The following is a 55,353-nucleotide window of genomic DNA, read 5'->3' on the forward strand; positions in this document are numbered from 1 at the left end:
GCGCCGGTGCGCCGTCACAGGCCGGCAGCGCCGCCGCGGCGGCCCCGCCGGCCAGCGCGCCGACGAACCGGCGCCTGCTCCAGCCACTGCTCATGTCGCCCCTCAGGTCGTCACTCGTCCCCGTCGCGGACAGCCACCTTGGCGTGGATCACCGGCCGGGTGCAACCACGGCACCGGGTGTCGCGCGAGATCCGACCCGCCCCTCGCGCCTACCAGTCGCCGTCCTCCACGGGCTTGCCCGGCGCGCTCCCGAGCTGCCGGATCTGCCCGGGCGCGGGCGGCTGCCACGGCTCGTGGTCGTCCCCGAGCCAGTCGCCGACGGGCTGGACGGCCTGGAGGGTGTCCGGGGCCGGCAGGTCCTGCGCGTCCTCGTCGTAGTAGTCGAACCAGGGCAGGCCCGCCCGGGTGTAGGCGGCCCGGTCCACCGGGGAGGGCGGCGCCTCCTCGCCGGTGATGCGGCGCCACTCCGGCGGAGTCACCAGGTGCACGAACACCCGCCCGGCGGGCTGCCGGGACCAGTGCGCGAGCGGCCGGTCGTCCGCGTGGACCTCCTGGCGCATGGAGCCGCCGACGCCGAGGCCCATCGCGGCGGGAGCGCGGCGCGCCCTCGCCGGGGCGGCGCCGGCGGGGGCCGGGGCGGATCCCGGCGCGGGCGGGGGAGAACCGGGCGCGGGCGCCGCCATGGGCATCGGCGCGCCGAAACCGGCGGTCGAGGGCGGCGGCATCGGCGCGCCGAACGCCCCGGGCGCGGCCATGGGGCCGCCCGGCATCGGGGCGCCGGGGGCCGGCGGCGCCGCGAACCGCGTCTGCTCCATGCGCCGGCGCTCCGCCGCACGCCACTTCGCCCGCTCCCCGTCGTTCAGCGGGAAGGCCCGCAGCTGGACCCCGCCCCACACCTCCTCGCCCGTGACCTGCCCCTCGACCGTGGCGCCGAGGCCGAGCGGGACGGCGACGAACTGCCGCACCGTGCCCGTCCCGGAGTTGATGCCGTCCAGCCAGGGCTGGCGGGGCAGCACCACGTAGTTCTGCGGGTCACGGGTCAGTCCGTCGCTCCAGGGGCGGCCCGAGACGGCGCACACCTTGCCGACGCCGACCTGCAGCGCCGCCGGTTCCGAGCTGCCCCCGAAGTTCAGCCACATCGCCTCGCGCAGGTGGACCGGCAGCATCACACCGCCACGCGCGCGCATCGCCTCGGGAACCCGGTCGGCGTGGTCGGCGACCCTCCGGACCGGGAACTCGCCGAGGCCCGGCGGCAGCGGATGCGTGCCCGTCTCCGGCAGGCGCAGGGTACGGATGAACCGCACGGCCACCCCGCCCGGCAGCCGCAGTGTGTTCCCGTCGATCCGTACGGTCGTGTCGGCCATCGGCCCGCCCCCTCGCCTCGGTGCCGGCCCGGCGCCGGCTTCCCTCAGCGAGAACGCCCGCCGAACCCCGCGCGGTTCCGCCACAGCTGCTCCTGGACGCCCAGGCGCTCCCGCAGGCGCATCAGGCGCGGCATCCGGTCGCGCTGTTCCGCCGACACCCGGTCCAGTTCCTCGAACAGGCGCTTGGTGCGGTGCTCGGTGTCCAGCTCGTCGAGGATCCGGTTGACCTCCGTCAGGACGGCGCCCGGCAGCTGCCAGTTCCCCTTGTCACGCTCCGCCTCCTCGCGCAGCAGCAGCGCGAGCTTGTCCCGGGTGCCCGCGGCGGAGCGCAGCTCGGCGGCGAGACGTTCCTCCGCCGACTCGGCGCTCGCGCTCAGGTGGGTCGTGACCAGCACCGCGAAACTGACCACGGCGTCGGCGATCTCCGACAGCAGCTGCTCCAGCACGGCGCCCGTCTCGGGCTCGAACAGCGGCTGCGGCTCGCGCTCCTTCGCGAGGTCGGTGAGGGAGCGGGCGAGCACGCGCAGGACGACCGTGCAGATCTCCAGCGTGTCCAGGCCAGTGCGCAGCACGACCCGGTGCAGCGCTCCTTCGCGCACGCGCGGGTTGAGGCGCAGGCTGTCCTCGGCCTGCCGCAGGGCGGCGTCCACCTCGACGATGTCGTGGTCCAGCCGCCGTGCCTCGTGCAGCCGCTCCGCCGCGCGGTCCACGGGCGGCGCGCCGGCGGCCTCCTCGCCCATGCGCAGCATCAGCTGGCGCAGCCGGCGGGCCAGGCCCTCGATGGACTCGCCCGCCTCCTCCACCCACACCGGCGGAGCCAGCAGCAGATTGCAGCCGAGCCCCACGACGGCGCCGATCAGCGTCTCCAGCACCCGGGCCCAGGCGGTGTCGCCGACGGTGGTGACCCCGAGGACCAGCATGGCGCTGATCGCGACCTCGGGGACGTACTCCTCCACCCGGACCAGCCGTCCCACGGCCAGCGAGGCCACCAGCAGCAGCGCGAGACTCCACCAGGTCAGGCCCACCAGCAGACTGAACGCGATGGCGACGAGCACGCCGGTCACCACCGCGTTCACCCGCCGGAAGCCGTTGGTGATCGTGGCGTACAGCGTCACCTGGACGACCAGCAGGGCCGTCAGGGGAGCGGTGAGCGGTGCCGCCTCGGGGCTCAGCCGGAGCGCGATGACGTAGGCGATCGTCGCCGCGAACGCGGACCGCAGCGTCTGGACGACCACGGGATCACGGCGCTTCCTCAGGATCTTGCCGGCCTGAGCCGTCCACTCACGTACCTCTCGCATCCTCTGGCTGTTCCCCTTCCTCCGGCATCGAACGCGTCCATGAGGGACGTTAGTGCCGTCGGATACCCCGGGCGACCGAGGGAGGTCAGGCGTACAGCTTGTCCACGAACGCGGCCAGGTTCCCCCTGGTCCGGGCGATCTGCTCGTCCAGGGTGAGGCTCTCCTCGAAGCGGGCCCCGGACTCCGGCTCCTTCTTGCCGCGCAGATACAGCGAGCACGCCAGATCGGTGCACATGTAGACGCCGACGGAGTTGCCCTCGCGGCCTGCGGCACCCGCCTTGGGCGCGGTCATCAGCGAGACGCCGCCGCGCGGGTGGGTGGTCAGGCACAGCGAACACATGCTGCGGTGCAGGAATCCGCGCTGCGCGGCCTGGAAGCGCATCGTCACCCCCACCGGCCGCCCGTCCCGCTCGGTCACCAGATAGCTCCGGTCGGGCGCGCCGGGGTCGCGCCACCCGAGGAAGTCGAGGTCGTCCCAGGGGCGCTCGGCGAGGTCCCGGGGCACGGTCAGCCGCTTGGCCTCTCCCTTGGAGCAGTTGATGAAGGAGGTGCGGATGTCCTGCTCGGTGAGTGCTCTCATGGGGAGGCTCCTGGATGTCGTCGTTCCGAAACCTAGGGGTCCTAGGTTTCCGGGACAGGGTAGGCACCACCGGCGAGGGGGAGCCAGCGGATTTCCGCGAGCTCCCCTCCGTCACCGGGGCGCCGCACCGCCTGCCTGCCCGCCTGCTGCTCCGCCTGCCCGGCCACCGGCTGCCCCGTCCGTCCGGCCGCAGGCTATTGCGCCCCCGCGGCCCGCGGCGGCCAGACGCCCGGGGCCAGCACGCCCAGCGCGTAGGCCCGGGCGACCAGTTCCGTGCGGCTGGCCGCCTGCCAGCGCGAGGACAGGCGGCGCAGGTGATAGGTCACGCCGTCGGCGGTGAGGCCGGTCTCGCGGGCGGTGCGGGCCGTGGTGGCGCCGGCGGCCAGCAGGGCCAGGATCCGCGCCTCGGCCGGAGTCACCCGGGGCCGGCCGGCCGGGGGAGCGGGGCCGGGCTCGCGCTCGCCGTCCACCCGCAGCATCACCAGCAGGGCCGGGGTCTCCTCGACCGTGTCGCTGACCGGGTCCGCGGTCAGCTCCCCGTACCGCTCCGCGCCGCCGGGCGCCCGCCAGCGCACCGCCACCTGGTAGCGCGAACGGTGCCGCAGCCGCAGCGCCTCGGCGATCCGCTCCACCTGCGTCGCCTCCCGCGGGTTGAACAGCTCCAGCACGTCACGGCCGCGCAGCCGCCCCGGCGTGGCTCCGCACTCCGCCGCCATCGCCGGATTGGCCAGCAGCACCGCGCCGTACACGTCGCACACCGCGACCGGCATCGCGATCCGGTCGAACAGCAGCAGGGCGCGGTTGCGCCACCTCACGGCCTCCAGCCGGGCCGGTTCCACGCTTCCCTCCTGCCACGCCGGGCCGCTCCCGGGCAAGAGCGACGCATCCGCTTGTACTACACAATCATGTAGGGCGGTGCGGGCGGCCGCCGGGGCCCGTGGACCACGCTGGACGCAGTACTTCCGTAGCGCGAAAGGCAGTTGCCGCGTCATGCCCCCCACCGGAACCCGCACCGCAACCCCGGCCGGACGGACTCCCCCCACCGCAGCCCTCTTCCCCGGCGTCCCCGTCGCCGACATCTCCGCCACGGGGCCCGGGGGCGCGCCGGTCCAGCAGGCCATGGAGCTGATGCGCGAACACGGGCCGGTGTTCGTCCGGCGGCTGCACGGGCGGGACACCCTGTTCGTGGGCGACCCGGACCTCGTGGCCGAGCTCGCCGACGAACAGCGGTTCGCCAAGCACGTCGGGCCCGGTCTGGAGAACGTCCGCGCGTTCGCCGCCGACGGCCTGTTCACCGCGTACAACGAGGAACCCAACTGGGCCAAGGCCCACGACATCCTGATGCCCGCCTTCGCGCTGGGCTCGATGCGCACCTACCACCCCGTCATGGTCGAGGTGGCCCGCCGGCTCATCGCCGCCTGGGACCGCGACGCCCGCGCCGGACGGCCGGTGAACGTCCCCGACGACATGACCCGCATGACGCTCGACACCATCGGACTCGCCGGCTTCGGCTACGACTTCGGCTCCTTCGAGCGGACCGAGCCGCACCCCTTCGTGGCGGCGATGGTCCGCTGCCTGGAGTGGAGCATGACCCGCCTCGCGCGCGTCCCCGGCGAGGACCACTCGGCGGCGGACGCGGCCTTCCGGCAGGACTCCGCCTACCTCGCCCAAGTCGTCGACGACGTCATCGCCGCCCGCACCGGCACCGGCGGGAGCGAGGCCGGCGACCTGCTCGGCCTGATGCTCACCGCCCGCCACCCGGCCGACGGCACCACCCTCGCCCCGGCCAACATCCGCAACCAGGTCATCACCTTCCTGATCGCCGGCCACGAGACCACCTCCGGCGCCCTGTCCTTCGCGCTCCACCACCTCGCCGAGCACCCCACGGCGCTCGACCTGGTACGGCGCGAGGCCGACGCCCTCTGGGGCGACCGGGCCGACCCCGAGCCGACGTACGACGAGGTGGGCCGGCTCACCTACACCCGCCAGGTCCTCAACGAGTCCCTGCGGCTGTGGCCCACCGCCGCCGTGTTCGCCCGGCAGGCCCGCGAGGACACCCTCCTCGGCGGCCGCATCCCGCTGCGCGCCGGACAGGCCGCGCTGGTCCTCACACCGATGCTGCACCGGCAGCCCGTCTGGGGCGACAACCCCGAGCTGTTCGACCCCTCCCGCTTCACGCCCGAGGCGGAGGCGCGGCGCCCGGTGCACGCCTTCAAGCCCTTCGGCACCGGCGAACGGGCCTGCATCGGACGGCAGTTCGCGCTGCACGAGGCGACCATGCTGCTGGCCATGCTGGTCCACCGCTACCGGTTCAACGACCACGCCGGCTACCGCCTCACGGTCAAGGAGACCCTCACCCTCAAGCCCGAGGGCTTCACCCTCACGCTCACCCCGCGCACCCCGGCCGACCGCACCCACCCGCCGCTGCCCGGCGCGCTCCCGGCCGCCGGCACCCAAGCCGCCGAGCCGCGGAACCTGCCCGCCCGCGTCCGCCCGGGCACCGCAGCCCTCTTCCTGCACGGCAGCAACTACGGCACCTGCCGCGACTTCGCCACCCGGCTGGCCGACGAGGCCGCCGCGCTCGGCTGCGCCACCCGGGTCGCGCCGCTGGACGCCTGGGCGGACGGGCTGCCCACCGACCGGCCCGTCGTCATCACGGCCGCCTCCTACAACGGACGCCCCACCGACGACGCCACCGCCTTCACGGCCCGACTGGAGGAGGACCACGATCTGTCCGGCGTGACGTACGCGGTCCTCGGTGTCGGCGACCGCACCTGGGCGGCCACCTACCAGCACGTCCCCACCCGCATCGACGAACGGCTCGCCGACTCCGGCGCGACCCGCCTGCTGCGGCGCGCCGCCGCCGACGCCTCCGGCGACCTCACCGGAGCGGTCCGGCAGTTCACGGCCGGCCTGCGCACCGCCCTCCTGGAGCGCTACGGCGACCCGGACGCCCCGGCGCCGCAGGACGACGGACCCACCGCCGCCTACGAGGTGCGCACCCTGACCGGCGGCCCGCTGGACGCCCTCGCCGAACGGCACGGCCTCGTCCCGATGCGGGTGACGGAGGCCCACGACCTCACCGCGCCCGGCCACCCGCGCCGCAAGCGGTTCGTCCGCGTCGCGCTGCCCGACGGCGTCACCTACCGCACCGCCGACCACCTCACCGTGCTCCCGGCCAACGCCCCGGACCTCGTCACCCGCGCCGCCGCCGCGCTCGGCGCCGACCACGACACCGTCCTGGACATCCGCGCCACCCGCCCGCGCCGCGCCGGCATCGCGGTCGACCGGCCCCTGACCGTACGGCAACTCCTCACTCATCACGTGGAGTTGCAGGAGCGTCCGAGCGCCGGACAGCTGGCCGCGCTCGCCGCGGCCGACCCCTGCCCGCCGGAGCGCGCGTCCCTCGCCGCCCTCAGCGACGACCCGCGCACCCTCGTGGAGATCCTGGAGGACCACCCGGCGCTGCGGGGCGCGTTGAGCTGGCCGCAGCTGCTCGGCCTCCTCACCCCGCTGCGCCCGCGCCACTACTCCATCTCCTCGTCGCCGGCCGTCGACCCCGGCCACGCGGACCTGATGGTCTCGCTGCTCCGGGCACCGGCCCGCTCCGGCAGGGAGAGCTACCGGGGCACCGGCTCCGGGTACCTCGCCGCGCTCCGGCCCGGCGACACGGTGTACGCCCGCGTCCAGCCGTGCCGGGAGGCCTTCCGTGTCGACGCCACCGGAACCGCCCCGGTCGTCATGGTCGCCGCGGGCACCGGCCTCGCCCCGTTCCGCGGCGCCGTCGCCGACCGCGTGACCGCCCTCGCGGCGGGCGCCGAACTCGCCCCAGCCGTGTGCTACTTCGGCTGCGACGCCCCCGACGCGGACTTCCTGCACGCGGAGGAACTGCGCGCCGCCGAGGCCGCCGGGGCCGTCTCCCTGCGCCCCGCCTTCAGCCAGGCCCCCGAGGGCGAGGTGCGGTACGTCCAGCACCGCATCGCCGCCGAGGCCGAGGAGGTCTGGGCGCTGCTCGAAGCCGGAGCGCGGGTCCACGTCTGCGGGGACGGTTCCCGAATGGCACCCGGAGTGCGGGAGGCGTTCCGTACGCTGTTCCGCAAGCACACGCCGGACGCCGACGCCGCGGCCGCCGGGCAGTGGCTCGACGGGCTGATCGCGGACGGGCGTTACACCGAGGACGTGTACACCGCCGGCTGACCGCGGACACGGGAGGGGGGTGGGCGCACGGTGGTGGACTCCTGGGAACGGGCCCGGCACGTCCTTCGGGAAGCGGGTCTGGAGGCGGGCCGTCTCGCCCACCTCGCCCCGATGAGCGGCGGCACGTACAACACCGTCGAGGAACTGCGCCTGACGGACGGCGGCCGCTACGTGCTGAAGGTCCCGCCCGACGCCGCCGTGCCCGGTCTGCGGCACGAGCGCGACCTGCTGGTGTCGGAGGCCGAGTTCTACCGTGCGGCGGCCCGCGCCGGCGTCGGCGCGCCGCGGCTGGTGTCCGCCGGGGACGGCTTCCTGCTGATGACGGCCTGCCCGGGCGCCCCGTGGGACGACACGCTCACCGACGGCGAGCACACCGTCCTGCGCGCGGAGCTGGGGCGCCAGGTGGCCCGGCTGCACCGCGTGACGGGCCCCGGCTTCGGCTACCCCTCCGGCGCCCTCGGCCCCCTCGCCCCCGACTGGCGGACCGCGTTCACCACGATGTTCGACGCGGTGCTCGACGACGCCCGGCGCTACGGGGCCCGGCTGCCGCGGCCCGTCGACGCCGTCGCCCGCACCGCAGCGTCCGCGTACGGCGCGCTCGACCAGGTCACCACGGCGAGCCTGGTCCACTTCGATCTGTGGCGGGGCAACATCCTGGTCGACCGCACGGGCGGGCAGGTTCGCGTCGGCGGCCTCATCGACGGCGAGCGCATGTTCTGGGGCGATCCCATGGCCGACTTCGTCTCCCTGGCGCTGCTGGGGGACATCAGGGACGACGAGGCGTTCCTGGCGGGATACCGGGCGGCCGGCGGCCGGGCGGTGTTCGACGTCCGGGCCCGGCTCCGTCTCGCCCTGTACCGCGCCTACCTGTACCTGATCATGCTCACGGAGACGGTCCCCCGGGCCGTCGGGGAGGAGCAGCGGCGCCGGGTGCAGGAGGCGGTCGCCCCGGAACTGGCCACCGCCCTGGACGAGATCGCGGGGTCCGCCGGTACCGTCGGTTAGCTCACATCGTGAAATAAGGGTTGGAGGAATGTCGCGCCACGCCGGGCCCCGACGGTATGTTGCAGGTCGGACAGGGGATGCGGGAGGAGCCACATGGCGGGGCGGAACGGGCGCACGGTACGCGATCTCAGGCGGGCCAACCGCACGGCCGTGCTGCAGCGGCTCTACTTCGACGGCCCGCTCAGCCGCTTCGAACTCGGCCCGGCGACCGGCCTGAGTTCGGGCTCGGTGAGCAACGTCGTCGCCGATCTGGTCGCCGACGGGCTGGTCGAGGAGGCCGGGAGCGTCGACTCCGACGGCGGCCGCCCCCGCACGCTGCTGCGCGTCGCACCCGGCAGCGGCCACATGATCGGCGTCGACGTCGGCGAGACGCGCGTCCGGGTCGAACTGTTCGACCTGACCCTCACCGAGCTGGCCCGCGCCGAGCGCCCGCTCACCCCGCAGCGCTACGAGGTCGAGGTCATCGTCGACCACATCCGCCACGGCATCGCCGAGGTGCTCGACGCGGCCGGACTCGCACCCGAGCGGCTCCTCGGCGTCGGCATCGGTGTCCCCGGCATCGTCGAGCGCACCCCCGACCGGGGCGCCGTGGTGCACGGGCAGACCATCGGCTGGGACGCCGTCCCGCTGGAGGCCCTGCTGCGCACCGGCTCCCCGCTGCCGGACACCGTCCCGTACGTCATCGACAACGGCGCCAAGACCCTGGGCCAGGCCGAGATGTGGTTCGGCGCCGGACGCGGCGCCCGCAACGCCGTCGTGGTGCTCTTCGGCTCCGGCGTCGGCGCCAGCCTCGTCACCCCCGAGGCCGACCAGGGCCGGGCGGTGGAGTGGGGGCACCTGACCGTACGGGTGCGGGGCCGCCGCTGCCGGTGCGGGGCGCTCGGCTGCCTGGAGGCCTACGCGGGCGCCGAGTCGCTGCTGGCCCGCTGGCGGGAGGAGGGCGGCCGGGTCCCGGAGGGCACCGACGAGGAGACCGCCCTGACCGCCATGCTCGCGGCGGCCTACCCGCCCGGTGACGGCGAACCCGACCCGGTCGCGCTGGCCGTCCTGGAGGAGACCGCCGAGTACCTGGGCGCGGGCCTGTCCGACCTGATCAACCTCTTCCAGCCCGAGCGCATCCTCATCGGCGGCTGGGCGGGCCTGGCGCTCGGCTCCCGCTTCCTGCCCGCCGTACGCCGCCACGCCCTGTCCTACGCGCTGCGCCACCCGGCCGGGAAGGTGACCGTCGACCTCGGCCGGCTCGGGCCCGACGCGGTCACCGTCGGCGCCGCGATCCTGCCGCTCGCCGACTTCTTCGCGCGCGGCGGCCGGCGCCCCGACCCGGAGCCGGAGTCCCCGCTCCCGGCGTGGCGCACGGCGCTGCAGGAACGGGCACCGCGCTGAGGTTTCGCGGATCACCGCGGAGGTACTCGCGAGGCGCCCGACGACCGAAGGGAGTGCGCCGTGACCGACCACCGCCTCGAAGCACCCGGCGAGAACGGTGATCCCGTCCCGCGGGACATGCCGGACCAGCAGGCCGACGCCGGCGAGGACCCGTGGGAGGTCGCACCGCGTTTCACGGGTACCGGCAAGGACGACGAGGACCGGGCCGAGGAGGCCGACGGGTCCGACGGACCGACCGGAGACGTTCCCGACACCGACGAGGCGGGGACGGGCCGGCAAGGGGCACCGAGCTCGGGAACGGGACAGACCGAGCACCCGGTGCCGGACGAGCCCTCCGGCTGAGGCCGGGAGGGCACACACCGAGGGCCGCGGCCGACTGTGGGGGTCGGCCGCGGCCCTCGCCCCTGTTCACGCACCCGGACTCCCCACGGGCCCGGGTCTGCGGGCCCGTGGGGAACTCCGTTCCTCACCCCACCTTGCGCCCGCGCATCGGCTCCGTCCGTGCCCCGCCGCCCTGCTGAAGGCCCTCGAGGAACTCCTGGATCACCTCCGTCGCGGTGCGCTCCGGCTCCCAGCCCAGTTCCCTACGGGCCCGGGCGGAGTCCATCAGGGGCAGCCGCAGCACCGCGTCGAACAGGTGCGGCGAGGCGGGCAGCAGGTGCAGGCCCCAGGCGGCCGCGATCGCCGACCGGGCCGCCGTGCGCGGCAGCCGCACCGGGCGCGCCCCGAGCATCTCGCCCAGCACCCGTGCGTCGATCGCCGGCTCGGCGGCCAGGTTGAAGGCGCCCCGGACGTCCCGGTGCACGGCCAGCCGGTAGGCCCGGGCCGCGTCGTCCGTGTGCAGCGCCTGCACCCGCAGCCCGGGGACGTCGGGCAGGAAGGGCAGCAGCTCGGGGCGGGCCAGCGGGCCCGGCAGGAACCTGCCGCCGAAGATCCGGCGCTGCTCGCTCGCCGACTCCCACTTGAACAGGAACGCGGGGCGCATCCGCACCACCCGCGTTGCGGGGTGGTCGCGCTCGAACGTGTCCAGCGCGCGCTCCAGATAGGCCTTCTCCCGGCAGTACGCGGCGTCCGGCCAGCCGTGCGTCGGCCACGACTCGTCCACCGCCCGGTCCTTGGGGCCGGGGGAGTACGCGCCGACCGACGAGGCGTGCACCAGCGCCGGCGCTCCGGCCGCGGCCACCGCCTCGAACACCCGGATGCTGCCCAGCACGTTGGTGCGCCAGGTCGCCGCCGGGTCGTGCGTCGGCTGGAACGCCCAGGCCAGATGGACGACCGCGTCGGCGTCCCGGAACCGCTCCACGAGGTCGGACCGCTCGGCGGCCAGGTCGACCGCGTCCCAGTCCGTCTTCGGGACAGACCAGTCGGGAAGCCGGCGGGCCAGGCCCAGCACGGAGCCGACCTCGGGATCCTCGGAGAGGAGACGCACCACGCTCGTGCCCACGTTGCCCGTGGCACCCGTGACGACGACCCTCATGCCCGTTGCGCTGCTCACCTGTGGCTCCTCTCGGCCGTGTGGTTCCGCGAGAGAGGACCGAGTACCCGGGTGGGCCCGATTGCACGTGGGTGAGGGGCGGCAAGCCCTCGCCGGGCAGAAGGAAGCCCCGGCCGGACGGGGGAATCACGGCCGGGGCGGCTCTGAGGTGGGCGCGGACGGCGGTCGCCTCTCGGCGAAGGGCTCCACAGGGCTTCAGCCGAACGATCGTCCCTGTGGGCGGATGGTGAGGCCCGGGGACACTGTCCCGTCCGCACCCACGTGTCGTTCAACGGAGAACCACCTCCGGGAGTTCCGGGCCCGCCCGCCCTGCCGCGTGAGGTGCGTCACTGCCCTTCCGTCGCCTTGTCGTCGGGCATGGTCTCCGCCCAGAGGTTCTCCGCCTGGAGCAGCAGCGTGCCGAGCACCGCCGTGTGCGCGGCGCCCTCCTGGGCGTGCCCGCGCAGCCTGTCCTGCAGTTCCTTCTGCAGCTCCCGCATGGCCTTCCCGGTCCCGTCGTCCGGCCGGATGCGCTGGTCACCCTCGCCCCGGCCGTCCGCCTGCGCGTGGCAGGCGTCCCCGATCAGCTCCAGCATCCGCGCGTACGTCCGCAGCGCCCGGCCCTCGGGCGGCGCGGGGGTCCGGTTGTCGTCCACGGACACCGCGAGGGCCCGGGTCAGCGCGGTGACGTGCCCGGTGATCCGGCCGAACCGCTCGTCCTCCTCCACCGGGGGCAGGGCCGCACCGTGCGGTACGCGGTGCAGGGCGCGCAGCGGCGCGTAGGTCAGGCGCAGGCTCTCCTGGCTCCACCGGCGCGCCGAGTGCAGGGCCTCCAGCCGGTGCTCCAGACCGGCGGAGGCGTCCAGCCAGCCGGCGGCGGTCTGCCCGTCCCACCCGCCGTCGCGCAGATCCCCGGCGACGGTGTGCAGGACGTCCCCGACCTCCCGGGCGAGCGCCGCCAGGTTCTCCCGGACGTCCCGCAGGTGGATCGGCGGCAGGACCAGCGCGTTCACGGCGACGCCGATCACGGCCCCGAGCGCGGCCTGCCCCACCCGGTGCCCGACGCCGGACAGGCTCACGGTGCCCGCTGCGAGGGTGAACAGGGCCGTGGTCGCCGCGTAGATGCCCTGGTCGCCGAAGCGGGGCCAGTTCGCGAGCAGCATCAGCACCGGGACGGACAGGGCCAGCGCCCAGGTGGTGTCGCCGGTGAGGGCCTGCGCGGCCGAGGCGAGCAGGGCACCGACGCAGATCGCGCCGAACTGCCGGGCACCCTGCACCAGCGAGCTGTAGACGGTGGCCTGCACCAGCACCAGTGCCACCCACGGCGCCATCAGCGCCAGCGGATCCCCCATCCAGACGCCGCCCACCAGCCAGGCGATCACCGCGGCGGCGGCCGCCTTCAGCGACTGGACGACCAGGTCCCGTTCCCGGCCGGGACCCCGCCAGGCCGCCCGCATGGCGCCCCAGGCGGCCCGGGACTCGCGCCGTACGGCGTCCACGGGCTGCACGGCACGGATCCCGTGCTGCAGGTTCCGCATCTTCCGCGGAGCCGTCGCGGCCCCCTTCAGCCGCGGGCCCGACGCCGGTCCGGTGCCGGCCGCCGTCATGTCCCGCTCCCTGCGACGGCGGAAGGCCCTGGCCCTCCGCCGTTCCCCACTCGTCACACGCGTCATGCGCTGCGAGTATCCGGGTGACCGGGGGATTCACCCCCGGGTCAGGCGAACGGGCTGCCCCCGAGGCCGGACAGCAGGTGCGCCGGGTCGGCGTAGACCGCGTCCGCGCCGGACTCCTCCAGGTCGGCGCGCGGGATGCCGCCGCACAGCACGCCCACGCAGCGCACCCCGGCCCTGCTGCCCGCGCGCATGTCCCACACGGTGTCCCCGACGAACACCGCCCGCTCGGGCGGCACCCCGGCCAGCTCCAGCGCGTGCTCGACCGGCTCGGGGGCGGGTTTGCCCGCATCCACGTCGTCGGCGCTGGCCGTGGCGGTGATGGCGTCGTCCGCGTCGATCGCCCGGCGCAGCGCGCTCAGCTCCGCGCCGCCCGCCGAGGTGGCCAGCACCACCGCCCAGCCGTCCCGGTGCAGCCGCCGCAGCAGGTCCCCGGCCCGCGGCAGCGGCGGCAGCCGGTCGAAGTACTGCCCGTACAGCGCCTTGTGCCCGGCGCTGATGTCCGCGTCCTGGTCCTCGTCCCGATCGTCGCCCAGCAGATGGGCGACGAGGTCGGTGGACGGCAGTCCCACGGCCCGGTGGACGGCGTGCATCGGCACCCGGTGGCCCGCCTGCCGGAGGGCCTCCCACCAGGCGACGACGTGCAGGTGGTTGGTGTCGACCAGGGTGCCGTCGACATCGAACACGGCCGCGCGTTCCATAGCTCCCGTACCTTCCTCTCCGGCCTCTCCGGCCCCGCGAGTACCACGTCAGCCGGACGGCATCCGCCTCTCGCGGGTCCAGGCCAGCAGCTCGTCGAGGGACCACGTCGTCACCACCCGCTCGGGCGGCACCCCGCACTCCTCCGCCCGCGCGCAGCCGTTGATCTGCCAGTCCAGCTGCCCGGGCGCGTGCGCGTCCGTGTCGATCGAGAACAGCACCCCCGCCTCCACGGCCCTGCGCAGCAGCCGCCGCGGCGGGTCCAGCCGCTCCGGCCGGCTGTTGATCTCCAGGGCCGTGCCCGTCTCCGCGAGCGCCGCGAACACCTGGTCCGCGTCGAACTCCGACTCCGGCCGCCCCCGCCCGGTCAGCAGCCGCCCGGTGCAGTGCCCGAGCACGTCGGAGTGCGGATCGCGTACGGCGGCCACCATCCGCCGGGTCATCGACCGGGCGTCCATCCGGAGCTTGGAGTGCACCGACACGACCACCACGTCGAGCCGCTCCAGCAGTTCCGGCTCCTGGTCGAGCGAGCCGTCCTCAAGGATGTCGCACTCGATGCCGGTGAGCAGCCTGAACGGCGCCCAGGACTCGTTCAGCCGCGCCACCACGTCCAGTTGCTCGCGCAGCCGCTCGGGCGACAGCCCGCGGGCCACCGTCAGCCGCGGCGAGTGGTCGGTCAGCACCGCCCACTCGTGCCCCAGCGCCGCCGCGGCCCGGCCCATCTCCTCGATCGGGCTGCCGCCGTCGGACCAGTCGGAGTGCAGATGGCAGTCCCCGCGCAGGCGCGCCCGCAGCCCCTGCCCGCCCCGCACGGCCGGCGGCTCCTGCGCCTCGGCCTCCAGCTTCTCCAGATAGCCCGGCACCTGCCCGGCCAGGGCCTCCCGCGCCACCTGCGCGGTCTTCGGGCCGACTCCCTTCAGCCCCTCCAGCGAACCGTCCGCCGCCCGCCGGCGCACCTCGTCGGGGCCCAGCTCCTTCAGCACCCGGGACGCCGTGCGGAAGGCGCGCACACGGTACGTGGGCGCCAGGGACCGCTCCAGCAGGAAGGCGATCCGGTCCAGTGCCTCTACGGGGTCCATCGCCACCTCCACCCTCAGAGTTCCCCAGCGCCCGGCGCCCCGCACGGCCGAACGGTCGGTTTGCCCGGTGTCCACCCGGGTACTGCGATGCCTCGTCCCGCCCGCTTCGACGAGGAGGCATATCATGTCCGCCCCCACCGGGTCCCCCGACCGGGTCGCCGTGATCACCGGCGCCGACTCCGGCATCGGCAGGGCCACCGCCGTACGTCTGGCCCGGGCGGGCCTGGACGTCGGCATCACCTGGCACAGCGACGAGAAGGGGGCGCTGGAGACGGCCGAGGAGGTCCGCGCCCACGGACGGCGGGCCGAGGTCGCCCGGATGGACCTCACCCGGCTGCCCGGCGCCGCCGACACGGTCGACGAACTGTGCGAGCGCCTCGGCCGCGTCGACGTGCTGGTCAACAACGCCGGCACCGGCACCATGACGCCCTTCCTGGACCTGGAGCTGTCCCAGGTGCGCGAGGTGCTGGACGTGGACCTCGTCGGGCCGTTCCTGTGCGGCCAGAAGGCGGCGCGGCACATGATCCGGCAGGGCGGCGGCGGGCGGATCGTCAACGTCACCTCCGTCCACGAGCACCAGCCGCGCGTGGGAGCCGCCCCCTACTGCGCCGCCAAGGGCGGACTCGGCCTGCTCACCCAGGTCATGGCCCTGGAACTCGCCGAGCACGGCATCACCGTCAACGCGGTCGCGCCCGGCGAGATCTCCACGCCCATGACCGGGCAGGAGGACACCGACCCGCACACCGAGAGCCGCCCCGGAGTACCGCTGGGCCGGCCCGGCGACGCGCGCGAGGTGGCCGCCGTCATCGCCTTCCTCGCCGGCCCGGACGCCTCGTACGTCACCGGCGCCTCCTGGAGCGTCGACGGCGGGATGCTCCGGATGGGCCCGCAAGCCGGTTCCCATCTGACGAGCCACGAGTGGCGACGGCCGTGAGCGAGCCGCGGTGAGACTGCGCACCACCTCCTGCGACGAGCCCGGATTCCGCCGCGTCCGCCACGGGCGCGGCTTGCGCTACCTCGACACCGACGGCCGGGCGCTGACCGACCCCGGGCACCTCGCCCGGATCAAGGCCCTGGTCATCCCGCCCGCCTGGCGCGACGTGTGGATCTGCCGCCGGCCGAACGGCCACCTCCAGGCCGTCGGCACCGACGACGCCGGGCGCCGGCAGTACCTGTACCACGAGGAGTTCCGCGCCCGGCGGGAGCAGGCCAAGCACGAGCACGTCCGCGAGGTCGCCCGCACCCTGCCCGAGCTGCGCGCCCGGGTCGCCGACGACCTCGCCGGACGCGGCCTGAGCCGGACCCGCGTCACCGCCTGCGCCGTACGCCTGCTGGACCTCGGCTTCTTCCGCATCGGCAGCGACCGGCACACCCGCACCAACGGCAGCTACGGCCTGACGACGATGCTGCGCGAGCACGTCACCTGCGGCCGGGGCGAGATCGGCTTCAGTTACCCGGCCAAGGGCGGCATCGAGCTCGTCCGGGCCCTCGTCGACGACCAGGCGCACGCCGTCGTACGGGCCCTGCTCCGGCGCCGCGCGGACGGGGAGCGGCTGCTGGCGTACTGGGAGGGGCGGGCCTGGCACGAACTGCACAGCTCCGACCTGAACGAGGCGCTGCGCCGGCTGTCCGGGGTCGACATCACGGCCAAGGACTTCCGCACCTGGCACGCCACCGTCCTCGCGGCCGTCGCGCTCGCCGTCATCCCCGAGGCCGCCCGTGACACGGCCGCGGCCCGGCGCCGCCAGGCCGCGCGGGCGGTGCGCGAGGTCAGCCACTACCTGGGCAACACCCCTGCGGTGTGCCGGGCCTCCTACATCGACCCGCGCGTCTTCGAGCTGTTCGAGCAAGGCGAGACGATCGCGCCCGCGCTCACCCGGCTGGGGGAACACGGCGACTTCGGCCGCCCGGCCACGCAGGGGGCCGTCGAGGCGGCCGTCCTGGACCTGCTCCGCGACGGACGCGCGACCCGCGCCGTGGCCGGTTCCGCTCTACGCTCGATGCATGACCGAAAGCGCGAGCCCGTACATATCCCACCCGCGGATCATGGTGCTCGGGGTACAGCCGGGCACACCGCCGTTCCGGATCGTGGAGATCGACGGCCAGGTGGTCGGGGAGGCCAAAGCCGTCACGGACGTCCTCGCGGCCGCGGCCGCGTTCGGCATCACGGTCCACGACCTGGACGACCCGGACGTGGTCCGCTGGGTCGGCGGCGACAAGTTCACCTGGACGGTGCACTAGACCGGCCGGTGCCGGCCCGGGAGCGGGAGTCTGCTGCTTCCTCGGGGGGTGCTGCCTCGGGAAGTGGTACGTCGCCGCCCTGCTCTGCGGGCCGATCCGGGTCGGGCACCACGCGAGCAGGTGACGGCGACGAGGACTGTCTCCAGGCGACGCATTCACGGGCGGGTCAGGCGGCCCGGGGCGTCAGTTCCTCACCGGGGTCTTCTCCGGGTGGGGGCGGCGGGGCTTGCGGGCGTGGACCGCGCGGCTCAGCCTGCGGCCGAGCAGCAGATAGCCGATCAGCGCGCCCGTCGTGTTGAGGATGACGTCGTCGATGTCGAAGGCGCGGCCCGTCACCAGGGCGCCCTGGGCGAACTCCACCAGCAGCATCACCACGGCCGTCAGCAGCAGGACGCGCAGGATGCCACGGGTGCGGGGGGCGACCACGGGGACCAGGATGCCGAAGGGGACGCCCAGCAGGATGTTGCCGCCGATCTGCTTGACGGCGTCGCGCAGTTCCGGCTGGTCGAGGTAGGCCTTCAGCGAGTCGCCCGGCCGCAGATTGGTGTGCGTCAGCGCCTCGGAGGCGGGCGAGGGCTGCAGGGTCAGCCGCGCCAGCACCACGGCGAAGGCGACCATGAACGCGAAGGCGCACAGCGTCGCCAGCAGCCGGAGAGGCCATGGAAGCGGGCGTCGCTCGCTCCCTGACCCCCCGGTACGGGGGCGTGAGGCTGCACCGGCCATGTGTCCTCCAGTCATCAACGTCCCTGCGTGGTACGGCGGTTACCCCGGGAAACGCCGACGATGCCGCCGCTGCCCGTCCCACCGCCGCATTCCCGCCTTCGCCCGGAGCACTCCGGGAAATCGCTGCGGAGCTGCGCGAGGGACCCGGTCAGTTCCCGTACGTGACGCGCACGTCCTTGAAGCCGAGGGAGCGCAGCAGACCTTCCAGCATGCCGGTGGTGTTCGACTCGGCGCGCCTGGTCAGCTCGCTCTCCTTCGCCGCGTCGCCGATGTGCCGGACGGCCAGCTGCTGAACGGCCTGTTCGCCGTTGGGGTTGTCCGAGAAGAGGTCGCCGAGCCGGTCGAAGAGACCGCGCTGCTTGGACACGGCGTAGGAGCGGTCGGGGTCGAGGGCCGGCCTGCCCAGCTGCGCGTGGGGCAGCCGGAGCGTGGCGGACGTGCGGTCGCCGTTGACCTTCACGTCGTTCTCGCCGACCTTGCCCAGGTCGACGTAGGCGTCGACGGTGCCCGCCCCGACGTACAGGGTGCGGGTGCCGCGGATCGCGTCGGGGAGGAACTTGGCGTCCTTCTCCAGGTCGACGACGACCTGGAAGTTGCCGGACGCGGCGTCGTAGCGGCTGATGTCCTGGATGGACTTCAGCAGCGCGGGGCCGGACCGGTCGTGGGTCTCGCTGCCGAACAGGTCCTTCAGGCCCGGGACGACGCTCAGCCGGAGCCCGGCGAAGAACACGACGAGCACCACCACGAGTGCGGTCACCACCTTGGCCCAGCCGGGCATGCGCCTGGGGAGACGCTTGACGGGAGTCGTCATGCGACGGCCCTCCTTCCTACTCACCGCATGCCCACCACATCCCGGGCCAGACCGGTGAGTTGAGGATCGGACGACCCGGCGGAGGCATGCCGGGGCGCACACCCGTCACGGGCGGGGCGTCGCCTCCGGCTGCTCCAGCGCCGCGTCCAGCGTCGGCTGCGGGGGCAGCAGCCGGGACAGGCCGGTGATCCGCAGCACGCGCAGGGTCAGCGGGTGGGAGCAGACGAGCAGCACGGAGCCGTGCCGGTCGAGCACCCGGCTGCGGGCCCGGTACAGCAACCGCAGCCCCGAGCAGTCGAAGAACTCGATCCGGCTGAGGTCGATCACCACCCGGGCGGCGGGCTGGTCGGTCTCCCGGTCCAGGTGCGGGGCGATCTCCGTGGCCGCGGCGAGGTCGATCTCGCCGCGGAACTCCAGCACCGTGTGCCCCCGTTCCTGTCGGACGCGCAGATACCGGGTGAGCGGTGCAGGTTCCTGCCGCACGACGAGATCGCCTCCAGCCTGCTTCGTGCGTGGGGAGGGAGCGGCGGTCCTCACGACCGGTCCCCGCCCTGCAAGTTACCCTCCATCGAGTGAATTTGAGCATGTTCGATTGACATATGTCTTTGAATTACAGGCGAGTTGGCCGAGGTTCGCGCGGGGGCGCACGCGGTCGTGAGCGCGGGCGCGCTGCGGGGGAGCGTGGGACGCCCGGGATGCCGGTGGCGGCCTGGGGCAAGGCGTGCCGGCTCTTCACCAGAGCCTGGTGGGTGATGGGGGCGCCCTTCGCCGGTCCGCGCGCGCCCCCTCACCGCCCTCAGTCGTTCACCAGCACCAGCTTCCCCGTCGTGCGGCCCTTGTCGCCCTCGGCGTGGGCCTCCGCCGCCGCGCTGAGCGGGAAGGTGCCCGCGATCGTGGCACGCAGGGTGCCCGCCTCGGCGAGTCGTCCGATCGCCTCCATGCCCGCGCGGTCGGCGTCCACCAGCATGCGCAGCGCCCTCACGCCCAGCCGCCCGGCCTCCTGGTAGAAGTCGTCCGAGCCGCCCGGCAGGATCGAGACGACCACGCCGCCGGGCCGCAGCACCCGCAGCGAGCGCAGGGAGGTGTCCCCGCCGATCGTGTCCAGCACGACGTCGACGTCCTTCACGGCCGTCACGAAGTCCGTCTCGCGGTAGTCGACCGTCTCGTCCACGCCGAGCTCGCGCAGGAAGTCGTGCTTGCCCGCGCTCGCGGTGCCGATCACGTACGCGCCGCGCTCCTTGGCGATCTGCACCGCCACGTGCCCGACCCCGCCCGCGGCGGCGTGGACCAGCACCCGCTGCCCGGGCTGCACGTCCGCGTACTCGGTCAGCGCCTGCCACGCGGTGAGCGAGACCAGCGGGAGCGCACCCGCCTGGACGTGGTCGATCCCGGCCGGCTTGCGCGCCAGGGCGCGCACCGGCGCGATGACGTACTCGGCGTGCGAGCCGTGCCCGAACGGGTAGGGCAGCATGCCGAAGACCTCGTCACCCGGCACGAACGCCGCCACCCCGATGCCGACCGCCTCCACCACGCCGGAGACGTCCCAGCCGAGGACGAAGGGCGGTCGCCCCAGGAACCCTCCGGTCGCGCGGTGCTTCCAGTCGGTCGGGTTGACCCCGGCGGCCCGCACCCGGACCAGCACCTCGTTCGGCCGCGGCACCGGGCGCTCGATCTCGACTTCCTTGAGGACCTCGGGGCCGCCGAGGACGTCCTGGCTGATGGCTCGCATCGTGTTCTGTGTGCTCATGGTCATCCAGCGTGCCGGTTCCGCCGCCGTCCGCCAATGGCAAGATTGCCAACATTCGATAGGATCCTGTCATGCGGCGTGAGCGAGTGGTGGTCCTGGCCCTGGACGGCGTCTACCCCTTCGAGCTGGGCATCCCCAGCCGGATCCTGGGTGCGGCCGACGGCCGTTACGAGGTGCTGACCTGCTCGGTCGACGGCGGCCCGGTGCGCACCGACGCCGACTTCGGCGTCACCGTGGAGCACGGCCCCGAGGTGCTGGCCACGGCCGGCACGGTGGTGATCGCCCCGGTCGCGCCCGCCCACCTGAGTGACGAGGTGCCCGACGCCGTCCTGGCCGCCCTCGCGCTCGTCCGTCCGGGCACCCGTGTCGTCTCCATCTGCACGGGCGCCTTCGTCCTGGCGGCGGCCGGGCTCCTCGACGGGCGCCGGGCGACCACCCACTGGCAGGTCGCCGATCACTTCCGGCGCCTGTTCCCGCGCGTCGACCTCGACCCGGACGTGCTCTTCGTCGACGACCACCCGTTCCTCACCTCGGCCGGAGCCGCCTCCGGCGTGGACATCTGCCTGCACCTGATCCGCAAGGACCACGGCAGCCGGCTGGCCAACAGCGTGGCGCGCCGCTGCGTGGTCCCCCCGTTCCGCGACGGCGGCCAGGCCCAGTACATCGAGCAGCCCGTCCCCGAGGAGGGCGCCGCGAGCACCGCCGCCACCCGCGCCTGGGCCCTGGAGCACCTCGGCGAACCGCTCACCCTGGCCGACCTGTGCGGCCACGCCCGGATGAGCCAGCGCACCTTCGCCCGCCGCTTCCACGACGAGGTGGGGCTCAGCCCCGGCCGCTGGCTCATCCAGCAGCGCGTCGCCCGGGCCCGGCACCTGCTGGAGGTCAGCGACCTGACCGTGGACCAGATCGCCGGTCTGGTCGGATTCGCGACCGGGGCCTCCCTGCGCCAGCATCTGCACGCGGCGATCGGGGTCTCGCCCCAGGCCTACCGGCGTACGTTCCAGACCGCTCGCTGACGCCTGCACGGCTCACGCCAACTTCCCTGTCAGCAAAGGGACTTTGTCGATCTGTAGCCTTCTCTCGGAGCGTGACGGAACCCTCACTTCCGCCGGGGGCCGAGGTTGATCCTTTTGGCTTCTGACCCGATAAGGTTCCGATCAGCGCTGCGAGTTCGCGACCGCGTCCGGTCGGCTGGCAGTACGTACTCATGAGTGCGACCCGCGCACCCCCCTGTTCGTTCGTGTTGCTCGAAGGATGCAGATGCAACTCGCCACTCCACCACCGGCGGCGCGGCCCCCTGTCGTCTGGTACAGCTGGTGGCTGATGCCGCTGGGCCTGGGAGGCGGGACCGTCGCCGCCACGTTCACGGGTTCGGAGCCGGCCGGCGTGGCCGTCGCCGGAGCCGCGGCCACGGCCGCCGGCGCCGTCTGCGTACGTCTGCTGCTGCGCACCCGGGCCCGGCTGCACGGCGCGGAGCGTTCCTTCCGCACCACGCAGACCGAGCACACCCTGCAGTGGCAGCAGCACGTGGCGGGCCTGGAGCGGAAGTCCGCCGCCGAGCGCGCGGCCCTGGAGTCCCGACTCGCCGAGCAGGACGCCGCCCACGAACGGCTCCTGGCCGACCGGAGCACCGCGTACGAGACGCAGCTCGCCGAGCAGTCCCGGGCCTACGAGGATCGGCTCACCGAGCAGGCCGCCTCCTACGAGGCCCAGCTCGCCGACCAGGCCGAGGTCTGGCGGGAGCAGCTCTTACACCAGATCGCCGCGGTCGCCCGGCTCGCCGACGAGCAACTGCCGGACGCCATGGGCAAGTTGCGCGCCGGCGAGGCCATCGACGACGTCCTGCCGACGGTCGGCCAGTGCGCGAAGGTCGGCGCCGAACTCCAGGCCGAGCTGCGCAAGGTGCTGCGCACCGCCCTGATCGGCCTGGAGGCGGAGTTCGACCGCTCCACCACCGCCGAGCAGGCCGTCATCAGCATCGGCAACCGCATCCACGTCCTGACCAGCAAGTTGCGCGGCCGGCTGCACGAGATGCAGGGCGAGCACGGCAGACTGCCGGCCGTCGCCCGCGGCCTGATGGAGCTCGACCAGGAACTCGGCCCCGCCGACTCGCTCGCCGCCAGCATCGGGGTGCTCGGCGGTTCGGACCGGCCCGGCCGCCAGTGGCAGGAACCGCAGCGGCTGCTGAGCGTGGTGCGCGGCGGCATCGGCCGGATCAAGGACTTCCACCGGGTCCAGGTGCGCCACCTGCCCGAACTCGGCGTCGACGGCGGCCTCGTGGACCACCTCACGCTGATCTTCGCCCACCTCCTGGACAACGCGGCCCGCTACTCGCCGCCCACCGAGCCGGTGCTCATCTCCGGCAGGGAGGTGCCCAACGGCGTCGGCATCGAGATCCAGGACTCCGGCAAGGGCCTGAGCGAGGAGAAGAAACGGGAGGCCGAGCACGCCCTCGCGGGCATGGCGCCCGGCGCGGGCCTCGGCGGCATCACCGAGGACGCCAGCATCGGCCTGCGCGTGGTCGGCACCCTCGCCCGCCGCTACGGCATCCGCGTCACCTTTGCGGACTCGCCCTGGCTCGGCACCTCCGTGGTCGTCGTCGTCCCGCACAAGTACTTCAGCCCGCTGCCCTCGGCCCCGGCCGCCCCGGCCGTGTCCGGGTCCGGCACCGCCGCCGCGCCCCGGACCGGGGGAGGCACCCCGGCGCCGCCCGCGTCCGGGCCGGCCGCCGGCGCCGCCGAGACGACTCCCGGCGGACTGCCGAGGCGCCGCAGCAGGCGGAACGGCACGGACGACGCGCCGAAACAGCCCGAGCGCGACGACCGGGCCGACCGGACGGCGGTCGCCGTCGTGCCGCCGGACGCCTCCTTCTCCGGTCTCGCCGCCTTCGCCACCGCCGGACGTGACGCCGCGGCGGCCTCACCGGCGACCGACGACCGTGACCTCCCCGCCGGACGCGAGTCCACCGAGCACCGCACCGAAGAGAGCGACTAGTCCTCATGACGCAGCAAGGAACAGACGTGAGCTGGGCGCTCCGCGATCTCGTCGAGAGCATCAAGGAGATCCGTTTCGCCCTCGTGGCCTCCAGCGACGGCAAGGCCATCACCTCCTACGGCGCCGACGACCCCGACGACGTCGACCGCTTCGCCGCCGTGGTGGCCGGACTGCAGGCCCTGGCCCAGCCGGTCGCCGAGCAGTTCCCCCGGTACGCCGGGCAGTTGCGCCTGGCGATGATCGAGGTCGACGGCGGGCACCTCTTCGTCGTGCGCGCCGGCGTGGAGACGTACCTCGGCGTCCTCGCGCGCGAGGGCCTCGACCAGGGGCTGCTCGGGCACCAGATGAGGGACCTGGCCCGCAGGATGGGTGAGCTCCTCGGCACCACCGCGCGCCTGGAGGAGCACTCTGGATGAGTGCTCCCCGCAGGCCGTCCGACCCGTCCGGTCTGGAGCGCTACTACGTCCTCACCGGCGGGCGCAGCGGGCCGGGCGGTTCGGCGGCGGGCCTCGACGTGGCGACCCTGGTCGTCGCCCGCGCCGCCCCCTTACCGGGCATGCAGCACGAGCACGAGGAGATCCTCCGGCGCTGCCGCACTCCGCTGTCGGTCGCCGAACTCGGCGCCCATCTGGGGCTGCCCTTCAACATTCTCGCGGTGCTGCTGTCGGACCTGCTGGACGCAGGTCGCGTCGAAGCCCGTAACCCCATCCCGGCGCACGCCGCCGGCCGCGGGCCCGACCTGGCGCTCCTCGAGGAGGTACTCAGTGGACTTGAAAGGCTTTGACGGACCCGGAGAGCCGGCGGCCGGGGAGACCCGCTCCGTGAAGGTGATGATCGCCGGCGGGTTCGGCACCGGGAAGACCACCATGGTCCGGTCGGTCAGCGACATCAGGCCCCTCACCACCGAGGAGACCCTCACCGAGGCCAGCGCCGGCGTCGACCGGCTCCTCGGGGTCTCCGGCAAGACGCAGACCACCGTCAGCCTGGACTTCGGCAAGATCGGCCTCAACGAGAGCCTCGTGCTGTACCTGTTCGGCACGCCGGGCCAGGAGCGGTTCTGGTTCCTGTGGAACGGGCTGTTCAAGGGGGCGCTCGGTGCCGTGGTGCTGGTGGACACCCGGCGGCTGGAGTCCAGTTTCCGGGCGATCGAGGAGATGGAGCGCCAGGAGGTCCCCTTCGTCGTCGCCCTGAACGTCTTCCCGGACTCCCGCCACCACCCGGTCCAGGAGATCCGGGACGCCCTGGACATCCCCGAGCACACCCCGGTCGTCGCCTTCGACGCCCGCGACCGCTCCTCCAGCAGGGACGTCCTCGTCGCGCTGATCCACCACCTGAAGGACCGCGCGGCCGTGGCCCTGGAGGCCCGATGAGCGAGGCGACCGGGCGTCCCCCCGGGGCTCCCAGCGGCTGCCCCGTCGCCCACCACGGGGCCGGTCCGGCCCGGCTGTACGGCCCGGAGGCGGCGACCGACCCGCACGGCATCTACGAGCGGCTGCGCGCGCAGCACGGCTCGGTGGCGCCCGTCCTGCTCGAAGGGGACGTGCCCGCCTGGCTGGTCCTCGGCTACCGCGACAACCGGCGGGTGCTGGACAACCCCCGCCAGTTCAGCCGGGACGCCCGGATCTGGCGGGACTGGGCCGAGGGCCGGGTCGAGGAGACCTCGCCGCTGATCCCGATGCTGGGCTGGAGGCCGGACTGCGTCTCCCAGGACGGCGAACCGCACCGCAGGCTGCGCGCCGCCGTCACCGACGGGCTCCAGGCCGCCGCCGCCCGGGGGGTCAGGCGCCACGCGACCCACTTCGCGAACAAGCAGATCGACGCGTTCGCCGACGCCGGACGCGCCGACCTCGTGCGGGACTACGCCGAGTACCTGCCGATGCTCGTGCTCTCTCGCCTCCTCGGGCTCCCCGAGGGGGAGGGGCGCGACCTGGTCGAGTCCTGCGCCCTGGTCCTCAAGGGCGGCGAGGACGCGCTCGCGCACGACGAGCGCATCAGGGAGATCCTCGGCCGGCTCGCCGAGCGCAAGCGGGCCGAACCGGGCGGTGACCTGACCACCGCCCTCCTGCGGCACCCCGCGGACCTCGACGAGGACGAGGTGGTCAGCCATCTGCGTCTGGTGCTGATCGCCGGACACACCACGACCAGCAACCTGCTGGCCCGGGTGCTGCAGCTGATCCTCACCGACACCGCCCGGCTGTCCGGGCTGATCGGCGGGCAGCTGAACATCTCCGCCGTCGTGGAGGAGGTCATGTGGAACAGCCCGCCGCTGGCCGTGCTGCCGGGCCGGTTCGCCGCCGGTGACCTGGAGCTGGGCGGCCATCGGATCCAGGAGGGCGACCTGCTGGTGCTGGGCCTCGCCGCGGGCAACGCCGACCCCGAGATCCGGCCCGACTCCGGTGTCTCGGTGCAGGGCAACCAGGCGCATCTGGCGTTCAGTTCGGGCCCGCACGAGTGCCCCGGGCAGGGCATCGGCCAGTCCGTGATCGAGATCGCCGTGGACGTCCTGCTGCACCGTCTGCCGGGCCTGGCCCTCGCGGTCGCCCCGGAGGAGCTCGCCTCGACCGCCTCCACGTGGGAGTCGCGGCTGGACAGCCTGCCGGTGGAGTTCCCCGTCTGACCGCGCGGCGGTGGTGCCCGGACGTCCGCCCCCACGCCGGGCACCACCGCCGGGTCAGACGGTCAGCAGGTCGTCCACCGAGCCCCGCCCGGCCAGCTCGGCCGTGGCCACCGGGCCGTCCTTCGCCGCCGCGTAGCGGCCGGTGGTCAGCGCCCACTCGTAGTTGCCGCTGATCCAGTGCTGCACGGCCGCCACCCCCATCCGCACCCGCTCGCGCTCCGCCTCGTCGAGCCGCAGCTCGTCGCACATCCGGGGCACACGCGCCTGGAGTTCGAGGTACGCGTCGAGGCGGCCGGTCGTCATCCGGTACGCCTCGTCGGTCGCCTCCTGCCAGGAGCAGCCGCGTTCCCGGCGGAGCACGGCGATGAGGTTGTGACCGTCGCCGCGGCGCTTCTCCCGCTCGAAGGAGTGGATGTCGTTCATGAAGCCGATGGTGTCGGCGGCCAGATCGCGCATCCGCTCCATCACCGGGTGGGCCGCCGCCTGCGCCGGCACCTCGAAGCCGCGGCTGCGCTCGCCCGCGTCGATGCTGTGGTGGATGCCGACCGTACGGCGCCGGAACGCGGTGTACTCGTCGAGCCCGAGGGTGCCCTCCAGCCCCCGGGCGGCCAGGTCGACCTCCTCGCAGTGCGCGACCAGGAAGCGGCCCCAGGACGCGGCGAAACGCGTCTGCCAGGTCAGGGACATGCCATGCGAGAGATGCTTCCAGACCTCCGCCCAGGCGACGGTGATCGGGCACACGACCCGGGGCGGTGTGCCGGCCGGCCGCAGGGGCGTGACGATCAGCTCCCGCGCGACCTCCGCTATGCGGTCGGCCCGGTCGGGCCGGCCGGCGTCGAACTGGTCGTCGAAGAGGAAGGCCAGCGAGAACCAGTTCATCAGCACGACCATGTCGTCCGCCGACGCGTGCGGATAGGTACGGGCGGCGGCCTGCGGCAAATCCCAGGACCGGTACTCCTCGAACCCCTCCCGGCTGCGGACCAGGCGCATCTCCCACACCCAGCGCAGATGGCGGGCCCGGGCATACTCCAGATGCTCGCTCACGGGGGTCTCGAAGGGCAGGTCGAACCGGACGTCCTGAGGCATGTGCTTCCTTTCGGGGAACGGACCGCAGAGCCCCCCGACCCCTGCGAGCGGACGGCAGGCTCGCACCGCCCGCACACTCGAACTCCGCTTCCCGGTACGAAAGTTGAACCGAGAAGCGGTACCAGGCTCCCCAGGGCGGGAACCGGCCATTCCGCCGCCCCGTCGTGATCTTGGTTACTGTGCGGAACACCCGGGCCGCGTACACTCCCACGCCCTGCCTCTCCTCCGCGTGGTGCCCCGGCGGGTGCAGGCCCGGCGGGAGGCCGACGAATCGGGCGGCCGCGAACTGATGCGCGACGGACGGTGGTTGAACACCGACTGAATCCGCCGGTCCGGGATATCCGCAAGGTACGGGCCCGCGAGGCACGACCGCCCCGCGGCCGGAATCCTGCGGAGGAGACATGGCACTGGTGAAAGCGGGGGTCCTCGTGCTCGACTGCGCCGAGCCCGAGAAACTCGCCGTGTTCTACAAGGAACTGCTGGACGGAGAGGAGTCGGACGCCACCGCCAACCGGGTGGAGATCCGCACCGCCGACGGCTTCCGGATCGCACTGCGCCGGGACGTCAACGCCACCCCGCCCAGCTGGCCGCGCCCGGAGAACTCCCTCCAGGCCCACCTGGAGTTCGTCGTCGACGACCTCGACGCGGTGGAACGCCGGGTCGTCAGCCTCGGCGGCCGCCCCCTGGAGGCCAAGGACGCCTCCGGCCCCCTGGAGGAGCGTGGCTACGCCGACCCGGCCGGCCACTCCTTCACCCTGCGCCGCACCGCCCCGACGGCACCGAAGCAGGGCTGACCCCGGCACGGGGACGGCACGGGACGGCCCCGCCCGGCACGGAGCCGGGCGGGGCCGCTCGTCGTCGCTGCCGCGCGGGTCAGTCCCGGCCGCCCTTCTCGCCGACCGGCCAGGTGCCGGTCGACCGCTCGATCGCCTTGGCGCCCGCGCGGTCCACGGCGCTGCGCACCACGGCGAAGATGGCACCCTGGATCGCGGCGGCCAGCAGGACCTCGCCCCAGCCGCGGTCCTTGTCCAGCGCGTCGGGCGCGTCCTCCTCGTGCCGGATCGCCATCCAGGTCTTGCGGAAGGCGAGTCCGGCCAGCCAGCCGCCCGACCAGCCGAGCACGAACCCGAGCGGCTGGTAGGCGAGGGACATCTTCTTCTTCTTGGCCACGGGGATCTCCTTGGTGACAGTGGATCGTTTCGAGTGGGGTCAGGGGGTGTGCGCCGCCGGGATCCGCTCCTCGGCGCGGACCGGCCCGGGCGGGGTGCCGTCGCTGAACGGCCGGCCGCCCAGCTCCTCGCGGTGGTGCGGGCTCCGCCAGCCGGACAGGTCCGGCCCCAGCGGCACGACACGGGTGGGGTTGATGCCCGTGTGCACCTGGTAGTAGTGCCGTTTGATGTGGTCGAAGTCGACCGTGTCGCCGAACCCGGGCGTCTGGTAGAGGTCGCGCGCGTACCCCCACAGCACCCGGTTCTCCGTCAGCTTCCAGCGGTTGCACTTGAAGTGGCCGTGGTAGACCGCGTCGAAGCGGACCAGCGTGGTGAACAGCCGGATGTCCGCCTCGGTGATCGTATCCCCGACGAGGTAGCGCTGCCGTTCCAGCCGGGCCGCGAGCAGCTCCAGCCGCCGGAACACTCCCGCGCAGGCGGCCTCGTACTCCTCCTGCCCGGTGGCGAAGCCCGCCCGGTACACGCCGTTGTTGACGTCCTCGTAGACGTCCGCCATCACCTCGTCGATCTCGTCGCGCAGCCGCTCCGGGTACAGGTCGGGTGCCCCCGGCCGGTGCAGGGCCGTCCACTCGGTCGCGAGGTCGAGCGTGAACTGCTGGTAGTCGTTGGTGACCAACTGCCCGCTGGGGACGTCCACGAGCGCCGGCACGCTGACCCCGCCCGGATAGTCCTTCTCCCGGCGGTCGTAGGCCTCACTCAGATAGCGGATGCCGAGGACCGGGTCGCGGCCGTCCTCGTCCAGCGTGAAGCGCCAGCTGCGGTCGTCCTGGATCGGATCGGCGACGGCCAGCGACAGCGCGTCCTCCAGGCCGAGCAGCCGCCGGGAGACCAGCGACCGGCTCGCCCACGGGCAGGCCCGGCTGACGACCAGGCGGTAGCGGCCGGCCTCCACCGGCCAGCCGTCCCGGCCGTCCGCCGTGACCCGGTCCGCGAAGTGCGCCTTGGACCGCTTGAACCTCCTCCTCCCGTAGGCGGCGTTGCCGTCGTCGCCGTCGTCGCGGCTCATGGGGGTGACCTCCTTGCCGTACGTGTTCCCTGGTGAACGCGTTCCCCGTTTTCCGCGGACGGCACGGTGTGAGCACCGCCGACCGGGGCAATCGGCGGAGGTGACTGAAGAAGCATCTGATCGCAGGACCCGCGTCACCGTGCTGGTGGCGCTCGCTGCCAACCTGGTGATCGCGGCCGCCAAGGCCGTCGGCGGTCTCGCCGCGGGATCACCCGCCCTGCTGTCGGAGGCGGCCCATTCGGTGGCCGACAGCCTGAACGAGGTGTTCCTGCTCGCGGCCCTGCGCCGCAGCCGCCGCCCCGCCGACCGGCGGCACCCCTTCGGCTACGGCAAGGAGCGGTTCTTCTGGTCGCTCCTCGCGGCCGTCGGGATCTTCGTGATGGGCGGCTGCTTCTCGTTCTTCCAGGGCATCGAGGCCCTGACGAGCGGGTCGGAGGAGGATCTCGGCGGCTATGTCGCCGGACTCGTCGTGCTCGGGATCGCCCTCCTCGCGGAGGGCGGTTCTCTGCTGCGCGCGCTGTACCAGGTGCGCGGGCAGGGCGGCGCGCGGGAGGGCCTGCGCGATCCGGCCCTGCGGACGGTCGTGGCGGAGGACGGCACCGCGGTGCTCGGCGTCACGCTGGCGATCGTGGGCATGGCACTGCACATGGCCACCGGGCAGGTGGTGTGGGAGGCGGGCGCCTCGCTGGCGATCGGCGCGCTGCTGGTCTACGTCGCCTACCGGCTGGGCCGCGAGGCCCGCGACCAGCTGATCGGCGAGGCGGCCGACCCGGAGGCGAGCGGCCGGATCCGGGCGTTGCTGCAGGCGCAGCCCGAGATAGACAGCGTGGAGGCGCTGTTCACGATGAAGACGGGCCTCGACTCGACCCTGGTGGCGGCCCGGGTCGATCTGATGCCGGGGCTGGACAGCGAGCGCGTCGAGGAGGTCGCCGTCCGCATCAAGCGCTCCATCGCCAGCACGGTGCCCGAGGCCGGCCAGATCTTCCTCGACGTCACGGACCGTCGTCTCGGGCGCGAGGCAGCCGAAAGCCCCGCCGCGACGGGGGAGCGCGGCGGGGCCTGACCCACGCGTGCCCTGCCGGCGGGACTTCATGCACCCGGGCGGGAAGTTTCCCGCCGGCTGTCCGCACGGGGCAGCCGGCGCACCGGGGGAGGAGCCCGCGCGGGGGCGTTCTCAGCCCTCCTCGACCGGCTCCAGGACGAACACCGGGATCTCCCGGTCGGTCTTCCGCTGGTAGTCGGCGTACGCCGGGTAGGCCGCGACGGCGCGCTCCCACCACTGCGCCTTCTCCGCGCCCGTGACCTCACGGGCCGTCATGTCCTGCCGGACGGGGCCGTCCTGGAGCTCGGCCCGCGGGTCGGCCTTGAGGTTGAAGTACCAGACGGGATGCTTGGGCGCGCCGCCCAGGGAGGCCACCGCGGCGTAACGCCCCTCGTGCTCCACGCGCATCACCGGCGTCTTGCGCAGCTTCCCGCTCCGGGCACCCCGGGTCGTCAGGACGACCACCGGCAAGGTCGTGCCCTGCAGCGTCGTCCCCTGCGTGCCGCCGGAGCTCTCGTACAGCTCCACCTGCCGGCGCACCCATTCGGTCGGGCTCGGTTCGTACTCGCCCTCGAGAGGCATGGCATCCGTCCCATCGTCGTGTCCACGGCTGACTGACTGGTGACTGCAACACGCGCACGCCCGGGAATCATCCGGCCCGGTGCGGGCGTCTCAGCCCGGCGTCACCGCCATCCGCACGGCCAGCGCCGTCATCACCCCGCTCGCGACGAGCGCCGTCATCAGCCGGCCCCGGGGCCCGGTCAGGGCCCGGCCCAGCAGCGCACCGCTGCCGGCGAGCAGCACCTGCCAGCTCGTGGACGCCGCGAAGGCGGCCAGCACGAACACGCCCTGCTCCCACGGCCCCGCCGGATGCGAGGCCTGCGACCCGAGCACGAGCGCGGCGAAGTAGATCACCGTGGTGGGGTTGAGCAGGGTGATGCCGAGCAGTCCGAGGAACGCCCGGGCGGGACCCGGGGGAGCGGGGGCCGTGCGGGTGGCGAGCCGGTGGCCCCGGTACGCGCGCAGCGCGCCGACCGCGCCCCACACGGCGAGAGCGAGCAGCACCAGCACGCAGATCCAGCGCAGCGGTCCGAGGACCGGTCGCAGCGCGGCGGCCAGGGCCGTCCCGCCGAGCGTGGCGGCCAGGGCGTAGATCCCGTCGGCGGTGGCGACGCCGAGGGCGGCGCAGACACCGGTGCGCAGGGAGGTGCGGGCGGTCAGGCTGACGAGGTAGGTGCCGACGGCGCCCACGGGGACGGCGATGCCGTATCCGGCGAGCAGCCCGGCGACGAGCGCGGCGGTCACGACCGGGGCACTGCCGGCCCTCCGGGGCGGCCGGACCGCTGCTGTCGGCGCGCGGCAGAGGCGGCGGCGGACAGCGGCAGGGAGGCGTCGTAGTCGGGCATGGCCGGATCCTGCGCTCCGGGCCGCCGTCCCGGCAACCGGTTTTCGCTGCCGCGCCGGTGTCTTGGGCGCGTTCTCGGCCGAGCCGGTGCCCGAGGCGGCCGGCCGCACCCGCCGTTCGAACTGGAAGACGGCGTTCCCCGGCCAACTTGCACGTCACCCCCGACATGGCCGAACTTACCGTCGCTCCATAGGTGCCTCGGGCATCTAATGAGGAGCGGCACGACGCACACTTCGTCTGCGAGGTCTTCATGACGGAAACGACCGCACCCGTCGCCTTCCCCCAGAGCCGGACCTGCCCCTACCACCCGCCCACCGCCTACGAGCCGCTGCGCGCGGAGCGCCCCCTGACCCGTGTCACCCTCTACGACGGCCGCGAGGCCTGGCTGGTCAGCGGACACGCCACCGCCCGCGCGCTGCTGGCCGACCCCCGGCTGTCGTCCGACCGCGACCGGCCCGGCTTCCCCGCGACCACGCCGCGCTTCGCCGGGTTCCGCAACCGCAGGACCGCCCTGCTGGGCGTCGACGACCCCGAGCACCGCGCCCAGCGGCGCATGGTCGCCGGGGACTTCACCCTCAAACGGGCCGTCGCACTCAGGCCCCGCATCCAGCAGATCGTCGACGAGCGCCTCGACGCGATGATCGCCCAGGGGCCGCCCGCCGACCTGGTGAGCGCCTTCGCGCTGCCGGTCCCGTCCATGGTGATCTGCGCCCTGCTCGGCGTCTCGTACGACGACCACGACTTCTTCGAGGCCCAGTCGCGGCGGCTGCTGCGCGGCCCCGGAGCGGCCGAGGTGCTGGACGCCCGGGAGCAACTGCAGACGTACTTCGGCAAGCTCGTCGACCGCAAGCGCGAGAGCCCCGGCACGGGTCTGCTGGACGACCTGGTCCAACGGCAGCCGGGCGAGGGCGGACTCGACCGCGAGGGCCTGATCGCCCTGGCCCTGATCCTGCTGGTCGCCGGCCACGAGACCACCGCCAACATGATCTCCCTGGGCACCTTCACCCTGCTCCGGCACCCCGAACGGCTGGCGGAGCTGCGCGCCGACCCGGGGCTGGTGCCCGCCGCGGTGGAGGAGCTGATGCGGCTGCTGTCGATCGCGGACGGCCTGCTGCGCACGGCCGTCGAGGACATCGAGGTGGCCGGGACGACGATCCGCGCGGGGGACGGCGTGGTCTTCGCGACCTCGGTCATCAATCGTGACGAGACGGTCTACGCCGACCCGGACACGCTCGACTGGAACCGCCCGGCCCGCCACCACGTCGCCTTCGGGTTCGGCATCCACCAGTGCCTCGGCCAGAACCTGGCCCGGGCGGAACTGGAGATCGCCCTGCGCACCCTCTTCGACCGGTTGCCCACCCTGCGCCTGGCCGCTCCGGCCGAGGAGATCCCCTTCAAACCGGGCGACACGATCCAGGGGATGCTGGAACTCCCCGTGACCTGGTAAGAGGCTTCCGCACATGCGCATCGACATCGACAAGGACGTCTGCATCGGCGCGGGCCAGTGCGCCCTGGCCGCCCCGGACGTGTTCACCCAGGACGACGACGGCTACAGCACCCTGCTGCCCGGCCGGCAGGACGGCGGCGACAGCCCGCTGCTGCGGGAGGCGGCCCGCGCCTGCCCGGTGAGTGCCATCACCGTGTCGGAGACGGTGGGCTGACCACGGGCCCCGGGCGGCGCGCGGGAGCGCCCGTCGCCCGGGGGGCGGTCGACAGGGCGCTGCCCCGCTCCCGGACGGGCGCCTCGGCCCGGCCGGCGCGTCGCTCACGCGGCCCGCAGCAGCAGCCGGGCGGCCTCCCTCGCCTCGGTCGCGGGCCGCGCGTCGCCGGTGATGCCCGCCGTGACCATCGCGCCCTCGGCCAGCAGGAACAACTGCCCGCCGGCCGCGGCGGGCAGCCCCGCCGCGGCGGCGAGGGAGTCGAGGTACTCCCGGAACGCCCGCTTGTGCGCCCGCACCAGCTCCGCCACCGGCGCGGACGTCGCCCCCAGTTCGCCGTAGGCGTTGATCCACGCGCAGCCCCGGAAACCGGGTTCGGCGAACCACAGGCCCAGCCAGTCGAACACGGCCAGGATCCGCTCCGGCGCCCCCTCGTGCTCCTCGACGTACGCGGCCAGCCGCCCGCGCCAGCGCGTGTCGCGCCGCTCCAGATACGCCTGCACCAGTCGCTCCTTCGCCGGGAACAGCTGGTAGAGCCGCTTGAGCGAGACCCCGGACGCGCCGCGCACGTCGTCCATGCCGACGGACTGCACGCCCCGCCCGTAGAAGAGCTCCTCGGCGGCGTCCAGCGCCCGCTCCCGGGCCACCGAACTGTCCATGTGCGACCACTCCTTGACGAGAGAACGTGCGTTCTCCTACGGTAGCAGCCGTGTGGAGAACGCTCGTTCTCCTGCGTGCCCGGGAGGACACATGACCGACCGCCCGCCCCTGCCGCCCTTCACCCGCGAGACGGCGGCACAGAAGGTGCAGGCCGCCGAGGACGCCTGGAACACCCGCGACCCCCACAAGGTCGCCCTCGCCTACACGGAGGACTCCGTCTGGCGCAACCGCGACACCTTCCTCACCGGCCGCGCCGAGATCGTCGCGTTCCTCACCGGGAAGTGGGCCCGCGAGCGGGACTACGCCCTGCGCAAGGACCTGTGGGCCTTCGACGGCAACCGCATCGCCGTCCGCTTCCAGTACGAGTCCCGCGACGCCGACGGACAGTGGTGGCGCTCCTACGGCAACGAGCTGTGGGAGTTCGACGAGCACGGCCTGATGGCCCGCCGCGAGGCGAGCATCGACGACCTGCCGATCGAGGAGCAGGAGCGCCGCATCCACGGCCCGCGGCCGGACCGGGAGCGCGGGCGGACCTTCCCGCTCAGATGACTCCCACCGGCTCCCGAGGCACCTTCCGGTCCCGGCGGCCCGCGAGGTCACTAGGGTTTCGGGGATGACCCGACAGCCCGCCCCCAAGCCCTTCCTCCACGTCGTCGTCTGCGCCGCCGGCATCGCCGCCGGGGTCGGCGAACTCGTCACCGCCGCGCAGGAACGGGGCTGGGAGGTCGGGGTCGTCGCGACGCCGGTCGCCATGAACGGCTTCTTCGACACCGCCGCCGTGGCGGCCCGCGCCGGCCGCCCGATCCGGTCCGCCTGGCGCTCCCCGGGCGAGCCCCGCCCGTTCCCGGCGCCCGACGCCGTCGTCGTCGCGCCCGCCACCTTCAACACCGTCAACAAGTGGGCGGCGGGCATCGCCGACACCCTCGCGCTCGGCACCCTCTGCGAGGCGGCCGGCTTCGGCGTGCCCATCGCCGTCCTGCCGTGCGTGGCCGGCGCGCTGGCGGCCCACCCCGCCTACCGGGCCTCGCTCGAACGGCTGGGCGGGATGGGCGTGCGCTTCGGCGAGCCGTACACGGGAGAGCCGGCCCCGGACGGCGGGCTGCCGGAGTTCGGCTGGGAACGGGCGCTGGACCTGGTCGAACGCGCCCGGGGTCAGGAGCAGCCGACCGTCGGCCCCTCCACCATGCCGCCGGTGAACAGCGCCTGCCCGCGCGGCATCCAGTAGCCCAGCTTCGACACCACCGTCGAACAGGCCGACGCCAGGCGCACCGTCACCCGCACGGTGGCCGGACGCCCCGGCTGCAGGTCGGTGAGCGCGCAGTCCACCGCGTACCTCAGCCGGTCGAGCGACGGGGCCCGGCCGACGAGCGGATTGACGCACCGGGCGTCCGCCGTGCTGATCCGCACCCCGCTGCTCTCCTCGCCGATCAGCCCGAACCGCGCGCTGCCGTCGCCCTGTTCGCTGTCGCGGTACACCCGGTAGGTCAGCGTGGTGGTGGTGCCCGGACGCAGGGTGTGCCGGTCGACCTCGACCCGGTGGGTGGGCCGCTGCTTCGGCGCGGTCAGGGTGAGCCTGGCCCGGACCGTGCCGCGCAGGTCCACACCCGCGGGCGTGGACCGCACGTGCACGGAGGCGGTGACGTCGTAGCTGCCCGGGCCGGGGTACGGCTGGGAACCGGGGAGCGTCCCGGAGGCCACGGTCGCGCCGTCGCGCCGCGCCGTCCAGCTGCCGGAGGTCAGGCACGCGTACCGCACGGACGTCCCGGGGCGGCGGCAGGAGGCCGGCGCCGAGACGGCCATCACCGGTGTGCCGCTGCCCGCGCAGAGACTGACCACGGCCCGCGCGCCGCCCGCGCCCCGCAGCACGCCCGCGGGCGCGCACAGCGTCGCCGGTCCCTCCGCCGCCGGTGCCTCGCCCGCCGATGTCCCGGCCACCGATGTCCCGGTGGCGGAGGCCTCGGCCCGGACGTCGGCCGGCGGCGGCACCGGCCGGCTCCAGGCGCCGAACAGAAGCGTGGCGGAGACCGCGGCCGCCCCGGTCAGGATCCTGAGTGTCCTCCGTCGTGCCGCCATGTGTCCTCCGGTACGCGACCGACCGGCCGGGCGCCGGTCACCTGCGCCGAGGATGCGGCAGCGGCCGGGCCGCCCCGCCGCTCCCACGCCGGTCGGTCACCTGAGGGCAGCAACCGCCGGGCGGCCGCCCGAGGGCCCGGCTTGGAGCGCACACCAGCACGTACGGTGGCCGTGGAAACCGTCCCGAAGGCAGGAGCGACAACGATGCAGTACGTGAAGCTCGGTTCGACGGGCCTGGACGTCTCGCGGATCTGTCTGGGGTGCATGACCTACGGTCTGCCCGACCGCGGCACGCACGAGTGGACCCTCGACGAGGAGGCCTCCCGCCCGCTGATCCGGCAGGCGGTCGAGGCGGGCATCAACTTCTTCGACACCGCCAACGTCTACTCCGACGGCACCAGCGAGGAGATCGTCGGCCCGGCCCTGCGCGACTTCGCCCGCCGCGACGAGATCGTGCTGGCGACGAAGGTGAACGGCCGGATGCGCCCCGGGCCGAACGGCGGCGGGCTGTCCCGCAAGGCGATCCTCACCGAGCTCGACCACAGCCTCGCCCGCCTCGGCACGGACTACGTCGACCTCTACCAGATCCACCGCTTCGACCCGCACACCCCGGTCGAGGAGACGATGGAGGCGCTGCACGACGTCGTCAAGGCCGGCAAGGTCCGCTACATCGGCGCCAGTTCGATGTACGCCTGGCAGTTCTCCAAGATGCAGTACACGGCGCGGCTCAACGGCTGGACCCGCTTCGTCTCCATGCAGAACCACTACAACCTGATCTACCGCGAGGAGGAGCGCGAGATGCTGCCCCTCTGCGCCGACCAGGGCGTGGGCGTCCTGCCCTGGAGCCCGCTCGCCCGCGGCCGCCTCACCCGCGACTGGGACACGCGGACCGGCCGCAGCGCCACCGACACCTTCGGCAGCACCCTCTACCACGAGGGCGACCGCGCGATCGTCGAGGCGGTCACCCGGATCGCCGAGGCCCGGGGCGTCCCGCGCGCCCGGGTCGCCCTGGCCTGGCTGCTGCACCAGCCCACGGTGACGGCCCCGATCGTCGGCGCCGCCAGGCCGCACCACCTCACGGACGCGGTGGCGGCGGTGGAACTGGAGCTCGGCGACAAGGAACTGGAGGAACTGGGGCGCCCCTACGCCCCGCACCCCGTCGCCGGTCACTGACCTAGTGGGGCCCCTGCGGTGCGAACTCCGTGCCGCAGGGGCCCGCGCCCTCGCTCTCCGGCAGCACCACCCGTGCCCCGCTCATCGACAGGGTGCGGTAGAACGCCCCGATCCGCTCGGCCGACCGCCCCACGTAGTGCCCGATGAACGACCGCCGGAAGCGGTCCCGCGTACGGTTCGGCTGCGAGCCGTGCACCAGACTGCCGTTGAAGAACAGCACGTCCCCCGGCCGCATGTCGACGGGCACGGACTCCAGCCCCGGCGGCGGCGGAACGTACTCCCGCGCGAAGGACACGTCCTCGTCGGCGAGCTCCGGGCAGAACAGGTCCATGCGGTGCGTGCCCGGCACGACCTCCAGCCCGCCGTTGTCCCGGTCGATCACATCGCAGGCCACCCACGCCGCCACACACGTGCCCGGCTCGACCCGCAGGTAGAAGTTGTCCTGGTGCAGCGCCTGCCCCCGGGCGCCCGGCGGCTTGAAGTAGAACATGCTCTGCGCGGCCAGCACCTCCTCCCCGAGCAGCGCCTCCAGCACGGTCCGCAGCCGGGCGTCCAGCAGGACCTCACGGGCCAGGCCGTCGATCTCGTGCGGATGCATCACCCGCGGCCAGACGTGCAGCGGATCCGCCTCCGGCCCCGAGGCGCGCGGCTGGAAGTGCCCGGGCACCGGACCGGCCTCGCGCAGCGCCGCGAACCGCCCGCACAGCCGGTCGATCTCGCCGGCCCCGAACAGCCCCCGGACGACCGTGAAGCCGTCCTCCTCGAAGTCCGCCCGGTTTCGCCGGAGCCCGGCGTGGTCCAGGATGGGAGCGCCGGTGGCGCCGTTGCCCGTGACGGTCATGAAGCCACTCCTTCATCGGTGTCTGCCGGTCCTCACGCTAGGCCGCCGCGTCGTGGAGGAGGATGCCCGTGCGTGCTTACGGATTGCCCGGCACTGCTGCGCGGGGAGACGGCGGGGACCCGGCCCCGCCGCCCGGCCTGGTCGTGCTCGGCCACTTCGACCAGTCCTCCGGCTACGCGGTCGACCGGCCGCACGGCTCCCCGAGTTGGCTCCTCACCTGGACCACGGGGGGCCGGGGTCACCTGTGGCAGGGCGGTGTGCGGGCCCCGGCCGGCCCGGGTGACCTCGTCGTGCTCGCCCCGGGTGTCCCGCACGGCTACGCGGTCGGGCCCGCGGCCCGGCACTGGCGGTTCTGGTGGGCGCACTGCCAGGCCCGTCCGGCGTGGACCGCGTGGCTGCGGCCGTACGGCACCGGCGACGGGCTGTACACCGTCCCCTCGGTCCCGGCCGCACTGCACGACCGGGTCGGCGCGGCCTTCCGGCGGATGCACGCCGACGCCCGCTGGACCGGGACCGGCGCACCGCCCGGCGCGGACGCGGACTCCCCGGACGGCCAGGTCGCCGTCGCGCACGGCAGCGCCGCACGCGAACTCGCCCTGTGCGCCCTGGAGGAGATCGTCGTCCTGGTCACCGCCGCCGCCCGCCCGCCGGTGGCACGGCCGGGTCTGGACGAGCGGATCCGCCGGGCCGAGGAACTGATCGCCGCCGACCCGGGTGCCGCGCACACCGTCCGCTCACTGGCCGAGGACGTCGCCCTGTCACCGTCCCGCTTCGCCCACCTGTTCACCAGGCAGCTCGGCCACTCGCCCATGCGGGCCCTGCGCGAGGCCCGGCTGCGGCACGCGGCCCGCCTGCTGGAGAACACCGACCTGCCCGTGGAACGCGTCGCCGCGGCCTCGGGTTTCGCCAGCCCCTTCCACTTCAACCGGGTCTTCCGGGAGCGCTACGGGATACCGCCCGGTGCCTACCGGGCCCGTCACTGAATCGGGTAAGGAAGCGGAAATCTCTTTCCCCGCACCGGCTGACATTTTGTCAAAAGGCCCTGCGCGCGCACGCAATGCACGAAACCGCGAGATCCCTTGTTCCCTGTCGCTGACCTGTGCAAAGGTGTGCCGTGCCGGCGTGCGGACAACACGCCGTTCTTTCGTGTGCACGGGGCCGACGTGCCGGCATACCCCTTGGTCTGGACTTTATTCCGCATGTCCTTGAGAGGAATGCAGCCGTGAATGACGCAGGCCCGTCGAATTCCCCGGTCCCGGCCCGCGGGTTCGGAGCGACGGACGAGCAGCTGAGCGCCGAGCTCCGGAAGTGGACGGGGGCGACCCCGGCACCGCACCCCGTCGGCGAGCTGCTGGACCGGCACTGGGAGGCGGCCTTCGCCTACGCCCGGCTGTGCACCGACGGTCCGCGTTCCGCCGGCATGCTCACCACCGCCGCGTTCACCCGGCTGTTCGGGGAGACCCTGCGCCGCGACGGCCCGAGCTCCGCCTGGCGCCCGCACCTGCTCGTGACCGTGCGGCGCATCGCGGCCGAGTGGGCCGGCGACCACCGACGCGACCTGCTCCACCCCGGGCTGCGGGCCGAGGGCGGGGAGCGCCCGGCCGCCCGGCTGCTGCCCCCGCCGCACCGGCGTCTGCTGTCCGGGGCGTTCCCGCGGCTGCCCCAGTCCGCCCGCTGCCTGCTGTGGCACGTCGAGGTCGAGGCGGAACCGCCGTCCGCCCCCGCCGGACTGCTCGGCCTGGACGAGGAGGGAGCCCGCGTCGAACTGGAGCGGGCCCGCGACCGGCTGCGCGAGGAGTGCCTCCAGCTGCACCGCGAGCTCGCCCCCGACGAGGAGTGCCGGCGCTACCTCCGCCTGCTGGACGTGACGTACCGCCGGGGCGGTCGCGACGTCGACCCGGATCTACGCGCGCACATCGGCAGCTGCGGGCACTGCGGCGCCGCCGCCGACCAGCTCGGCCACTTCAACCACGGGCTCGGCACGGCGCTCGCGGAGGCGGTGCTCGGCTGGGGCGGACGGCAGTACGCGCAGGGCCGGCCGGGCGGGAGCACGCAGGCCGGTCCCGGCGCCGGGGTGCCCGGGGGCGTGGCCGACGGGGGCGTGGCCGACCCGGGCGGGGCGGCCGAGGGGGCGTCCGTCGTCCCGGCCCCCGAGGCGTTCGCGCCGCCGCGCGGGGCCACGCCCGGCCCGGCCGCCGGTCCGGACGCGGAGGCGTTCCCCGACCCGGTCGCCCTCGCCGGCGCGATCGGGGAGTCGTTCAGCGATCCCGTCGGACCCAGGGGCGGCACCGGGGCGCCGGCCGGCGTCGCGTCACCGGCCGGTGCGGCCCGCGCGGAGGACGAGGGCCCCACGGACCCCGGCCCCGCTCCCGGCAGCACGGCACCCGCCGGTGCCACCCCGGGCCCCCGCGCCGCGGGGTCGCGTGCCGCCGCCCGCAGGTCCGCCCACAAGGCGGCCCGCCGCCGGCACCTCACCGCGGGCGTCCTGACCGTCAGCGGCCTGGTCGTCCTGCCGCTGGTCCTGTGGTCGCTCGCGACCTCCGGGGACGGCGGCCCGGCCGGCTCCGGGCGGGGCGCCGAGGAGACACCCGGTCCCGACGCGGGCGAGCGGACCCGCGACCCGTCGATGGTCGGGACGGGCGAGGCCGCGAAGGGCGCCCTGCGCGGCCGGCTGCACAACGTCGGCTCCGGCCTGTGCGTCGGCCTCGACGGCGCGCGGGCCGTCCAGGGCGCGGAGGCGGTACTCGTCCCGTGTTCGGCGGGCTCCGTCCAGCAGTGGACGTACGAGACCGACGGCCTGCTGCGCAACGGCGCCGTCCCCGGCCTGTGCCTGGACTCGCGGCTCGGCTACTCGGTGCGGCTCGCCCCCTGCGCGGGCGCCTCCCGGAAGGACCCCAGGGACGTCCGCTACGACTTCACCCTCCAGGGCGCCCTGGTGCCCCGCTGGGACCAGGACCTGGCCCTGGCCCCGGCGGCGACGGACGGTTCGGGGTCCCTGGTCCTCAAGGCCCGCGCGGACCAGGACGTGCAGCGCTGGGTGATCGACACCGCCAAGGCCGACCTGCGCATGGCGGCCGTCACCTGGGACGCCGCCCTGCCGTCCGCCCGGCCCGGGCCCACCACGGCACCGCCTCCGGCCGCGCCCGCGACGACCGCGCCCGCGCCGGCCCCGGCCACCTCCGAGCCGGCCCCCGGCAGCCCGGCCCCGAGCGAACCGCCGTGCCACCGCTACGGCCACTACTGCGACGAGGACGGCCCGTACGGCCCGCCGGGTCACGACGGCTACCCCGGCTACGGATACGGCGGCGGGTACGGCTACGGCGGCTACGGCGGATACGGCGGCTATGAGGACGGTGTCGGCGGGCGGTGACGGCCGCCGCCGACCCCGGGCGAGCCGCCGCGTCCTCGGCGCCTCAGGTCCCGAGGACGGCCAGCGACAGCCACAGCGCCACCACGGCCGGTACCAGGGCGGCCGGCACCGCGAGCATCCCGAGCCGGGTGAACTCCCCGAGTCCGATCCGCTGCCCCTGCTGCTGCGCGATCCGCCGCCACAGGAGGGTCGCCAGCGACCCGGCGTAGGTCAGGTTGGGGCCGATGTTCACGCCGATCAGCACGGCCAGCACGGCACCGGGCCCGGCCCCCGCGGTCAGCGGCAGCAGCACCAGCACCGCGGGCAGGTTGTTGATCAGGTTCGCCAGCACGGCGGCCACGGCGGCCACCCCCAGCAGCGTGAGCAGGCCGGAGCCCCCGGGCAGCACCCGCTGGAGCGCGTCGGCCAGCCCGTGGTCCACGACCGCGCGCACGACGACGCCGAGCGCGAGCACGAACGCCAGGAAGGCCGGTGCCGCGGACCGCACCACCGCCAAGGGCGTGGCCCGCCGCCGCAGCAGGGCCCGGCCGGCCAGCACCAGCGCCCCGGCCAGGGCCGCCCAGGCCGGGGAGATGCCCACGGCTGAGGCCACCACGAACCCGGCGAGCGTGCAGCCGACCGTGACCAGCGCGAACAGCGGCAGCGGCTCGGGCGGTGAAGCGGTGGCGGGGGAGGGGAGCGGGGCGCTCAGCTCGTCGTCGAAGAACCGCCGGAACACCAGGTACTCGGCGGCGATCGCGACCAGCCAGGGCAGCGCCATCAGGGCCGCGAACCGTGTGAAGGTCAGCCCGCTCGCGGTGAACGCGAGCAGGTTGGTCAGGTTGGACACCGGCAGCAGCAGCGAGGCGGTGTTCGACAGGTGGGCGCAGGCGTACAGGTGCGGCCGGGCCCCGACGCCCATGCGGGTGGCGGTGGCGAGCACGACCGGAGTGAGCAGGACGACCGTGGCGTCCAGGCTGAGCACGGCCGTGATGACGGAGGCGAGGGCGAACACCGCCGTCAGCAGCCGCGTGGGGCGCCCCGCGGCCCAGCGGGCCATCCAGGCCCCGCAGGCGGTGAAGAGTCCCTCCACGTCGCAGAAGTGGGCGAGCACCAGCACGGCCGCGAGGAAGCCGACCACGGGGCCCAGCCGCTGGATCTCCTCCCAGGCGTGGCCGGGCGTGATGACTCCGGTGGCGATCGCCAGTCCGGCGGCCGGCACCGCCAGGACGGCTTCGGGCAACCCTCGGGGACGCGCGACGGCCCACAGGAGCACGGCGACCAGCAGCGTCACGGACAGGGCTTCGGCGAGCGGGGTGTGCAGGGGGTCCTCCGGGACGCGGGCAGAACGTGCCCGGACAGGGAACCAGGTGGAGGTAAGAATCCGCAAAGAACGCGCAGAACCGCGAGCGGGACCGGGACCGGGAGCGGGACCGGGAGCGGGACCGGGACGACTGGAAGGGGAACGGCCGGGAGCGGGTCAGGCGTCGTCGAGCAGCGCCAGCTCCGCCCAGATCGTCTTGCCCTCGGTGGTGTGCCTGCTGCCCCAGCGCTGGGTGAGCTGCGCGACCAGGAGCAGGCCCCGGCCGCCCTCGTCCCAGGTCTTGGCCCGCCGCAGGTGCGGTGCCGTGTGGTTGGTGTCGGAGACCTCGCAGATCAGCGTGGACGCGTCGTGGATGAGGCGGAGCCGGATGGGCGGGGCGCCGTAGCGGATGGCGTTGGTGACCAGTTCGCTCACCACCAGCTCGGCCGTGAACGTGGCCTCCAGCAGCCCCCAGCGTTCGAGCTGGTCGACGACCTGCTTGCGGATGGGGGCGACCAGCGCCGGGTCGGCGGGGATGTCCCAGGTCGCCACCTGAGAGGAGGGCAGGCCGCGGGTGCGGGCGAGGAGCAGGGCCACGTCGTCGGCGGAGCCGCCCGGCGGGAGCAGGGCGTGCAGCACGCGGTCACAGGTCTCGTCCAGGGAGTCGGCGGGCGCCGACAGGGCCTCGCGGAGCATCCGCCGGCTCCCGTCGACGTCCGGCTCGCGGCCGGCGAGCAGCCCGTCCGTGTGGAACGCCAGGACGCTGCCCTCGCGCAGGTCCACCTCGGCGCACTCGAACGGCAGCCCTCCGACCCCCAGCGGCGGCCCCGACGGCAGGTCGAGCGTCCGGGCCGGGCCGTCCGGCGGGACCAGCAGCGGCTGCGGGTGCCCGGCCCGGGCCAGGGTGCAGCGCCGGGACACCGGGTCGTACACGGCGTACAGGCAGGTCGCGCCCACCTCGCCGGTGCCCGGGTCGCCGCCGGACTCCTGGGAGAGCCGGACGACCAGGTCGTCGAGGTGGGTGAGCAGCTCGTCGGGGGCGAGGTCGATGTCGGCGAGCGTGCGGACGGCCGTGCGCAGCCGGCCCATGGTGGCCGAGGCCTGGATGCCGTGGCCGACGACGTCCCCGACGACCATGGCGACCCGCATCCCGGACAGCGGGATCACGTCGAACCAGTCGCCGCCCACGCCGGAGCGGGTGGCGGGCAGGTAGCGGGAGGCCGCCTCCACCGCCGCCGTGCGCGGCAGGGTGCGGGGCAGCAGGCTGCGCTGGAGGGTGAGGGTGGTCTCGCGCTCGCGGGAGTAGCGGCGGGCGTTGTCGATGCAGACGGCGGCGCGGGCCGTGACCTCCTCGGCCAGCAGCACGTCGTCGTCCGTGAAGGCCTCGGGGCGCCGGAAGCGGGTGAAGACGGCGACGCCGAGGGTGGTGCCGCGGGCCTGCAACGGCACGGACATCGTCGAGTGGATGCCGTACTCGCGTACCCGGCGGAAGCGGACCGGGTCCCAGGCGAGCCAGCGTTCCAGGTCGGAGGAGGACCCGGAGGCCACGACGGTGTGGCCCGCCACCAGGGAGGCGGCCTGCGGGGAGCTCTCCGGGTAGACGTCCACCTGGCCGGCCTTGGCGACGGCCTCCGGGCTGCCGGTGTTCACCGACCGGTGGGCGGCCCGGCGCAGGCTCACCGGCGGGACCGGCGGTGCGGCCGGCTCGCCACCCTGTGCGGGCGGGTCGAGCAGGTCGACGCTGACGAAGTCGGCGAGCGCCGGGACGCACACGTCCGCCAGCTCCTGGGCCGTGCGGGTGACGTCGAGGGTGGTGCCGATGCGCACGCTCGCCTCGTTGACCAGCTGCAGCCGCTCCCGCGAGCGGTACTGGTCGGAGAGGTCGTGGGCGGTCACGCACACGCCCCGCACCCGCCCCGTGCCGTCGGTGAGCGGGGCGATCCGGGCCAGCCAGGCGTGCGGTCCCCGGTCCTCGCCGGTGGCCTTCATGTACGTCTGCATGTCGAGCCGCCGGCCGGTTCTCAGCACCCGGCGCAGGTGCTCCTCCAGCTCGCGGTTCTGCGGCCGGCTGCCGATGTCGGTGGGCCGCAGTCCGCGCAGGCGGTCGCGGGGCAGCCCGACGAGGTCCGCCATGGCGTCGTTCACGCCGTGCAGCCGCAGCCGCTCGTCGAAGATCATCGTGGCGCAGGGCGACTGGGTCAGAGCGGCGCGCAGCAGCGGGTCTTCCGCGGCGTCCCGGTCCGGCACCTCGGGGGGCGCCACGGCGAGCCAGTCGGTGGTGTCCGGGCCGTCGGGCGGCCGGCGGTGGGCGAGGACCCACACGGAGACCGGGTGGCCGTCGCGGTGGCGCAGCGTGAGGGTGCCGCTCCAGCGGGCGTCGGCCGGCGCGGGCGGTGTGCCCGCCCCGTCCGCCAGCAGGTCCGCGGCCGGGCGGCCCACGACCTCGCCGGCCGTGTGCCCCAGCAGGCGGCGGGCGCCTTCGCTCCACTCGGTGAGCGTGCCGTCGGCGGCGATGACGGCACGGGCGGCCAGGCCATCGTCGAACGGCTCGTCCGGGCTCATCGGCGCCACTCCATACGGACACTCACAGTGAACGGAAAGGTCACTTGAGTTCCAGACTAGTCCGTGGACGCCCGGCATGGACGGGTAACCCCCGAGCGGCCCGGCCGCCCGCGGCCGCCGTCGCCCTCCGACGGGCGGGAGGGCCGGGGGAGAGGCTTCCGCCCGCACCCCTGACGACCCGATGTGACACCTCGACAGGAGGGCTACGCCGCCGGTCGGATGTGCGTGCTTCCCGGCCTTGCCGAGACGGAACCGCCACACCGATCGCGTGCAGACCGGCCCTGCTCGCCTCCGCGGTGCCCCCCCCGGCGGCCGGAGCGCTGCCGGGCGCCGCGCGGGCGCGGGACGCCGCGGAGAAGTGCGGCGGGCCCGGCCGCCGCACCGTCGCCCTGCGCGACGGTGCGGCGCTCTGCGGTGGTGAACCGGGTGGCCGAGCGGAATGCGAACCCGGAACTGATCACGTGTCCTCGGCATCGGGAACGCCTGCGTGCCGGTTGGCCTGGGCGACGGCAAGCTCAGCATCGGCAGCGGGGAAGTGCGGGCGGCGTCGCCCGAAGCCAGTCCTGTCCGGACCGTTGACGGCGCGTCACATCTGCCACAACCATGGCCTGCGTCCGCATCTGGGAGCGCTCCCATGCCGAGCGCCACCCGCACCTCCCAGAGGAGCCCAGGCGTGAAACGACGCAGAACCGCCCTGTTGTCCCTGACGGCCCTGCTGGCGACCGCGCTCACCGCGCTGCCCTCCGCACCGGCCGGAGCCGAGGAGGCCGAGCAGGTCAGGAACGGCACCTTCGACACGACCACCGAACCGTGGTGGACGACCAGCAACGTCACCGCCGGCGTGTCCGACGGCCGGCTCTGCGCCGACGTCCCCGGCGGCACCACCAACCGCTGGGACGCCGCCGTCGGGCAGAACGACATCACCCTCGTGAAGGGGGAGTCCTACCGCCTGTCCTTCCGGGCGACCGGCAGCCCCGCCGGGCACGTGGTGCGGGCGATCGTCGGCCTGTCCGTGGCGCCGTACGACACCTACCACGAGGTGACGCCGCAGCTCAGCGTGTCCGGCGACAGCTACGCGTACACCTTCACCTCGCCCGTCGACACCGCTCAGGGCCAGGTCGGATTCCAGCTCGGCGGCAGCGCGGACCCGTGGCGCTTCTGCATGGACGACGTGTCGCTGCTGGGCGGGGTGACGCCGGAGCCGTACGAGCCCGACACCGGCCCCCGGGTGCGCGTCAACCAGGTCGGCTACCTGCCCGCCGGGCCGAAGAACGCCACCCTCGTCACCGACGCCACGGCCGGGCTGCCCTGGCAGTTGCGGACCTCCGGCGGGACGGTCGTCGCCCGGGGCACCAGCGTGCCGCGCGGCGTCGACGCCTCCTCCGGGCAGAACGTGCACTCCATCGACTTCGGCGCCTACCGCAAGAAGGGCACGGGCCTCACCCTCGTCGCCGACGGCGAGACCAGCCGCCCCTTCGACATCGACGCGAGCGCCTACGAGCGGCTCCGCCTGGACTCGGCGAAGTACTACTACACCCAGCGCAGCGGCATCGCGATACGCGAGGACCTGCGGCCCGGCTACGGCCGCCCGGCCGGTCACGTCGGCGTGGCACCCAACCAGGGCGACACCGCCGTACCCTGCCAGCCGGGCGTGTGCGACTACACGCTCGACGTCAGCGGCGGCTGGTACGACGCCGGCGACCACGGCAAGTACGTCGTCAACGGCGGCATCTCCACCTGGGAGCTGCTCAGCACGTACGAACGCGCCCTGCACGCCCGCACCGGAGACGCGCGACCGCTCGGCGACGGCAGCCTCGCCATCCCCGAGAGCGGCAACAACGTGCCCGACCTCCTCGACGAGGCCCGCTGGGAGCTGGAGTTCCTGCTGCGGATGCAGGTGCCCGACGGCAAGCCGCTGGCGGGCATGGCCCACCACAAGATGCACGACGAACAGTGGACCGGCCTGCCGCTGATGCCGCATGACGACCCGCAGAAGCGCGAACTGCACCCGCCGTCCACGGCCGCGACCCTGAACCTGGCCGCCACGGCCGCGCAGGCGGCCCGGCTGTACCGGCCCCACGACAGGGCGTTCGCCGGCAAGGCGCTGGCCGCCGCCCGCAAGGCCTGGTCGGCGGCGCTCGCCCACCCCGACCGCTACGCCTCCGAGAGCGACGGCATCGGCGGCGGCGCCTACCCCGACAACGACGTGACCGACGACTTCTACTGGGCGGCGGCCGAGCTGTACCTCTCCACCGGGGAGCGGCAGTTCGAGGAGTACCTGCTGAAGTCCCCGGTCCACACAACCGACCTCTTCGGACCGCTCGGCTTCGACTGGGCCCGCACCGGCGCGGCCGGCCGGCTCGACCTCGCCACCGTGCCCAGCCGGCTGCCCGGCCGGGACAAGGTGCGCCAGTCCGTGGTCAAGGGCGCCGACCGCTACCTGGCCACCCTCAGGGCACACCCCTACGGCATGCCCTACGCCCCGGAGGGCGCCAAGTACGACTGGGGCTCCAGCCACCAGGTCCTGAACAACGCCGTCGTCCTCGCCACCGCGTACGACATCACCGGCGCCACGAAGTACCGCGACGGCGCGCTGCAGAGCATGGACTACATCCTGGGCCGCAACGCGCTCAACATCTCCTACGTCACCGGATACGGCGAGGTCAGCGCCCAGAACCAGCACAGCCGCTGGTACGCCCGCCAGCTCGACCCGGCGCTGCCCAACCCGCCGGAGGGCACCCTGTCGGGCGGGCCGAACTCGAGCATCCAGGACCCCTTCGCGCAGAGCAAGCTGCAGGGCTGCGTCGGCCAGTTCTGCTACATCGACGACATCCAGTCCTGGTCGACCAACGAGCACACGATCAACTGGAACGCCGCCCTGACCCGCATGGCCTCCTTCGTGGCGGACCAGGGATAGGACCGGAGCACCGCCCGCTGCCGGAGGCGTCCGTACGACAGGACGCCTCCGGTACCCGCGCGTAGCCTGGTGCCATGCACACGGTGCGGGTCGACGGCATCGAGGTCGCGTACGACCGGGCGGGCCAGGGCCCGCCCCTGGTGCTCGCGCACGCCGCGACGACCGACGCCCGACTGTTCGGTGCCCAAATGGAGGACCTGGCCGACGAGTTCACCGTCGTCGCCTGGGACGAGCCGGGTGCCGGCCGCTCCTCCGACGTGCCGCCCGGCTTCACCCTCGCCGACTACGCCCGCGCTCTGGCCGCCGTCGTCGACGACGTGGGCCTGGGCCCCGCCCACGTCCTCGGCCTGTCCTGGGGCGGGACGGTCGTGCTGGAGCTCTACCGGCGCCACCCCGGTCTCGTCCGGACGCTGCTCCTCGTCGACACCTACGCGGGCTGGAAGGGCTCCCTGCCGGCGGCGGAGGTCCGGGCCCGGGTCGAGGGCGCCGAGCGGATGCTCGCCGTGCCGCCCGGGGAGTTCGCACCGACCCTGCCCGGCCTGTTCGCCGGGAAGCCACCGGCCGAAGCGGTGCGTCTGCTGTCGGTGATGTCGGCCGACACCCGGCCCGGCAGCATCCGCACCGAGCTCGCCGTGATGGCGGAGACCGACCTCAGCGACCTGCTGCCCGGGATCACCGTGCCGACGCTGCTGCTGTGGGGCGAGCTCGACCGCCGCTCCCCGGTGGACCCGGTCGCCCGCGCGTTCCTCGCGGCGGTCCCCGAGGCCACGCTGGTCGTGCTGCCCGGCGTCGGGCACCTCAGCAGCATGGAGGCCCCCGAGCCGTTCAACCGGACCGTCCGGGAGTTCTGCCGCTCCCGCTCCTGACGACGGGTGGCCCGGGCCGCTCGTGCGCGGTCAGCGTGTGCAGCCGCGCCGGGCCGAGCGGCTCGTGGACCTCCACGTACTCGCCGTGCGGCAGCCGCCTGATCACCCCCGTCGGCCTGCCGTGCGCCACCAGTTCCCGGTCGCGCGCCTGCAGCCCCAGGCAGATCCGCCGGGTCACGACGAAGACCACCGCCGGCACCGCGAACATCCCGATCCGCACCGCCCACGTCACCGTGTTGATCGACAGGTGGAAACGGGTCGCCACGACGTCGTTGCCGCCGCCCGCCAGCAGGACCAGGTAGAGCGCGATCCAGGCCGCGCCGATCGCCGTGCGCACCGGGCGGTCGCGCGGCCGGTCCAGCAGATGGTGCTCGTGCCGGTCGCCGGTGAACCGGGCCTCCAGGAACGGATACACCCCGATGAACACCAGCAGCAGCGGGAACACCACGACGGGGATCAGCACGCCCGCCACCAGCGTGTGACCCCACAGCGTGATCTCCCAGCCGGGCATGATCCGCACCAGCCCCTCCGCGAAGCCCAGGTACCAGTCGGGCTGGGCGCCCGTGGACACCTGGTCGGCGCGGTAGGGGCCGTACGACCAGACCGGGTTGATCGTCGCCACCGCCGCGATCAGCGTGAGCACCCCGAACACCAGGAAGAAGAAGCCGCCCGCCTTCGCCAGGTACACCGGCATGAACGGCGCCCCCACGACGTTGCGTTCGGTGCGCCCGGGCCCCGCGAACTGGGTGTGCTTGTGGTACACGACCAGCAGCACGTGCGCCACGATCAGCGCCGCCATCACCCCGGGCACCAGCAGCACGTGCAGCGCGTAGAAGCGGGCCACGATGTCGTCCCCGGGGAACTCGCCGCCGAACAGGAACATCGCCAGGTACGTGCCCACGATCGGCACCGACAGCAGCGCGCCGTGCACGAACCGCAGGCCCGTGCCCGACAGCAGGTCGTCCGGGAGCGAGTAGCCGAACAGCCCCTCGAACAGGCCGAGGAGGAGCAGCAGCCAGCCGAACAGCCAGTTGACCTCCCGCGGTCTGCGGAACGAGCCCGTGAAGAAGTGCCGCATCATGTGCGTCAGCATCCCGGCGACGAAGACCAGCGCCGCCCAGTGGTGCAGCTGCCGGATCAGCAGCCCGCCGCGCACGTCGAAGCTGATGTCCAGGGTGGAGGCGTACGCCTGCGACATGCGCACTCCGTTGAGCGGCGGGTAACTCCCGTCGTAGACCACCTCGTTCATGGACGGGTGGAAGAACAGCGTCAGGTACACGCCCGTGAGGACCAGCACCACGAAGCTGTACAGGCAGATCTCGCCCAGCAGGAAGGACCAGTGGTCCGGGAAGACCTTGCGCAGGTACTTCCTGCCGAGCGTGTGGGTGCCGAGCCGGCCGTCGAACCAGTCGGCGACCCGCTCGCCCCGGCCCGCGCTCACGCCGCCTCCCTGGGCAGGTGGGCCAGCTTGTCCGGGTTGGCCACGACGTAGATGCCGCGCACCCGGTCGCCCTCCGGGGTGAGGTCCAGGACCAGCACCGCGAAGGGCGCGTCGCCGTCGAACAGCACGGCCGCGTCGTCGCCGTTGACGCGCCGGTAGCGCCACACGGGACGGTCCGGGCCGCCCCGGCCGGAGGTGAGCAGCCGGGTCACCTTGTCCCGGCCGTGCACCGGACGCAGGCCCGCCCGCCGGCGCTTGCCGCCGGCGTCCGTCCACGCGGTGACGTCCGGCGCGAGCACCTCCATCAGCTCGGCGATGTCCCCGCCCAGCGCCGCCCGCACGAACCGCTCCGTCGCCTCGCGCCGCACCCGCGGATGCGCCCGGTAGCGCGGCCGCCGCGCGTGCACGTGCTCGCGGGCCCGGTGCGCCAGCTGCCGCACGGCGGCGGGGGAGCGGTCGATGATCCCGGCGATCTCGGCGTGCGGGTAGCCGAACACCTCGCCCAGCACGAACACCGCCCGCTCCAGCGGTGTCAGCGACTCCAGGACCACCAGCATCGCCAGCGACACGGACTCGCTGCGCAGGGCCGGGTCCTCGGCGGTGCCGGCGTCCTCGTCGGCGACCAGCGGCTCGGGCAGCCACGGGCCGACGTACGTCTCCCGCCGCCGGCTGATCGCGGCGCGGCGGCGCAGCGCGTGGTTGACCGCCACCCGGACCAGGTAGGCGCGGGGGTTGCCGACGCCGGCCAGCGGGGCGCCCCCGCCGCGGGCGGTCCAGGACAGCCAGGTCTCCTGCAGGACGTCCTCGGTGTCGGCGACGCTGCCCAGCATGTTGTAGACGACGCCGAACAGCAGCTCGCGATGGTCGACGAACACCCCGGTCGCCTCGTCGAGCCGGGCGTCGGTGCCGGGTGCGGAGATCTCGGTCATACGTGGCCCTCCCGTGTACGCGCTCACCCCTGCGAGCCGGACGGGGCCCCGAGATGTGACATCACACCGGCGGATGTGACCCGGATCTCATGTCCCGCGCGGCCGCGACATGTCGGTGGTACCGGCATCCGTATGCTGTGACCTGCGGCTATTTACTGGCCAGTACCCCTGGCGGTACCGTGGAGGCATGCCAGCTCTCAACGTCGAGTTCAGCGACCGCGAACTTGAGGACCTGCGGCAGATCGCCAAGGAGCGCGGTACGTCCATGAAGGCGCTCGTGCGGGAGGCGGCCGCGGCGGACATAGCCCGGCACCGGGCGCTGCAGGAGGGCGCGGAGGCCTTCCGGCGGTTCTTCGCGACCCACGCCGACGAGTTCGCCGCCGCCTTCCCGGACGACGAACCGCCCGCCAAGGGCGAGGGGCGGGCCGCCTGACCGATGGCACCCGTCCTCCATATCGACGTGCCCTGGCTGCTCCAGCGCCATGAAGAGGTCCTGCCGGACCAGCCCACGATCAACGACTTCTCGGCGCTGGTCGCCGCCGTCGCCCGGCACCGTGTCGACCCGCCGCGCCTCGGGGTGGACTCCGACCCGGCCTGGCGGGCGGCCGCGCTGCTGCACACCCTGGCCGTGCTCCGGCCGCTGCCCTCGGCCAACGCCCGGTTCGCCTGCGCGACCGCCGTGGCCTACATGTTCGTCAGCGGCGTCGGCATCGACCCGCCGTACGGCGCCCTCGTCGATCTGGCCCGGGATCTGATGTCGGGCACCACCGACGTCTACGGCGCGGCCGACCGGCTGCGTGCCTGGCAGATCTGAGACGTGTCGAAAGCCGGTGCGACCTGCGGAGAAGCGTTCCCTTTCTGACTTTCTGTCAATGGCAGGGATGTGGTCCGTGCGCCTTGTTGGCCGTGTGGGGGTTGTGCAAGAGTGCAACGCACGTGCGGGGGGAATGACCAAGAGTCGCACGGCATTTGTTGACCGGGTCCGATTCGCCGTCGGCGAATTCGTACCCCCCGCGCCGCGCCCAAAAAGGTACGCACCAACCGGGCTCCTTTTTCGGCGGCAGGACTTCTGTGAGCCACCTGCGCGTGGGAAGGAACCATCTCAGTGCCCACCCCCCACCCCCCTCGTCCTCCATATCCCCCGCCCGGCGGGGATCCGGGGGAATCCGACGAAAGCCTCGCCGGCCGCTTGAGAGGCAGTCCGGAGGGCGAGGTAGCCGCCCATTCCGTCGCGCTGCTGATGGCGCGGCACTGGCAGCCGGTGCACGACTACGCGGTCATCTGCCTCGCCTCGTCGGCGCAGGTCGCCGCGATGGTCACCGGGACCGCCTTCCATCGGACCCTCAACCGCCTCGCCTTCGGCGAGTCGGCCGTCGCGCTGCGTCCGGCCCTTCTGGTGACCGTGCGCGACACCATCCGGGAGTGGTCCGGCGACGATCGAATATCGGCCGTTCTGCCCGCGCTGCAGAAACCGGCGGGAGGACGCGGGCTGCGCGCGGCCACGTCCATGACGCCCGAAAACCGTGCCCTCGCCGAGCGGGCGTTCCAGGCACTGCCCGCGGCCGCGCGCTGTCTGCTCTGGCACGCCGAGGTCGAGGCCGACGCCATGACCGTCCCGGCCGGTCTGCTGGGCATGGACACCGACATCGCGTCCGCCGTCCTGGACCAGGCGCGTGACGCATTCCGCGAAGGCTGCGTACGGGCCCACAGCGAACTCGCGCCGACCCAGGACTGCCGGTTCTACAACCGCCTGCTCGACGTCCCGATCCGCCGGGGCGGCACCCTTCTGCCGGACGTCCAGGACCACCTGGCCCAGTGCCGCCACTGCCGGGACGCGGCCGAGCAACTGGGTCACTTCGAGGGGCCGCTGGGCCCGCTGATCGCGGAGGCGGTGCTCGGCTGGGGCGCCCGCCGCTACCTCGACTCCCGTCCGGGCCGCGCCCCGCACGGCACGCGGGACGGCCGCGCCGGCCGGCGCGGCCGCGGGCGGCGCGCCGCCGGAGGCCACCGGCTGCTCGCCGGGATCCCCCTGCCGGTGCGCCGGCTCGCGGGCGCACGGGTCCCGCAGGCGCTCAGGTCCTCCCGGGCCGTGCTGTCGAGCGTCGGCGCCGTGTCGGCCGGGGTGCTGACGGCCGTGCTCATCCTCAGCGTGGCGTCGTACGACGGCGGGGAGGCCGACCCGGCCGGCTCCCACAGCGCCGCCGGGGGCGGCAGCGCCACCTCCGCGACGCCGCCCGGCACGGCCGGACTGCCCACGGCACCGGGTGTGGCGCGGCTGCGCAACGCCGGCGCCGACCTCTGCCTGGACATCCGGGACCTCCCCAAGGAGGGCTCGGGGACGAAGCTGGCACCGTGCTCGACGGTGTGGACCCAGCAGTGGACGTACGAGAAGGACGGTTCACTGCGCAGCGTCGCGGATCCCGGGCTGTGCCTGGACTCGCACAAGGACGCGGGCGTCGTGGTCCTCGGCACCTGCGCCGACGAGGATGCCGAGCGGGGCGACGACGTGCGCTACGACCTCACCGTCCGCGGGGAACTGCTGCCCCGCTGGGACGAGCAGCTCGCCCTGACCCCGGCCGGCGACGACCCGGACGCCGACATCGTCGTCAAGGTGCGCGACCGCTCCGACGCCCAGCGCTGGCAGGCGGAGCCCGTCGCGACGGCCTCCGGCTCCCTGTCGATCGAGGAGCAGGAGAGCCCGGCCGCCCGCCAGGTGACCGCCCCGGCCCGCCCGGCCGGCTGACCCGGGCCCCCGGGCCCCCGGGCTCTCGGCCCTCGGGCCCCCGGGCCGGGCGGGGCCGCGCGGCGCACCTGCCGCGCGGCCCCGTCAGGCCCGGTCCTCGACGAGGTCGCCGGGCCCGACCGTGAGCGGCGTGGCGTGGCCCGACAGCGCGAGGGTCAGGTCGAGTTCGGCCAGCAGGCAGCGGACGACGTGCTCGACGCCCGCCTGCCCGTCGAGACCGAGACCGTAGACGTACGGACGGCCCAGCAGGACCGCGCGGGCGCCGAGGGCGAGAGCCTTGAAGACGTCGTCGCCGGTACGGACCCCGCTGTCGAAGAGGACGGTGAGCCGGTCGCCGACCGCCTCCGCCACGCGGGGCAGCGCGTCCGCCGCCGCCACGGAGCCGGCCACCTGCCGTCCGCCGTGGTTGGAGACGACCACGCCGTCCATGCCCGCGTCCGCGGCCAGCCGCGCGTCGTCGGGGTGCAGGACGCCCTTGAGGACGATCGGCCCGTCCCAGTTCTCCCGCAGGAACGCCAGGTCCGGCCAGGTCTTGGCCGGGTCCGAGAACAGGCCGACGAAACGCATCACGGCGGCGTTCGGATCCTCGTGCACCGGCTTGGCCAGGCCCGCCTGGAAGGCCGGGTCGGAGAAGTAGTTGGCCGTGCCGACCCCGTGCAGGAACGGCAGATAGGCCTGGTCCAGGTCGCGGGGCCGCCAGGACAGCAGCGGCGTGTCCAGGGTGACGACCAGCACGCTGAACCCGGCCGCCTTCGCCCGGCCCAGGAAACTGCGGGCCACCTCCGGATCCTTCGGCCAGTACAGCTGGAACCACCGCTCGGCGTCGCCCATCGCCTCGGCCACCTGCTCCATGGGCGTGCTGGACGCCGAGGACAGGATGTACGGCACGCCCTGGGCGGCGGCGGCCCGGGCCGCGGCGGGCTCGGCGTCCGGGTGCATGATCGACAGCACGCCGACCGGGGCGAGCGCCAGCGGGGCCGGCAGGGCGCGGCCCAGCACCTCGACCGACAGATCCCGCTCGTGCACGTCCCGCAACATGCGCGGCACGATCCGGCGCCGCTCCAGGGCCGCCCGGTTGGCCCGGGCGGTGCTGCCGTCGCCCGCGCTGCCCGCGACGTAGCCGACGGGGCCGGGCCCGAGGCGCTGCTCGGTCAGCTCCTCCAGCCGGGTCAGATCGGTGGGCAGCCG

Annotated in this window: 52 protein-coding genes and 1 pseudogene (2 of these 53 only partly in view); 27 read left to right on the forward strand and 26 right to left on the reverse strand. The window is 74.2% G+C overall.

The window, feature by feature from the left end; all coding sequences use genetic code 11:
* From ACPXCS_RS02910 to ACPXCS_RS02930, 5 genes are all read right to left on the reverse strand, one after another.
* Positions 1–94: the 5' end (the start) of a lactonase family protein gene (locus ACPXCS_RS02910; protein WP_425946331.1), read on the reverse strand. It extends 1,097 nt beyond the left edge of the window; 94 of the gene's 1,191 nt are visible here — the first part of the coding sequence; its start codon is at positions 92–94; its stop codon lies beyond the left edge, outside the window.
* Between the two features lie 115 nt (positions 95–209).
* On the reverse strand, positions 210–1,364 hold the full coding sequence (locus ACPXCS_RS02915; RefSeq protein ID WP_425946332.1) for a hypothetical protein: 1,155 nt from the start codon (positions 1,362–1,364) through the stop codon (positions 210–212).
* 44 nt (positions 1,365–1,408) lie between these two features.
* On the reverse strand, positions 1,409–2,662 hold the full coding sequence (locus ACPXCS_RS02920; protein ID WP_425946333.1) for an aromatic acid exporter family protein: 1,254 nt from the start codon (positions 2,660–2,662) through the stop codon (positions 1,409–1,411).
* Between the two features lie 85 nt (positions 2,663–2,747).
* Positions 2,748–3,242 (reverse strand): FBP domain-containing protein, encoded by a 495-nt coding sequence (locus ACPXCS_RS02925; RefSeq protein WP_425946334.1) that lies wholly within the window; start codon positions 3,240–3,242, stop codon positions 2,748–2,750.
* 194 nt (positions 3,243–3,436) lie between these two features.
* On the reverse strand, positions 3,437–4,012 hold the full coding sequence (locus tag ACPXCS_RS02930; protein WP_425946421.1) for a PAS domain-containing protein: 576 nt from the start codon (positions 4,010–4,012) through the stop codon (positions 3,437–3,439).
* Positions 4,013–4,232: 220 nt separating this feature from the next.
* On the opposite strand from ACPXCS_RS02930, the gene ACPXCS_RS02935 reads away from it, so the two are divergent.
* From ACPXCS_RS02935 to ACPXCS_RS02950, 4 genes are all read left to right on the forward strand, one after another.
* Entirely contained in the window at positions 4,233–7,439 is a 3,207-nt protein-coding gene (locus tag ACPXCS_RS02935; RefSeq protein ID WP_425946335.1) for a cytochrome P450, read from the forward strand.
* A 30-nt stretch (positions 7,440–7,469) separates the two neighbouring features.
* Complete coding sequence (locus ACPXCS_RS02940) at positions 7,470–8,444, forward strand: phosphotransferase family protein (protein ID WP_425946336.1); 975 nt, start codon at positions 7,470–7,472, stop codon at positions 8,442–8,444.
* Between the two features lie 93 nt (positions 8,445–8,537).
* Positions 8,538–9,827, forward strand: coding sequence for an ROK family protein (locus tag ACPXCS_RS02945; protein ID WP_425946337.1), 1,290 nt, complete (start codon positions 8,538–8,540; stop codon positions 9,825–9,827).
* A gap of 60 nt (positions 9,828–9,887) precedes the next feature.
* Positions 9,888–10,169, forward strand: a complete 282-nt coding sequence (locus tag ACPXCS_RS02950) for a hypothetical protein (protein WP_425946338.1) — start codon at positions 9,888–9,890, stop codon at positions 10,167–10,169.
* 124 nt (positions 10,170–10,293) lie between these two features.
* Here the strand turns inward: ACPXCS_RS02950 and ACPXCS_RS02955 are convergent, their stop codons facing one another.
* The 4 genes from ACPXCS_RS02955 to ACPXCS_RS02970 all read right to left on the reverse strand — a co-directional run bounded on the left by ACPXCS_RS02955 (position 10,294) and on the right by ACPXCS_RS02970 (position 14,749).
* The gene (locus tag ACPXCS_RS02955) at positions 10,294–11,322 is read right to left on the reverse strand and encodes an SDR family oxidoreductase (protein WP_425946339.1); all 1,029 of its coding nucleotides are present in this window, start codon (positions 11,320–11,322) and stop codon (positions 10,294–10,296) included.
* 326 nt (positions 11,323–11,648) lie between these two features.
* A complete protein-coding gene (locus ACPXCS_RS02960; RefSeq protein ID WP_425946422.1) occupies positions 11,649–12,839 on the reverse strand; it encodes an FUSC family protein in 1,191 nt (396 codons plus the stop codon).
* Positions 12,840–13,015: 176 nt separating this feature from the next.
* Entirely contained in the window at positions 13,016–13,672 is a 657-nt protein-coding gene (locus tag ACPXCS_RS02965) for an HAD family hydrolase (protein WP_425946340.1), read from the reverse strand.
* A 48-nt stretch (positions 13,673–13,720) separates the two neighbouring features.
* Positions 13,721–14,749: a PHP domain-containing protein gene (locus ACPXCS_RS02970; RefSeq protein WP_425946341.1), complete on the reverse strand. Its 1,029-nt coding sequence runs from the start codon at positions 14,747–14,749 to the stop codon at positions 13,721–13,723.
* Positions 14,750–14,873: 124 nt separating this feature from the next.
* Here ACPXCS_RS02970 and ACPXCS_RS02975 point away from each other — a divergent pair, with 124 nt between their 5' ends.
* From ACPXCS_RS02975 to ACPXCS_RS02985, 3 genes and pseudogenes are all read left to right on the forward strand, one after another.
* Entirely contained in the window at positions 14,874–15,683 is an 810-nt protein-coding gene (locus ACPXCS_RS02975) for an SDR family oxidoreductase (protein ID WP_425946342.1), read from the forward strand.
* Positions 15,684–15,693: 10 nt separating this feature from the next.
* Positions 15,694–16,704 (forward strand): annotated as a pseudogene (locus ACPXCS_RS02980) (DNA topoisomerase IB); the annotation flags it as partial.
* 49 nt (positions 16,705–16,753) lie between these two features.
* A complete protein-coding gene (locus tag ACPXCS_RS02985; protein ID WP_274821561.1) occupies positions 16,754–16,990 on the forward strand; it encodes a hypothetical protein in 237 nt (78 codons plus the stop codon).
* A gap of 183 nt (positions 16,991–17,173) precedes the next feature.
* On the opposite strand, the gene ACPXCS_RS02990 is transcribed toward ACPXCS_RS02985, so the two are convergent.
* The 4 genes from ACPXCS_RS02990 to ACPXCS_RS03005 all read right to left on the reverse strand — a co-directional run bounded on the left by ACPXCS_RS02990 (position 17,174) and on the right by ACPXCS_RS03005 (position 20,271).
* Entirely contained in the window at positions 17,174–17,713 is a 540-nt protein-coding gene (locus ACPXCS_RS02990; protein ID WP_425946343.1) for a VanZ family protein, read from the reverse strand.
* A gap of 148 nt (positions 17,714–17,861) precedes the next feature.
* Complete coding sequence (locus tag ACPXCS_RS02995) at positions 17,862–18,524, reverse strand: DUF4230 domain-containing protein (RefSeq protein WP_425946344.1); 663 nt, start codon at positions 18,522–18,524, stop codon at positions 17,862–17,864.
* A 105-nt stretch (positions 18,525–18,629) separates the two neighbouring features.
* Positions 18,630–19,007 (reverse strand): anti-sigma factor antagonist, encoded by a 378-nt coding sequence (locus tag ACPXCS_RS03000; protein WP_425946345.1) that lies wholly within the window; start codon positions 19,005–19,007, stop codon positions 18,630–18,632.
* Positions 19,008–19,320: 313 nt separating this feature from the next.
* Positions 19,321–20,271, reverse strand: a complete 951-nt coding sequence (locus tag ACPXCS_RS03005) for an NADP-dependent oxidoreductase (protein WP_425946346.1) — start codon at positions 20,269–20,271, stop codon at positions 19,321–19,323.
* A 71-nt stretch (positions 20,272–20,342) separates the two neighbouring features.
* Between ACPXCS_RS03005 and ACPXCS_RS03010 the strand changes: the two genes are divergently transcribed.
* From ACPXCS_RS03010 to ACPXCS_RS03035, 6 genes are all read left to right on the forward strand, one after another.
* Positions 20,343–21,287 (forward strand): GlxA family transcriptional regulator, encoded by a 945-nt coding sequence (locus ACPXCS_RS03010; RefSeq protein ID WP_425946347.1) that lies wholly within the window; start codon positions 20,343–20,345, stop codon positions 21,285–21,287.
* Between the two features lie 244 nt (positions 21,288–21,531).
* Complete coding sequence (locus ACPXCS_RS03015) at positions 21,532–23,265, forward strand: ATP-binding protein (protein ID WP_425946348.1); 1,734 nt, start codon at positions 21,532–21,534, stop codon at positions 23,263–23,265.
* 5 nt (positions 23,266–23,270) lie between these two features.
* Entirely contained in the window at positions 23,271–23,681 is a 411-nt protein-coding gene (locus ACPXCS_RS03020; RefSeq protein WP_425946349.1) for a roadblock/LC7 domain-containing protein, read from the forward strand.
* Positions 23,678–24,049, forward strand: coding sequence for a DUF742 domain-containing protein (locus ACPXCS_RS03025; RefSeq protein ID WP_425946350.1), 372 nt, complete (start codon positions 23,678–23,680; stop codon positions 24,047–24,049). Before ACPXCS_RS03020 ends, ACPXCS_RS03025 begins: the two co-directional genes overlap by 4 nt.
* Positions 24,030–24,635 (forward strand): GTP-binding protein, encoded by a 606-nt coding sequence (locus ACPXCS_RS03030; protein WP_425946351.1) that lies wholly within the window; start codon positions 24,030–24,032, stop codon positions 24,633–24,635. The genes ACPXCS_RS03025 and ACPXCS_RS03030 overlap by 20 nt, the downstream gene beginning before the upstream one ends.
* Positions 24,632–25,882 (forward strand): cytochrome P450, encoded by a 1,251-nt coding sequence (locus ACPXCS_RS03035; RefSeq protein ID WP_425946352.1) that lies wholly within the window; start codon positions 24,632–24,634, stop codon positions 25,880–25,882. The genes ACPXCS_RS03030 and ACPXCS_RS03035 overlap by 4 nt, the downstream gene beginning before the upstream one ends.
* Positions 25,883–25,936: 54 nt before the next feature.
* On the opposite strand, the gene ACPXCS_RS03040 is transcribed toward ACPXCS_RS03035, so the two are convergent.
* Positions 25,937–26,968 (reverse strand): 7-epi-alpha-eudesmol synthase, encoded by a 1,032-nt coding sequence (locus ACPXCS_RS03040; RefSeq protein ID WP_425946353.1) that lies wholly within the window; start codon positions 26,966–26,968, stop codon positions 25,937–25,939.
* A 401-nt stretch (positions 26,969–27,369) separates the two neighbouring features.
* On the opposite strand from ACPXCS_RS03040, the gene ACPXCS_RS03045 reads away from it, so the two are divergent.
* Complete coding sequence (locus ACPXCS_RS03045) at positions 27,370–27,762, forward strand: VOC family protein (RefSeq protein WP_425946354.1); 393 nt, start codon at positions 27,370–27,372, stop codon at positions 27,760–27,762.
* 79 nt (positions 27,763–27,841) lie between these two features.
* Here the strand turns inward: ACPXCS_RS03045 and ACPXCS_RS03050 are convergent, their stop codons facing one another.
* Positions 27,842–28,138: a DUF4235 domain-containing protein gene (locus ACPXCS_RS03050; RefSeq protein WP_031108703.1), complete on the reverse strand. Its 297-nt coding sequence runs from the start codon at positions 28,136–28,138 to the stop codon at positions 27,842–27,844.
* A gap of 39 nt (positions 28,139–28,177) precedes the next feature.
* Positions 28,178–29,203, reverse strand: coding sequence for a glutathione S-transferase family protein (locus tag ACPXCS_RS03055; RefSeq protein WP_425946355.1), 1,026 nt, complete (start codon positions 29,201–29,203; stop codon positions 28,178–28,180).
* Positions 29,204–29,342: 139 nt separating this feature from the next.
* Here ACPXCS_RS03055 and ACPXCS_RS03060 point away from each other — a divergent pair, with 139 nt between their 5' ends.
* Complete coding sequence (locus ACPXCS_RS03060; protein ID WP_425946423.1) at positions 29,343–30,266, forward strand: cation diffusion facilitator family transporter; 924 nt, start codon at positions 29,343–29,345, stop codon at positions 30,264–30,266.
* A gap of 111 nt (positions 30,267–30,377) precedes the next feature.
* Here the strand turns inward: ACPXCS_RS03060 and ACPXCS_RS03065 are convergent, their stop codons facing one another.
* The gene (locus ACPXCS_RS03065) at positions 30,378–30,827 is read right to left on the reverse strand and encodes a nitroreductase family deazaflavin-dependent oxidoreductase (protein ID WP_425946356.1); all 450 of its coding nucleotides are present in this window, start codon (positions 30,825–30,827) and stop codon (positions 30,378–30,380) included.
* Between the two features lie 90 nt (positions 30,828–30,917).
* Complete coding sequence (locus ACPXCS_RS03070; protein WP_425946357.1) at positions 30,918–31,550, reverse strand: LysE/ArgO family amino acid transporter; 633 nt, start codon at positions 31,548–31,550, stop codon at positions 30,918–30,920.
* A gap of 350 nt (positions 31,551–31,900) precedes the next feature.
* Here ACPXCS_RS03070 and ACPXCS_RS03075 point away from each other — a divergent pair, with 350 nt between their 5' ends.
* Positions 31,901–33,097, forward strand: a complete 1,197-nt coding sequence (locus ACPXCS_RS03075) for a cytochrome P450 (RefSeq protein ID WP_425946358.1) — start codon at positions 31,901–31,903, stop codon at positions 33,095–33,097.
* Between the two features lie 13 nt (positions 33,098–33,110).
* Entirely contained in the window at positions 33,111–33,311 is a 201-nt protein-coding gene (locus ACPXCS_RS03080) for a ferredoxin (protein WP_425946359.1), read from the forward strand.
* 104 nt (positions 33,312–33,415) lie between these two features.
* Here ACPXCS_RS03080 and ACPXCS_RS03085 read toward each other — a convergent pair whose 3' ends face one another.
* Positions 33,416–33,967 carry a TetR/AcrR family transcriptional regulator gene (locus ACPXCS_RS03085; RefSeq protein WP_425946360.1) on the reverse strand — a complete coding sequence of 184 codons (552 nt, stop codon included), beginning with the start codon at positions 33,965–33,967 and terminating at the stop codon, positions 33,416–33,418.
* Between the two features lie 91 nt (positions 33,968–34,058).
* Between ACPXCS_RS03085 and ACPXCS_RS03090 the strand changes: the two genes are divergently transcribed.
* Together ACPXCS_RS03090 and ACPXCS_RS03095 are read left to right on the forward strand one after the other, a co-directional pair.
* Entirely contained in the window at positions 34,059–34,517 is a 459-nt protein-coding gene (locus ACPXCS_RS03090) for a nuclear transport factor 2 family protein (RefSeq protein ID WP_425946361.1), read from the forward strand.
* 64 nt (positions 34,518–34,581) lie between these two features.
* Positions 34,582–35,193, forward strand: a complete 612-nt coding sequence (locus ACPXCS_RS03095; RefSeq protein ID WP_425946362.1) for a flavoprotein — start codon at positions 34,582–34,584, stop codon at positions 35,191–35,193.
* On the opposite strand, the gene ACPXCS_RS03100 is transcribed toward ACPXCS_RS03095, so the two are convergent.
* On the reverse strand, positions 35,121–36,041 hold the full coding sequence (locus ACPXCS_RS03100; RefSeq protein ID WP_425946363.1) for a hypothetical protein: 921 nt from the start codon (positions 36,039–36,041) through the stop codon (positions 35,121–35,123). The two genes, ACPXCS_RS03095 and ACPXCS_RS03100, sit on opposite strands and share 73 nt — an antisense overlap.
* 204 nt (positions 36,042–36,245) lie before the next feature.
* On the opposite strand from ACPXCS_RS03100, the gene ACPXCS_RS03105 reads away from it, so the two are divergent.
* Positions 36,246–37,214 carry an aldo/keto reductase gene (locus ACPXCS_RS03105; protein WP_425946364.1) on the forward strand — a complete coding sequence of 323 codons (969 nt, stop codon included), beginning with the start codon at positions 36,246–36,248 and terminating at the stop codon, positions 37,212–37,214.
* A 1-nt stretch (position 37,215) separates the two neighbouring features.
* Here ACPXCS_RS03105 and ACPXCS_RS03110 read toward each other — a convergent pair whose 3' ends face one another.
* Positions 37,216–38,055 carry a phytanoyl-CoA dioxygenase family protein gene (locus tag ACPXCS_RS03110; protein ID WP_425946365.1) on the reverse strand — a complete coding sequence of 280 codons (840 nt, stop codon included), beginning with the start codon at positions 38,053–38,055 and terminating at the stop codon, positions 37,216–37,218.
* A gap of 62 nt (positions 38,056–38,117) precedes the next feature.
* On the opposite strand from ACPXCS_RS03110, the gene ACPXCS_RS03115 reads away from it, so the two are divergent.
* A complete protein-coding gene (locus ACPXCS_RS03115) occupies positions 38,118–39,038 on the forward strand; it encodes a helix-turn-helix domain-containing protein (protein WP_425946366.1) in 921 nt (306 codons plus the stop codon).
* Between the two features lie 239 nt (positions 39,039–39,277).
* Positions 39,278–41,425 (forward strand): ricin-type beta-trefoil lectin domain protein, encoded by a 2,148-nt coding sequence (locus ACPXCS_RS03120; protein ID WP_425946367.1) that lies wholly within the window; start codon positions 39,278–39,280, stop codon positions 41,423–41,425.
* A gap of 43 nt (positions 41,426–41,468) precedes the next feature.
* Here ACPXCS_RS03120 and ACPXCS_RS03125 read toward each other — a convergent pair whose 3' ends face one another.
* A complete protein-coding gene (locus tag ACPXCS_RS03125; RefSeq protein WP_425946424.1) occupies positions 41,469–42,728 on the reverse strand; it encodes an SLC13 family permease in 1,260 nt (419 codons plus the stop codon).
* Positions 42,729–42,884: 156 nt separating this feature from the next.
* Positions 42,885–45,269 (reverse strand): SpoIIE family protein phosphatase, encoded by a 2,385-nt coding sequence (locus tag ACPXCS_RS03130; RefSeq protein WP_425946368.1) that lies wholly within the window; start codon positions 45,267–45,269, stop codon positions 42,885–42,887.
* 673 nt (positions 45,270–45,942) lie between these two features.
* On the opposite strand from ACPXCS_RS03130, the gene ACPXCS_RS03135 reads away from it, so the two are divergent.
* Both ACPXCS_RS03135 and ACPXCS_RS03140 read left to right on the forward strand, forming a co-directional pair.
* A complete protein-coding gene (locus ACPXCS_RS03135) occupies positions 45,943–48,186 on the forward strand; it encodes a glycoside hydrolase family 9 protein (protein WP_425946369.1) in 2,244 nt (747 codons plus the stop codon).
* 74 nt (positions 48,187–48,260) lie between these two features.
* Entirely contained in the window at positions 48,261–49,052 is a 792-nt protein-coding gene (locus tag ACPXCS_RS03140; RefSeq protein ID WP_425946370.1) for an alpha/beta fold hydrolase, read from the forward strand.
* Here ACPXCS_RS03140 and ACPXCS_RS03145 read toward each other — a convergent pair.
* Both ACPXCS_RS03145 and ACPXCS_RS03150 read right to left on the reverse strand, forming a co-directional pair.
* Positions 49,012–50,493, reverse strand: coding sequence for a cytochrome b (locus ACPXCS_RS03145; RefSeq protein WP_425946371.1), 1,482 nt, complete (start codon positions 50,491–50,493; stop codon positions 49,012–49,014). The genes ACPXCS_RS03140 and ACPXCS_RS03145 overlap by 41 nt on opposite strands.
* Entirely contained in the window at positions 50,490–51,422 is a 933-nt protein-coding gene (locus tag ACPXCS_RS03150) for a sigma-70 family RNA polymerase sigma factor (protein WP_425946372.1), read from the reverse strand. The genes ACPXCS_RS03145 and ACPXCS_RS03150 overlap by 4 nt, the downstream gene beginning before the upstream one ends.
* Before the next feature lie 187 nt (positions 51,423–51,609).
* Here ACPXCS_RS03150 and ACPXCS_RS03155 point away from each other — a divergent pair, with 187 nt between their 5' ends.
* The 3 genes from ACPXCS_RS03155 to ACPXCS_RS03165 all read left to right on the forward strand — a co-directional run bounded on the left by ACPXCS_RS03155 (position 51,610) and on the right by ACPXCS_RS03165 (position 54,165).
* Positions 51,610–51,855, forward strand: a complete 246-nt coding sequence (locus ACPXCS_RS03155) for a hypothetical protein (protein ID WP_030845137.1) — start codon at positions 51,610–51,612, stop codon at positions 51,853–51,855.
* A 3-nt stretch (positions 51,856–51,858) separates the two neighbouring features.
* Positions 51,859–52,236 (forward strand): toxin Doc, encoded by a 378-nt coding sequence (locus tag ACPXCS_RS03160; protein ID WP_094056766.1) that lies wholly within the window; start codon positions 51,859–51,861, stop codon positions 52,234–52,236.
* Between the two features lie 291 nt (positions 52,237–52,527).
* Entirely contained in the window at positions 52,528–54,165 is a 1,638-nt protein-coding gene (locus tag ACPXCS_RS03165) for an RICIN domain-containing protein (RefSeq protein WP_425946373.1), read from the forward strand.
* An 84-nt stretch (positions 54,166–54,249) separates the two neighbouring features.
* Here the strand turns inward: ACPXCS_RS03165 and ACPXCS_RS03170 are convergent, their stop codons facing one another.
* Positions 54,250–55,353: the 3' portion of a lactate 2-monooxygenase gene (locus ACPXCS_RS03170; RefSeq protein ID WP_425946374.1), read on the reverse strand. Its footprint extends 66 nt past the window's final position; 1,104 of the gene's 1,170 nt are visible here — the last part of the coding sequence; its start codon lies off the right edge, out of view; it ends in the stop codon at positions 54,250–54,252.

This window comes from Streptomyces sp. DT190 (assembly GCF_049846985.1).
In the GTDB taxonomy this organism is placed as follows: Bacteria; Actinomycetota; Actinomycetes; order Streptomycetales; family Streptomycetaceae; genus Streptomyces.

Excerpts from the sequence above, each read along its gene's own strand:
- ACPXCS_RS02965 (WP_425946340.1), bottom strand. The coding sequence starts at position 13,672 with ATGGAACGCGCGGCCGTGTTCGATGTCGACGGCACCCTGGTCGACACC.
- ACPXCS_RS02935 (WP_425946335.1), top strand. The coding sequence starts at position 4,233 with ATGCCCCCCACCGGAACCCGCACCGCAACCCCGGCCGGACGGACTCCC.
- ACPXCS_RS03025 (WP_425946350.1), top strand. The coding sequence starts at position 23,678 with ATGAGTGCTCCCCGCAGGCCGTCCGACCCGTCCGGTCTGGAGCGCTAC.
- ACPXCS_RS03140 (WP_425946370.1), top strand. The coding sequence starts at position 48,261 with ATGCACACGGTGCGGGTCGACGGCATCGAGGTCGCGTACGACCGGGCG.
- ACPXCS_RS02975 (WP_425946342.1), top strand. The coding sequence starts at position 14,874 with ATGTCCGCCCCCACCGGGTCCCCCGACCGGGTCGCCGTGATCACCGGC.
- ACPXCS_RS03055 (WP_425946355.1), bottom strand. The coding sequence starts at position 29,203 with ATGAGCCGCGACGACGGCGACGACGGCAACGCCGCCTACGGGAGGAGG.
- ACPXCS_RS02920 (WP_425946333.1), bottom strand. The coding sequence starts at position 2,662 with ATGCGAGAGGTACGTGAGTGGACGGCTCAGGCCGGCAAGATCCTGAGG.
- ACPXCS_RS03065 (WP_425946356.1), bottom strand. The coding sequence starts at position 30,827 with ATGCCTCTCGAGGGCGAGTACGAACCGAGCCCGACCGAATGGGTGCGC.
- ACPXCS_RS03155 (WP_030845137.1), top strand. The coding sequence starts at position 51,610 with ATGCCAGCTCTCAACGTCGAGTTCAGCGACCGCGAACTTGAGGACCTG.
- ACPXCS_RS03005 (WP_425946346.1), bottom strand. The coding sequence starts at position 20,271 with ATGAGCACACAGAACACGATGCGAGCCATCAGCCAGGACGTCCTCGGC.
- ACPXCS_RS02990 (WP_425946343.1), bottom strand. The coding sequence starts at position 17,713 with ATGGCCGGTGCAGCCTCACGCCCCCGTACCGGGGGGTCAGGGAGCGAG.
- ACPXCS_RS03035 (WP_425946352.1), top strand. The coding sequence starts at position 24,632 with ATGAGCGAGGCGACCGGGCGTCCCCCCGGGGCTCCCAGCGGCTGCCCC.
- ACPXCS_RS03160 (WP_094056766.1), top strand. The coding sequence starts at position 51,859 with ATGGCACCCGTCCTCCATATCGACGTGCCCTGGCTGCTCCAGCGCCAT.
- ACPXCS_RS03045 (WP_425946354.1), top strand. The coding sequence starts at position 27,370 with ATGGCACTGGTGAAAGCGGGGGTCCTCGTGCTCGACTGCGCCGAGCCC.
- ACPXCS_RS03010 (WP_425946347.1), top strand. The coding sequence starts at position 20,343 with ATGCGGCGTGAGCGAGTGGTGGTCCTGGCCCTGGACGGCGTCTACCCC.
- ACPXCS_RS03110 (WP_425946365.1), bottom strand. The coding sequence starts at position 38,055 with ATGACCGTCACGGGCAACGGCGCCACCGGCGCTCCCATCCTGGACCAC.
- ACPXCS_RS03105 (WP_425946364.1), top strand. The coding sequence starts at position 36,246 with ATGCAGTACGTGAAGCTCGGTTCGACGGGCCTGGACGTCTCGCGGATC.
- ACPXCS_RS03080 (WP_425946359.1), top strand. The coding sequence starts at position 33,111 with ATGCGCATCGACATCGACAAGGACGTCTGCATCGGCGCGGGCCAGTGC.
- ACPXCS_RS03115 (WP_425946366.1), top strand. The coding sequence starts at position 38,118 with ATGCCCGTGCGTGCTTACGGATTGCCCGGCACTGCTGCGCGGGGAGAC.
- ACPXCS_RS02915 (WP_425946332.1), bottom strand. The coding sequence starts at position 1,364 with ATGGCCGACACGACCGTACGGATCGACGGGAACACACTGCGGCTGCCG.
- ACPXCS_RS03090 (WP_425946361.1), top strand. The coding sequence starts at position 34,059 with ATGACCGACCGCCCGCCCCTGCCGCCCTTCACCCGCGAGACGGCGGCA.
- ACPXCS_RS02925 (WP_425946334.1), bottom strand. The coding sequence starts at position 3,242 with ATGAGAGCACTCACCGAGCAGGACATCCGCACCTCCTTCATCAACTGC.
- ACPXCS_RS02985 (WP_274821561.1), top strand. The coding sequence starts at position 16,754 with ATGACCGAAAGCGCGAGCCCGTACATATCCCACCCGCGGATCATGGTG.
- ACPXCS_RS03100 (WP_425946363.1), bottom strand. The coding sequence starts at position 36,041 with ATGGCGGCACGACGGAGGACACTCAGGATCCTGACCGGGGCGGCCGCG.
- ACPXCS_RS03040 (WP_425946353.1), bottom strand. The coding sequence starts at position 26,968 with ATGCCTCAGGACGTCCGGTTCGACCTGCCCTTCGAGACCCCCGTGAGC.
- ACPXCS_RS02945 (WP_425946337.1), top strand. The coding sequence starts at position 8,538 with ATGGCGGGGCGGAACGGGCGCACGGTACGCGATCTCAGGCGGGCCAAC.
- ACPXCS_RS02970 (WP_425946341.1), bottom strand. The coding sequence starts at position 14,749 with ATGGACCCCGTAGAGGCACTGGACCGGATCGCCTTCCTGCTGGAGCGG.
- ACPXCS_RS03075 (WP_425946358.1), top strand. The coding sequence starts at position 31,901 with ATGACGGAAACGACCGCACCCGTCGCCTTCCCCCAGAGCCGGACCTGC.
- ACPXCS_RS03130 (WP_425946368.1), bottom strand. The coding sequence starts at position 45,269 with ATGAGCCCGGACGAGCCGTTCGACGATGGCCTGGCCGCCCGTGCCGTC.
- ACPXCS_RS03095 (WP_425946362.1), top strand. The coding sequence starts at position 34,582 with ATGACCCGACAGCCCGCCCCCAAGCCCTTCCTCCACGTCGTCGTCTGC.
- ACPXCS_RS02995 (WP_425946344.1), bottom strand. The coding sequence starts at position 18,524 with ATGACGACTCCCGTCAAGCGTCTCCCCAGGCGCATGCCCGGCTGGGCC.
- ACPXCS_RS03085 (WP_425946360.1), bottom strand. The coding sequence starts at position 33,967 with ATGGACAGTTCGGTGGCCCGGGAGCGGGCGCTGGACGCCGCCGAGGAG.
- ACPXCS_RS03015 (WP_425946348.1), top strand. The coding sequence starts at position 21,532 with ATGCAACTCGCCACTCCACCACCGGCGGCGCGGCCCCCTGTCGTCTGG.
- ACPXCS_RS03150 (WP_425946372.1), bottom strand. The coding sequence starts at position 51,422 with ATGACCGAGATCTCCGCACCCGGCACCGACGCCCGGCTCGACGAGGCG.
- ACPXCS_RS02960 (WP_425946422.1), bottom strand. The coding sequence starts at position 12,839 with ATGCGGAACCTGCAGCACGGGATCCGTGCCGTGCAGCCCGTGGACGCC.
- ACPXCS_RS03020 (WP_425946349.1), top strand. The coding sequence starts at position 23,271 with ATGACGCAGCAAGGAACAGACGTGAGCTGGGCGCTCCGCGATCTCGTC.
- ACPXCS_RS02930 (WP_425946421.1), bottom strand. The coding sequence starts at position 4,012 with ATGCCGGTCGCGGTGTGCGACGTGTACGGCGCGGTGCTGCTGGCCAAT.